This window comes from Gibbsiella dentisursi, assembly GCF_039539505.1.
GTDB classification, from domain to species: domain Bacteria; phylum Pseudomonadota; class Gammaproteobacteria; order Enterobacterales; family Enterobacteriaceae; genus Gibbsiella; species Gibbsiella quercinecans.
The window spans coordinates 1,723,121-1,779,947 of sequence record NZ_BAABDG010000002.1 but is presented as its reverse complement, the minus strand read 5'-3'; the positions used below and the strand labels follow the sequence as shown (position 1 = coordinate 1,779,947).

General features: G+C 57.2%; 51 protein-coding genes and 1 pseudogene (1 of these 52 only partly in view). 20 read left to right on the top strand and 32 right to left on the bottom strand.

The window, feature by feature from the left end; genetic code table 11:
* Window positions 1-123: 123 nt before the first annotated feature.
* Window positions 124-1,398 carry a tyrosine--tRNA ligase gene (gene tyrS, locus ABFX35_RS08530; RefSeq protein WP_279024214.1) on the top strand — a complete coding sequence of 425 codons (1,275 nt, stop codon included), beginning with the start codon at window positions 124-126 and terminating at the stop codon, window positions 1,396-1,398.
* A gap of 71 nt (window positions 1,399-1,469) precedes the next feature.
* On the opposite strand, the gene gstA is transcribed toward tyrS, so the two are convergent.
* The 3 genes from gstA to ABFX35_RS08515 form a co-directional block, all read right to left on the bottom strand.
* The gene (gene gstA, locus ABFX35_RS08525) at window positions 1,470-2,075 is read right to left on the bottom strand and encodes a glutathione transferase GstA (RefSeq protein WP_279024212.1); all 606 of its coding nucleotides are present in this window, start codon (window positions 2,073-2,075) and stop codon (window positions 1,470-1,472) included.
* A gap of 117 nt (window positions 2,076-2,192) precedes the next feature.
* Window positions 2,193-3,077, bottom strand: coding sequence for a 4-hydroxy-tetrahydrodipicolinate synthase (gene dapA / locus ABFX35_RS08520; protein WP_279024210.1), 885 nt, complete (start codon window positions 3,075-3,077; stop codon window positions 2,193-2,195).
* Between the two features lie 106 nt (window positions 3,078-3,183).
* Complete coding sequence (locus ABFX35_RS08515) at window positions 3,184-3,327, bottom strand: hypothetical protein (protein ID WP_279024208.1); 144 nt, start codon at window positions 3,325-3,327, stop codon at window positions 3,184-3,186.
* A gap of 281 nt (window positions 3,328-3,608) precedes the next feature.
* Between ABFX35_RS08515 and ABFX35_RS08510 the strand changes: the two genes are divergently transcribed.
* Window positions 3,609-4,670 (top strand): NAD(P)-dependent alcohol dehydrogenase, encoded by a 1,062-nt coding sequence (locus ABFX35_RS08510; RefSeq protein WP_095848618.1) that lies wholly within the window; start codon window positions 3,609-3,611, stop codon window positions 4,668-4,670.
* 33 nt (window positions 4,671-4,703) lie between these two features.
* On the opposite strand, the gene ABFX35_RS08505 is transcribed toward ABFX35_RS08510, so the two are convergent.
* The gene (locus tag ABFX35_RS08505; RefSeq protein ID WP_095848619.1) at window positions 4,704-5,363 is read right to left on the bottom strand and encodes an HD domain-containing protein; all 660 of its coding nucleotides are present in this window, start codon (window positions 5,361-5,363) and stop codon (window positions 4,704-4,706) included.
* A 12-nt stretch (window positions 5,364-5,375) separates the two neighbouring features.
* Window positions 5,376-5,654 carry a hypothetical protein gene (locus ABFX35_RS08500; RefSeq protein ID WP_095848620.1) on the bottom strand — a complete coding sequence of 93 codons (279 nt, stop codon included), beginning with the start codon at window positions 5,652-5,654 and terminating at the stop codon, window positions 5,376-5,378.
* A 196-nt stretch (window positions 5,655-5,850) separates the two neighbouring features.
* Between ABFX35_RS08500 and ABFX35_RS08495 the strand changes: the two genes are divergently transcribed.
* The 3 genes from ABFX35_RS08495 to ABFX35_RS08485 all read left to right on the top strand — a co-directional run bounded on the left by ABFX35_RS08495 (window position 5,851) and on the right by ABFX35_RS08485 (window position 9,286).
* Window positions 5,851-6,162, top strand: coding sequence for a hypothetical protein (locus ABFX35_RS08495; protein ID WP_095849179.1), 312 nt, complete (start codon window positions 5,851-5,853; stop codon window positions 6,160-6,162).
* 33 nt (window positions 6,163-6,195) lie between these two features.
* Window positions 6,196-7,050 carry an aminoglycoside phosphotransferase family protein gene (locus ABFX35_RS08490; protein ID WP_346080307.1) on the top strand — a complete coding sequence of 285 codons (855 nt, stop codon included), beginning with the start codon at window positions 6,196-6,198 and terminating at the stop codon, window positions 7,048-7,050.
* 145 nt (window positions 7,051-7,195) lie between these two features.
* Window positions 7,196-9,286: a prolyl oligopeptidase family serine peptidase gene (locus ABFX35_RS08485; RefSeq protein WP_346080306.1), complete on the top strand. Its 2,091-nt coding sequence runs from the start codon at window positions 7,196-7,198 to the stop codon at window positions 9,284-9,286.
* A gap of 139 nt (window positions 9,287-9,425) precedes the next feature.
* Here the strand turns inward: ABFX35_RS08485 and dtpA are convergent, their stop codons facing one another.
* The 5 genes from dtpA to rsxD form a co-directional block, all read right to left on the bottom strand.
* The gene (gene dtpA, locus ABFX35_RS08480) at window positions 9,426-10,937 is read right to left on the bottom strand and encodes a dipeptide/tripeptide permease DtpA (protein WP_279028995.1); all 1,512 of its coding nucleotides are present in this window, start codon (window positions 10,935-10,937) and stop codon (window positions 9,426-9,428) included.
* 570 nt (window positions 10,938-11,507) lie between these two features.
* Window positions 11,508-12,149, bottom strand: a complete 642-nt coding sequence (gene nth / locus ABFX35_RS08475; RefSeq protein WP_346080305.1) for an endonuclease III — start codon at window positions 12,147-12,149, stop codon at window positions 11,508-11,510.
* The gene (locus tag ABFX35_RS08470; protein ID WP_095848625.1) at window positions 12,149-12,847 is read right to left on the bottom strand and encodes an electron transport complex subunit E; all 699 of its coding nucleotides are present in this window, start codon (window positions 12,845-12,847) and stop codon (window positions 12,149-12,151) included. Before ABFX35_RS08470 ends, nth begins: the two co-directional genes overlap by 1 nt.
* The gene (gene rsxG / locus ABFX35_RS08465; protein WP_346080904.1) at window positions 12,844-13,473 is read right to left on the bottom strand and encodes an electron transport complex subunit RsxG; all 630 of its coding nucleotides are present in this window, start codon (window positions 13,471-13,473) and stop codon (window positions 12,844-12,846) included. Before rsxG ends, ABFX35_RS08470 begins: the two co-directional genes overlap by 4 nt.
* Window positions 13,474-13,488: 15 nt before the next feature.
* Complete coding sequence (gene rsxD, locus ABFX35_RS08460) at window positions 13,489-14,574, bottom strand: electron transport complex subunit RsxD (protein WP_346080303.1); 1,086 nt, start codon at window positions 14,572-14,574, stop codon at window positions 13,489-13,491.
* 376 nt (window positions 14,575-14,950) lie between these two features.
* On the opposite strand from rsxD, the gene ABFX35_RS08455 reads away from it, so the two are divergent.
* A complete protein-coding gene (locus tag ABFX35_RS08455) occupies window positions 14,951-15,844 on the top strand; it encodes a helix-turn-helix domain-containing protein (RefSeq protein ID WP_346080302.1) in 894 nt (297 codons plus the stop codon).
* A gap of 39 nt (window positions 15,845-15,883) precedes the next feature.
* Here the strand turns inward: ABFX35_RS08455 and rsxC are convergent, their stop codons facing one another.
* From rsxC to ABFX35_RS08435, 4 genes are all read right to left on the bottom strand, one after another.
* Complete coding sequence (gene rsxC, locus ABFX35_RS08450; RefSeq protein ID WP_346080300.1) at window positions 15,884-17,980, bottom strand: electron transport complex subunit RsxC; 2,097 nt, start codon at window positions 17,978-17,980, stop codon at window positions 15,884-15,886.
* Window positions 17,973-18,548, bottom strand: a complete 576-nt coding sequence (gene rsxB, locus ABFX35_RS08445) for an electron transport complex subunit RsxB (protein ID WP_095848629.1) — start codon at window positions 18,546-18,548, stop codon at window positions 17,973-17,975. The genes rsxC and rsxB overlap by 8 nt, the downstream gene beginning before the upstream one ends.
* Window positions 18,548-19,129 (bottom strand): electron transport complex subunit RsxA, encoded by a 582-nt coding sequence (gene rsxA / locus ABFX35_RS08440; protein ID WP_095848630.1) that lies wholly within the window; start codon window positions 19,127-19,129, stop codon window positions 18,548-18,550. The genes rsxB and rsxA overlap by 1 nt, the downstream gene beginning before the upstream one ends.
* 142 nt (window positions 19,130-19,271) lie before the next feature.
* A complete protein-coding gene (locus ABFX35_RS08435) occupies window positions 19,272-19,712 on the bottom strand; it encodes a DUF2569 domain-containing protein (protein WP_095848631.1) in 441 nt (146 codons plus the stop codon).
* A gap of 204 nt (window positions 19,713-19,916) precedes the next feature.
* Between ABFX35_RS08435 and ABFX35_RS08430 the strand changes: the two genes are divergently transcribed.
* Together ABFX35_RS08430 and ABFX35_RS08425 are read left to right on the top strand one after the other, a co-directional pair.
* Window positions 19,917-20,957, top strand: a complete 1,041-nt coding sequence (locus tag ABFX35_RS08430) for an oxidoreductase (RefSeq protein ID WP_095848632.1) — start codon at window positions 19,917-19,919, stop codon at window positions 20,955-20,957.
* Between the two features lie 162 nt (window positions 20,958-21,119).
* Window positions 21,120-22,121, top strand: coding sequence for a bile acid:sodium symporter family protein (locus tag ABFX35_RS08425; RefSeq protein ID WP_346080297.1), 1,002 nt, complete (start codon window positions 21,120-21,122; stop codon window positions 22,119-22,121).
* A 39-nt stretch (window positions 22,122-22,160) separates the two neighbouring features.
* On the opposite strand, the gene ABFX35_RS08420 is transcribed toward ABFX35_RS08425, so the two are convergent.
* Window positions 22,161-22,901: an SDR family NAD(P)-dependent oxidoreductase gene (locus ABFX35_RS08420; protein WP_346080295.1), complete on the bottom strand. Its 741-nt coding sequence runs from the start codon at window positions 22,899-22,901 to the stop codon at window positions 22,161-22,163.
* Window positions 22,902-23,025: 124 nt separating this feature from the next.
* On the opposite strand from ABFX35_RS08420, the gene ABFX35_RS08415 reads away from it, so the two are divergent.
* On the top strand, window positions 23,026-23,943 hold the full coding sequence (locus tag ABFX35_RS08415; protein ID WP_346080293.1) for a LysR family transcriptional regulator: 918 nt from the start codon (window positions 23,026-23,028) through the stop codon (window positions 23,941-23,943).
* Between the two features lie 35 nt (window positions 23,944-23,978).
* On the opposite strand, the gene add is transcribed toward ABFX35_RS08415, so the two are convergent.
* Window positions 23,979-24,977 carry an adenosine deaminase gene (gene add, locus ABFX35_RS08410; RefSeq protein ID WP_346080292.1) on the bottom strand — a complete coding sequence of 333 codons (999 nt, stop codon included), beginning with the start codon at window positions 24,975-24,977 and terminating at the stop codon, window positions 23,979-23,981.
* A gap of 395 nt (window positions 24,978-25,372) precedes the next feature.
* Here add and ABFX35_RS08405 point away from each other — a divergent pair, with 395 nt between their 5' ends.
* On the top strand, window positions 25,373-27,292 hold the full coding sequence (locus ABFX35_RS08405) for a DUF3857 domain-containing protein (RefSeq protein ID WP_346080291.1): 1,920 nt from the start codon (window positions 25,373-25,375) through the stop codon (window positions 27,290-27,292).
* A 278-nt stretch (window positions 27,293-27,570) separates the two neighbouring features.
* Window positions 27,571-28,728, top strand: a complete 1,158-nt coding sequence (locus ABFX35_RS08400; protein WP_279022855.1) for a serine hydrolase domain-containing protein — start codon at window positions 27,571-27,573, stop codon at window positions 28,726-28,728.
* A gap of 18 nt (window positions 28,729-28,746) precedes the next feature.
* On the opposite strand, the gene ABFX35_RS08395 is transcribed toward ABFX35_RS08400, so the two are convergent.
* Together ABFX35_RS08395 and manA are read right to left on the bottom strand one after the other, a co-directional pair.
* Window positions 28,747-30,225 (bottom strand): YdgA family protein, encoded by a 1,479-nt coding sequence (locus ABFX35_RS08395; RefSeq protein ID WP_279022854.1) that lies wholly within the window; start codon window positions 30,223-30,225, stop codon window positions 28,747-28,749.
* A gap of 136 nt (window positions 30,226-30,361) precedes the next feature.
* On the bottom strand, window positions 30,362-31,537 hold the full coding sequence (gene manA, locus ABFX35_RS08390) for a mannose-6-phosphate isomerase (protein WP_346080288.1): 1,176 nt from the start codon (window positions 31,535-31,537) through the stop codon (window positions 30,362-30,364).
* Window positions 31,538-31,736: 199 nt separating this feature from the next.
* Between manA and fumC the strand changes: the two genes are divergently transcribed.
* From fumC to ABFX35_RS08375, 3 genes are all read left to right on the top strand, one after another.
* The gene (gene fumC, locus ABFX35_RS08385; RefSeq protein ID WP_346080286.1) at window positions 31,737-33,134 is read left to right on the top strand and encodes a class II fumarate hydratase; all 1,398 of its coding nucleotides are present in this window, start codon (window positions 31,737-31,739) and stop codon (window positions 33,132-33,134) included.
* Window positions 33,135-33,259: 125 nt separating this feature from the next.
* Window positions 33,260-33,955 carry a helix-turn-helix transcriptional regulator gene (locus ABFX35_RS08380; RefSeq protein ID WP_346080284.1) on the top strand — a complete coding sequence of 232 codons (696 nt, stop codon included), beginning with the start codon at window positions 33,260-33,262 and terminating at the stop codon, window positions 33,953-33,955.
* Window positions 33,956-34,017: 62 nt separating this feature from the next.
* A complete protein-coding gene (locus ABFX35_RS08375; protein ID WP_279022850.1) occupies window positions 34,018-34,392 on the top strand; it encodes a VOC family protein in 375 nt (124 codons plus the stop codon).
* 6 nt (window positions 34,393-34,398) lie between these two features.
* On the opposite strand, the gene tus is transcribed toward ABFX35_RS08375, so the two are convergent.
* Complete coding sequence (gene tus, locus ABFX35_RS08370) at window positions 34,399-35,328, bottom strand: DNA replication terminus site-binding protein (protein WP_279022849.1); 930 nt, start codon at window positions 35,326-35,328, stop codon at window positions 34,399-34,401.
* Between the two features lie 158 nt (window positions 35,329-35,486).
* Window positions 35,487-36,752: an MFS transporter gene (locus ABFX35_RS08365; protein WP_346080902.1), complete on the bottom strand. Its 1,266-nt coding sequence runs from the start codon at window positions 36,750-36,752 to the stop codon at window positions 35,487-35,489.
* Window positions 36,753-36,901: 149 nt separating this feature from the next.
* Between ABFX35_RS08365 and ABFX35_RS08360 the strand changes: the two genes are divergently transcribed.
* From ABFX35_RS08360 to bioD, 3 genes are all read left to right on the top strand, one after another.
* Window positions 36,902-37,795, top strand: coding sequence for a LysR family transcriptional regulator (locus ABFX35_RS08360; protein WP_095848643.1), 894 nt, complete (start codon window positions 36,902-36,904; stop codon window positions 37,793-37,795).
* Between the two features lie 162 nt (window positions 37,796-37,957).
* Complete coding sequence (mlc, locus tag ABFX35_RS08355) at window positions 37,958-39,175, top strand: sugar metabolism global transcriptional regulator Mlc (protein ID WP_346080281.1); 1,218 nt, start codon at window positions 37,958-37,960, stop codon at window positions 39,173-39,175.
* A gap of 231 nt (window positions 39,176-39,406) precedes the next feature.
* Window positions 39,407-40,084 (top strand): dethiobiotin synthase, encoded by a 678-nt coding sequence (gene bioD, locus ABFX35_RS08350; protein WP_346080279.1) that lies wholly within the window; start codon window positions 39,407-39,409, stop codon window positions 40,082-40,084.
* 45 nt (window positions 40,085-40,129) lie between these two features.
* Here the strand turns inward: bioD and clcB are convergent, their stop codons facing one another.
* The 7 genes from clcB to ABFX35_RS08315 all read right to left on the bottom strand — a co-directional run bounded on the left by clcB (window position 40,130) and on the right by ABFX35_RS08315 (window position 46,126).
* Window positions 40,130-41,410, bottom strand: coding sequence for a voltage-gated ClC-type chloride channel ClcB (gene clcB, locus ABFX35_RS08345; protein ID WP_279022847.1), 1,281 nt, complete (start codon window positions 41,408-41,410; stop codon window positions 40,130-40,132).
* 151 nt (window positions 41,411-41,561) lie between these two features.
* Window positions 41,562-41,846, bottom strand: coding sequence for a DUF1161 domain-containing protein (locus tag ABFX35_RS08340; RefSeq protein WP_121552657.1), 285 nt, complete (start codon window positions 41,844-41,846; stop codon window positions 41,562-41,564).
* Between the two features lie 88 nt (window positions 41,847-41,934).
* Window positions 41,935-42,267 (bottom strand): DUF1283 family protein, encoded by a 333-nt coding sequence (locus ABFX35_RS08335; protein ID WP_279022868.1) that lies wholly within the window; start codon window positions 42,265-42,267, stop codon window positions 41,935-41,937.
* Between the two features lie 240 nt (window positions 42,268-42,507).
* The gene (gene ydfG / locus ABFX35_RS08330) at window positions 42,508-43,257 is read right to left on the bottom strand and encodes a bifunctional NADP-dependent 3-hydroxy acid dehydrogenase/3-hydroxypropionate dehydrogenase YdfG (RefSeq protein WP_279022845.1); all 750 of its coding nucleotides are present in this window, start codon (window positions 43,255-43,257) and stop codon (window positions 42,508-42,510) included.
* A gap of 125 nt (window positions 43,258-43,382) precedes the next feature.
* Window positions 43,383-43,934 carry an isopentenyl-diphosphate Delta-isomerase gene (idi, locus tag ABFX35_RS08325; RefSeq protein WP_279022866.1) on the bottom strand — a complete coding sequence of 184 codons (552 nt, stop codon included), beginning with the start codon at window positions 43,932-43,934 and terminating at the stop codon, window positions 43,383-43,385.
* Window positions 43,935-44,041: 107 nt separating this feature from the next.
* On the bottom strand, window positions 44,042-44,563 hold the full coding sequence (locus tag ABFX35_RS08320; protein ID WP_279022844.1) for a GNAT family N-acetyltransferase: 522 nt from the start codon (window positions 44,561-44,563) through the stop codon (window positions 44,042-44,044).
* A 120-nt stretch (window positions 44,564-44,683) separates the two neighbouring features.
* Window positions 44,684-46,126: an MFS transporter gene (locus ABFX35_RS08315; protein WP_346080276.1), complete on the bottom strand. Its 1,443-nt coding sequence runs from the start codon at window positions 46,124-46,126 to the stop codon at window positions 44,684-44,686.
* 431 nt (window positions 46,127-46,557) lie between these two features.
* Between ABFX35_RS08315 and guaD the strand changes: the two genes are divergently transcribed.
* Both guaD and dcp read left to right on the top strand, forming a co-directional pair.
* A complete protein-coding gene (guaD, locus tag ABFX35_RS08310; RefSeq protein ID WP_346080274.1) occupies window positions 46,558-47,889 on the top strand; it encodes a guanine deaminase in 1,332 nt (443 codons plus the stop codon).
* Window positions 47,890-47,979: 90 nt separating this feature from the next.
* Window positions 47,980-50,181 (top strand): peptidyl-dipeptidase Dcp, encoded by a 2,202-nt coding sequence (gene dcp / locus ABFX35_RS08305; protein ID WP_346080272.1) that lies wholly within the window; start codon window positions 47,980-47,982, stop codon window positions 50,179-50,181.
* Between the two features lie 58 nt (window positions 50,182-50,239).
* Here the strand turns inward: dcp and hpxO are convergent, their stop codons facing one another.
* Both hpxO and ABFX35_RS08295 read right to left on the bottom strand, forming a co-directional pair.
* Window positions 50,240-51,397 carry an FAD-dependent urate hydroxylase HpxO gene (gene hpxO, locus ABFX35_RS08300; RefSeq protein ID WP_346080270.1) on the bottom strand — a complete coding sequence of 386 codons (1,158 nt, stop codon included), beginning with the start codon at window positions 51,395-51,397 and terminating at the stop codon, window positions 50,240-50,242.
* A gap of 204 nt (window positions 51,398-51,601) precedes the next feature.
* Window positions 51,602-53,211, bottom strand: a pseudogene (locus ABFX35_RS08295) (inorganic phosphate transporter).
* A gap of 354 nt (window positions 53,212-53,565) precedes the next feature.
* Here ABFX35_RS08295 and ABFX35_RS08290 point away from each other — a divergent pair.
* Window positions 53,566-54,591, top strand: coding sequence for a transporter (locus ABFX35_RS08290; RefSeq protein WP_346080268.1), 1,026 nt, complete (start codon window positions 53,566-53,568; stop codon window positions 54,589-54,591).
* Between the two features lie 10 nt (window positions 54,592-54,601).
* On the opposite strand, the gene ABFX35_RS08285 is transcribed toward ABFX35_RS08290, so the two are convergent.
* The 3 genes in view from ABFX35_RS08285 to ABFX35_RS08275 are tightly spaced (at most 23 nt apart) and all read right to left on the bottom strand, a layout consistent with a single transcriptional unit that may run on beyond the window.
* The gene (locus tag ABFX35_RS08285; protein ID WP_346080266.1) at window positions 54,602-55,837 is read right to left on the bottom strand and encodes a Zn-dependent hydrolase; all 1,236 of its coding nucleotides are present in this window, start codon (window positions 55,835-55,837) and stop codon (window positions 54,602-54,604) included.
* Complete coding sequence (locus ABFX35_RS08280; protein ID WP_346080265.1) at window positions 55,834-56,325, bottom strand: L-2-amino-thiazoline-4-carboxylic acid hydrolase; 492 nt, start codon at window positions 56,323-56,325, stop codon at window positions 55,834-55,836. The genes ABFX35_RS08285 and ABFX35_RS08280 overlap by 4 nt, the downstream gene beginning before the upstream one ends.
* Window positions 56,326-56,348: 23 nt before the next feature.
* A protein-coding gene (locus ABFX35_RS08275) for a branched-chain amino acid ABC transporter substrate-binding protein (RefSeq protein ID WP_346080899.1) crosses the window boundary here: on the bottom strand, window positions 56,349-56,827 show its final stretch. The gene runs 631 nt beyond the window's last position; the window shows 479 of its 1,110 coding nt (coding positions 632-1,110); its start codon lies off the right edge, out of view; the stop codon is at window positions 56,349-56,351.

Sequence of the window (56,827 nt, the reverse complement as noted above, 5' to 3'; positions counted from 1 at the left end):
CTTTAAGCGCTGGCACTGTTGCCGCTGGCGCTTTATCCTATGCGCTACCCAAATTTTTGATTTCGCCACCGGGCGAAAACCGTGCGCCAATAACGGCACTTTTGTTGATACATGGAGACATTGATGGCGAGCAGTAACTTGATTAAACAACTGCAAGAGCGGGGCCTCGTTGCCCAGGTTACGGATGAGGAAGCGTTAGCAGAGCGACTGGCGCAGGGGCCAATTGCACTGTATTGCGGTTTCGATCCGACCGCTGACAGCTTGCACTTGGGCCATCTGGTTCCGCTGCTGTGCCTGAAGCGTTTCCAACTGGCCGGCCACAAGCCGGTGGCGCTGGTGGGCGGGGCGACCGGTTTGATTGGCGATCCGAGCTTTAAAGCGACGGAACGCAAGCTGAACACCAACGAAACCGTCAACGAATGGGTAGAGAAAATCCGCAAGCAGGTTTCCCCGTTCCTTGATTTCGATTGTGGCGCCAACAGCGCGGTGGCGGCGAATAACTACGATTGGTTTGGCGGCATGAACGTGCTGACCTTCCTGCGCGATATCGGCAAACACTTCTCCGTGAATCAGATGATCAACAAAGAAGCGGTCAAGCAGCGCCTGAACCGCGACGATGTGGGGATCTCCTTCACCGAATTCTCCTACAACCTGCTGCAGGGCTACGATTTCGCCGAGCTGCACGGCCGCCATCAGGTTGAGCTGCAAATCGGGGGCTCAGACCAATGGGGCAACATCACCTCCGGCATCGACCTGACCCGTCGTCTGCACCAAAAACAGGTGTTCGGCCTGACCGTGCCGTTAATCACCAAAGCCGATGGCACCAAATTCGGTAAAACCGAAGGCGGCGCCGTGTGGTTGGCTCCGGAAAAAACCAGCCCGTACAAATTCTACCAGTTCTGGATCAACACTGCGGACGCCGATGTTTACCGCTTCCTGAAGTTCTTCACCTTCCTGAGCCTGGAAGAGATCGACGCGTTGCAGGCCGAAGATGCGAACAGCGGCAAAGCGCCACGCGCCCAGTACGTGCTGGCCGAAGAAGTGACCGGCATGGTGCACGGTGCGGAAGGGCTGGCCGCGGCCAAGCGTATTACCCAAAGCCTGTTCTCTGGCGCACTGCACGAGCTGACCGAAGCCGACTTCGCTCAACTGGCGCAAGACGGTATGCCGAGCATCAAGCTGGGTACCGAAGCCGATCTGCAACAGGCGCTGGTGAATGCCGAGTTGGCGCCATCCCGCGGCCAGGCGCGCACCCTGATCGGCTCCAACGCGGTTACCGTCAACGGCGAGAAACAGGCCAACGCTGAGTACACCTTCAGCGACAGCGATCGGCTGTTTGGGCGTTACACTCTGTTGCGCCGCGGCAAGAAACACTACTGCCTGGTCGAATGGCAGTAATCACCGCGCGATGACAAATAAAGGGGCCCGTATGGCCCCTTTATTTTTACCTGAACCCAGGGCTGGCGTGGTTACAGCAGGCCTTCCGCCTGCAGCGCGGCGTCGACCGCCGGGCGGGCGGCGATGCGTTGGTAATAGGCGGCCAGCGGCGGATAGTCCGCCAGATCGAGCTGCACATGTTTAGCCCATCCCAGCACGGTGAACAGATAAGCATCGGCAACGCTAAAGCGGTTACCCAGTAAAAACGGTTGTTGCTTTAATTCGGCCGCCAGATAGTGGAACTGTTTTGCCAGCTTTTGCCGGCAGATGGTCTGATAGGCCGCCGGGGTTGCCGCGGAAAATAGCGGGGCGAACTGCTGGTGCAGTTCCGTGGCGATAAAGTTCAACCATTCTATGGCGTGGTAGCGCGACAGGCTGCCGGCCGGGGGGATCAGTTTGCGGCTTGGCACCTGGTCCGCCAGGTACTGCACAATCACCACGCCTTCCGTCAGCAGGGCGCCATTATCCAGCAGCAGCGCCGGTACTTGCCCCTTCGGCGCGATCGCCCGGTAATCAGCGCCGCTTTCAGTTTTTTCCTGCGCCAGATCGACATTCTCCAGCGTAAAGTCCAGCCCTGCTTCCCGCAGGATAATGTGCGGTGACAGCGAACAGGTACCCGGCGTGCAAAACAGTTTCATCGCAAGCTCCTTGTTACTGATGGCGAAAGGCGAACCGATTCTTTGTAGCTTAGGCGCTTTCCGGCCATCGCGCGCAGCAGTGGCATGCCTTGGCGCGGAATCAGGTCGCCCGCCGCGTTACACTGTCATAGCTGCTGCAACCGGCAGCAGCGCCAATTGGGCGGCAATCTGCTGGCGTAAAGCCGGTGGCGCCGGTTGCATGGGGGAGCGCAGCTCATTGTGAATCAATCCCTGCAGCGCCAGCGCGGCCTTGACCGGCGCCGGGTTGGGGAAGCTGAACATCTGTTGGATCATCGGCAGCAGGGCATAAAAATTAGCCCGTGCCGCCGCCAGATCGCCATCGGCCACCTGTTGCACCAACTGCACGAAACGTTCGGGATACAGGTGCGCTGCGGCGGAGATGGCGCCGCTGCCGCCCAGGCAGAGCGTGGAGAGGATCAGGTTGTCCTCACCGGTCAGCACATCGATTTCGCCGTCGTCAATCAGCGCCATGGTGGCGTTCGGGTTGCCGCCGCAGTCTTTAATCGCCTTCACCTGCGGGTGGCGGGCGATCTGGCGGAGGGTTTCCAACTCCATGGCGACGCCGGTGCGGTAAGGCACGTTATACAGGATCACCGGCACACGGGCCGCATCCGCCAGCGTGGTAAAGTAATCGACCAGCCCTTGCTGGCATGGGCGAATATAGTAAGGGGCCGGAACCAACACGCCGGCGACATCGCGCTGCTGGATCGCTTGCAGCATCTGCAGCGATCCGGCCAGGTTATTGCCTGCCAGCCCCATCACTACCTGATGGCCCGGCACCACTGATAACACCGCATCCAACACCGCCAGCTGTTCTTCTTTGCTTAAGGCTGCGGCTTCGCCGGTAGTGCCGCACACCGCCAGCCCGGAAACGCCGCTGGCAATCAAATGTTTTGCCAGGCGTTTTACCGCCGGTAGATCGACCGCGTTGTTATCGAATGGGGTCACCATTGCAACCCAGATGCCGGAAAATAAGGCCATGAAAAACTCCTTCTGTGTGTGACCGCCAGATGAAGTCAGATGAGGAAACAAGCGGGGCAAACCTGCGCCGTCCTGTCAGTTCATCTGACCGGACAGCACGCCCCGGTCAAACGAGCGTCTGTTTCTTCTGCTTGAGCGCCAATGGGCCACCGACCAACAGCGCTGGCAGCGGCGGGCGGTTATAGGAGGAAACCTGGGCCATGGCGATCTCGCAAAAGAGGAATGAGATCCGATGATGAATATTCTTCATCTCGCTGTCAATTTATAACGCCTTGATCGTTTTGTTATTAATGATTATCCGCAGGTAATGAGTATTGCTAATGCGCGCGCGGCGATGCCGGATTAAAAAACCAGCTTTAGGCAAGCATCGGCGAGGATTATGCAATGCACAATGCTTCAGGTTGGCCATACTGATAAGCGTGCTTCATGCGGGCAGGCATCAGCTTGCGCCATGAACAGTAACGCCGCTTGGCCAGGCCAGGCGTAGCCAGGCGGGCCGGGTGCCTTGTATTAAGTCTCAGGAGAAAAGTGATGCCGTTAAATATCCGTGGATTTGCCGCCGAGTCGGCAACCAGTGCGTTAGCCCCTCATCATTTTATCCGCCGCGATCCGCGCGATAATGATGTGGTGATTGATATTCTTTATTGCGGCGTTTGCCATTCAGATCTGCATCAGGCGCGTAACGAATGGGGGCACAGCGTTTACCCGATGGTGCCGGGCCATGAAATTATCGGCAAAGTGGCCCAGGTCGGCGGCGCGGTCAGCCAGTTTCAGGTGGGGGATTGGGTCGGCGTGGGCTGTATGGTCGATTCCTGTCAACACTGTGCGGCCTGTGAAGAGGATCTGGAGCAGTATTGCGAGGAGGGGTTCACGCCGACCTATAACGGGGTGGATCGCCACGACAGCCTGCCGACCTTCGGCGGCTATTCCGAGAAGATTGTGGTATCCGACAAATTTGTGCTGAAACTGTCGGAAAAGCTGGATATGAAAGCGGCGGCGCCGCTGTTGTGCGCCGGCATCACCACCTGGTCGCCGCTGCGGCACTGGCAGGTTGGCCCCGGTATGAAGGTGGCCGTCGCCGGGCTGGGCGGGCTTGGGCATATGGGGCTGAAGTTTGCCAAAGCGCTGGGGGCGGAAGTGACGCTGTTTACCCGAACGCCGGGCAAGGAACAAGAGGCCAAACGCTTGGGGGCCGACAACGTGATCATTTCCACCGACGCCGCGCAAATGGCGGCGGTCAGCGATTATTTCGATATTATTCTCGATACCATACCCAACCCGCATGATATTAACCCTTATGTGGGGGCGTTGGCGCGTGACGGAAATTTGATTCTGGTCGGGCAGATGCAGCCGCTGGAACCGGGCGTTAGCGGGGGTGGTCTGGTCATGGGGCGCAAATCAATCAGCGGCTCGCTGATCGGCGGGATTGCAGAAACCCAGGAAATGCTGGATTTCTGCGCTGAACACGGTATCGCCAGCGACGTAGAGGTGATTGATATACAGAACATTAACCAGGCCTATGACCGGATGCTGAAAAGCGACGTTAAATACCGCTTTGTGATTGATATGGCCTCGCTAGCGCAAAACTTCTAAACCGACCGGCGGGGCGATAAGCTCCGCACCGGCTCAGATCTCATCCAACACATTATCCAGAAACTGCCGCATACGTTCAGTGCGTGATGCGGCCATTTGGCGGCCGGCTGCGGTCTGGAGCCCGGTCTGCAGTTTGAAGAGCTTGGTGTGAAAATGGTCGAGAGTGAAACGGCTGTCATCGTATTGCCGGTGCTGTGCCAGCGGATCGGCGGCGTCGTACAGTGATCTGCCCAAGCGCCCGGCGATATAAAAGCAGCGCGCAATGCCAATCGCACCGATCGCATCTAGCCTGTCGGCGTCTTGCACGATCCTGGCTTCCAGCGTTTCTGGCGCGATGGCCGCAGAAAAGCTGTGGGCCTCGATCGCATGGGCAACGGCATGGATATCTGCGTTCGGCCAGCCCAGTTGCGCCAATAGCCTGCTGGCTTTTTGCGCCGCCAGGCGTGAGGCCAGCGGCCGCTGGGGGGAGTTTTTTTCAACCGTGACGCAGTCATGCAGTAGGACCGCGGCGCACAAAATGCGCCGGTCGCCGCCTTCTTGTTGCTGGATGCGGCTGGCGTTTTTCCACACGCGCTGCAGGTGCGCCACGTCATGGGCGCCGTCTACAGCGCTGAAGGCTTCTGGCAAGAGCCGCCGTGCTAATGATTGGTAGGGGGCGAAAGGGGCCAGCCATTCCTCAGGCGGTAAATGCATCGCATAATCCTTTTAGGGGGGCGTATTGCCACTGTTTTTGCCAAATTTTCTGTCGTACTCCCGCCGATAGGCCCGCGCTTTGTTGCGATCGCGGATCCACAAATAGCCGCAGACCAGCGCGACAATTGACGAAAAGGTAATGTTGCGCACATCTTGGTCGTAACAAACGATCAGCAACGCATCCAGCGCCGCGATAAAGCAAATCCACTTATAGAGGTGGGATTGCCTGCGCGTGGCGGCATTAAGGCGTTTCAACTGCCGGGCTTCATCCAGAACGGGCTTTTTTTGCATAGGTAACCATCGTAAAACTACAGCTCATTATAAATTACCAGAATCTTCACGCCGGCGGCAGAGCACTCTGCTGTCCGGCGCGCTATTTTTATTGTGGTGCGCAGAAATTTACCTGTGGCTGCGTATTGAATTCATTCGCGAGAATGATAAGTTATTTATTCATCTATTGTGGGTTTTTATTCAATGCGGGGTGGGTATGATCGTCCGGACCTGGCACGGCTGCGTGCCATTACAGCATCGCAAGGGATTCGCCGCACACCTGAACGCCACCGGTGTGCAGCATGCTAAAGCAACCGCCGGTAACTGTGGCGCATTTGTCCGGGAAGAGGTGCAGGGGGAGTATGCCCATTTTTTCCTGGCGACCTATTGGGCTTCGCTACCGGCCATTAAAAATTTCGCCGGCAAACAGTACCAGGTCGCCGTGACTTACCCGGAGGATGAGGCCTTTGGCCTGATATCCGATCCTTACGTATTCCACCACTGGGTTGATGAAGTCACCACGCTGTAATCGGGGGGGCGTTCGTCAACGATTGATCCGGCCATGAACCCAGCGTTTCTTCCCTATCTACAGCGTTGGCAACTGCAGACGGATGGGCAGCCGTTTGCCACCCACAGTAGCCTGTTGTTGCCGGTGCGCTACCAGGGAAAAGCGGCAATGCTGAAAGTCGCGCATGAGCAGGAAGAAAAGTTCGGCGGCTTGCTGATGTGCTGGTGGCAGGGCCAGGGGGCGGCGCAGGTGCTGGCATGGCACCACGACGGTCTGTTGCTGGAACGGGCGCAGGGCGCGTTATCGCTGGCGCAGATGGTACGTGAAGGGCACGATACCCAAGCGACGGAGATTTTATGCCGCGTGATTGCCCGCTTGCATGCGCCGCGCCCACAGCCCTTGCCGGCGTTGATCCCATTGCATCACTGGTTTGCCGCTCTGTGGCCCGCGGCGCAGGCCCACGAAGGCATGCTGCGCCTGTGCGCCACCTCCGCGGCGGAGCTGCTGGCCAGCCCGCGGCAGCAAAGCGTATTGCACGGGGATATCCATCACGATAACGTGCTGGATTTCGGCACGCGCGGCTGGCTGGCGATCGATCCCAAGCGCCTGTATGGCGAACGCTGCTTCGACTATGCCAATCTCTTTTGTAACCCCAACTATGGTGTCGCCACCGATCCGGCCATCTTCGCGCGGCGCGTTGAGCAGGTGTGCCACATAGCGCAGATTGATCGGCAGCGCCTGCTGCAATGGATCCTGGCCTGGGCCGGGCTTTCCGCCGCCTGGTTTCTGGAAGATGGCCAACTGGCGGATATCGATTTTCGCGTAGCGGAGCTGGCGGCAAGGGCATTGGGCCTGCCGGTGCCGGCCGGTGAGTCTGGTTTTATCCTGCAGCAACTTTGGCCGCGTTAACGTAACGCGTTGCACCCGCACAGGCTTTGACTTCACATCGCCGAATGCTACCTTGTAAGCGACGGACTCTACCTCTCCCATCAGGCGTATTGGCGCCGCGTTGGCCCTGATAATCCCGTGGAAAACAGCAGGAGCGATATTCACTATGCCTTCATTACCAAACTCACCACGCCAGGATCTGGCGCAGGCCCACCCTGTATCTTCAGACGATCCCTTCCTGTGGCTGGAAGCCCTGCAGGGGGAATCCGCACTGGCGTGGGTTGCGCAACAGAACCAGCACACGCTGGCGCAGTTCGCCCAGGGGGACAACTTCCCGCGCCTTGAAAAACAGGTATTGGATAACCTGAACAAAGAGACCCAGATCCCGTGGGTAGCCAAATATGGCGATGCCTATTACAACTTTTGGCAGGATGAGCATAATCCGCGCGGGCTGTGGCGGCGCATCACGCTTGATGAATACCGTAAAGACAAACCGCAGTGGGAAACCGTGCTGGATATCGACGCATTAGGCAAAGCGGAAGGCGTGGATTGGGTCTTCCACGGCTCGCAGCCTCTTGCGCCGGAATACCGCTATTGCCTGGTGTTTCTGTCGCCGGACGGCGGGGACGCTTCGGCCATGCGCGAGTTCGATCTGGTGGAGAAACGCTTCGTTGAGGGGGGATTTTCGCTGCCGGTGGCCAAAAGCGTGGTGTCGTGGATCGATCGCGATCGGCTTTTCGTCGCTACCGACGTTGGGCCGGGATCGTTGACGCATTCCGGCTACCCGCGGATTGCCAAACGCTGGCGGCGGGGCACGCCGCTGGAAGCCGCCGAAACCCTGTATGAAGGGCAAATGACGGATATGCGGGCTTATGCTTATCACGATCACACGCCGGGCTTCGAACGCGACTATGTGATACGCATTGTGGATTTCTATCAGCGTGAAGTCTTCGTGCTGGATGAGCAAGACCACAAAATCAAACTGGATGTGCCGCTCGATGCTGAAACCGGCAGCCACCGTGAATGGTTGTTGATTAAACCGGCCAGCCAGTGGCAGGTTGGCGCGGCCAGTTATCCTTCCGGTTCGCTGCTGGCGGTGAACTTTGCCGACTATCTGGCGGGCAAACGCGAACTGACGGTGTTGTTTACCCCGACGGCGCGCGCGGCGTTAAGCGGTTACAGCAGCACCCGTGACCATCTTATCCTCAGCATTATGGAAAACGTGGTCAACAGGCTGGAGGTGCTGACGCCGCAGCAGGGCGCATGGCAGCGTAAGCCATTGGGCCGTCCGGGAGAGCTTAGCAGCATCTCGGCAGGTGGGGTGGATGATGAAAGCAATGCCTATTTTCTGACGACCAGCGGCTTCCTGCAGCCTACCTCGCTGTATTTGGGCGACCTTGACAGCGTCGATGAGCCGCAGTTGCTCAAGCAGGCGCCGCACGATTTCGACGCGGCGGGTTACCAGGTGAGCCAGCATTTCGCAGTGTCGAAGGACGGCACGGCAATTCCGTATTTCCAGATTGCCTCGAAGGACATGGTGTTGGATGGTAACAACCCGACCTTGCTCTATGGCTACGGCGGTTTTGAAGTTGCGCTGCAGCCAAGCTATTTGGCTAACCAGGGGCCGGCATGGCTGGCGCGCGGCGGGGTTTACGCGATCGCTAATATCCGCGGCGGCGGCGAGTTTGGCCCGCTGTGGCACCAGGCGGCGCTAAAGGATAAACGCCACCGCGCCTATGAGGATTTTGCCGCCGTTGCCGAGGATCTTATTGCGCGAAAAGTGACGTCGTCACAAAAACTGGGCGCGCGCGGCGGCAGTAATGGTGGGTTGTTGGTGGGCAATATGCTGACGCTGTATCCCGCACTGTTCGGCTGCATCGTGTGTGAAGTGCCGTTGCTGGATATGCGGCGTTACACACAACTTTCTGCCGGCGCGTCCTGGATTGCGGAATACGGCGATCCGGAAAAGCCGCAGGAGTGGGCATATATCAGCACCTTCTCGCCATACCATAACGTGCAGCCGAATAAGGCCTATCCTCCGGTGCTGTTTTATACCGCCACCAGTGACGATCGCGTCAACCCGGCACATGCGCGCAAAATGGCGGCGCACATGCAGCAGTTAGGGTATTCGCAGGCCTATTTCTATGAAAATACCGAAGGCGGGCACAGCGCCGCTGCGGATAAAAAACAGGCCGCTTTTCACACTGCGCTGGTCAGCGAATTTCTGTGGGCACACCTGGGCGCGGATAGCAAATGAGCATTAACGATAACGCTGGCTATCGATTTTAGGTGACAATGTCACAATAGCTTATGCTGCCGGTATTGTGATGTAGCGGATCCGGTGGAATTTTAATAAAAAAGCGGGTTACCCCGCTTTTTTGCTGCTTGCTACCGGCTTAATTGGCGAGCGCAGGCTGCGTGCCGGTATCGTTGTCTTGCGCCGTATCGCGCGTCATGCGGTGCAGTGTTGGCGCCGTCAGCAGCATCAAAAGTGCGATGACGGCGGTAACCACACCGATTTGCATAAACACATGGCTATAAACGGCCAGTGAAGCATTGGAATCGGTGATATCGTTCGGCACTGCAGTCATGCCGGCCACTTTACCGGCGATAATGGCCGCTGCGGCAGTAGTCAGGAACCACGAGCCCATGATAAAGCCCATCAGGCGCTGCGGCACCAACTGCGCCACCATCGCCAAGCCCAGGCCGGAGATCATCAGCTCGCCAACGCTTTGCAACGCATAGCTTAGAATCAGCCAGTTGACCGAAACAATGCCTTGTTGGTTGGCGAAGCTGGCGCCCAACGGCAGCACCAGGAACGCACAGGAGCACAGCACCATGCCGAAAGCGAACTTGTGCGGCATCGGCAGGCGATCGCCCATTTTATTGTACAGGGTGGCCAGAATAGGGCTGGCCACCATGATCCAAAACGGGTTCAAGGCCTGGTATTGCTCCGGCTCAAAGCGGATACCAAAGATAGCGTGTTCCACGTTATGGATGGCAAAGAAGTTCAACGACGTCGGCATTTGGCTGTACAGCACAAAAAATACCACCGCTTCCAGCATCAGCAGGAATGCGACGATCATTTTGCGCCGGGCCGCCCCGCGCAGCGCAAAGGTTTCTTTGGCAAAAATGATCACAATGCCCAGCGAAATCACCGCCAGCGCCCAGCGCGCCACGCTTTGGTTATGCAGCAACCAACTGGAGACCGCAACCAGAGCAACCACACCGGCCAAAACCAGCAGCAGCTTTTTTACCTGCAGCGGGGCGAAGTCCGGTGTTGAGCCATGTGCCCGGACCCATTTTCTGCAGAACATAAAGTTAATCAGGGTTAACAGCATGCCGAGCACGCTCAGCGAAAACGCCACGTTCCAGCCGTAATGCGCGGCCAGCCAAGGGGTTGCCAGCATTGAGAAAAACGAGCCCACATTGACCGACATGTAGTACATGGTAAAGGCGCCATCAAGACGAGGATCATCTTTGGCGTAGCAGGTGGCAAGCAACGAAGACGGGTTCGCCTTGAACAGGCCGTTACCTACCGCGATGGTTGCCAGGCCCAGGTAGACCCAGAAGATGTCGTGGCCGGAATACGCCACCATCGCATAGCCCACGGCCAGCACCAGCGCGCCAAGCACAATGACACGTTTCGTTCCCAGCACTTTATCTCCCAGCCAGCCGCCGATGGCGACAAAACCGTACACCAGCGCGCTGAACGAGGAGAACAGGGTAATTGACTCGGCTTCGCTCAGGCCGAGCATATTGACCAGATAAACGGCCATGATGCCTTGCAGGCCGTAATAGCCGAAGCGTTCCCACAGTTCGATGGAGAATATCAGGTAAAACGCCCGTGGTTGTTTGAACGCGTTAAGGCTAACGTTTTCAGGTTGTGAGTTGTTTGCTGTCGACACGAATGCCTCTTTTTTTATTAAGCGTATAAAGTAGTGAAAATCACGGCGAATACGGTGAGGGCGGTACTTCTTCCGTAGGGTTTCGCACAACATAGCCGCGTAATGTTCACGATCTTTGTCAACGGGGCAATCACTTTTTTATATCTGGTTACATATCAGTTTTATGGTTTTATGTGAACAAATTGAAAAAATATATCGTATAAAATAGGGTATTTCCTTGATCTGTAGGTTTTTATATTAGCTGAGAGCCTGCTTTGTTTTTGTTAGCGCATTACCCTGTGTTTTTAAATTTTACATTTATTTAATTCCGTTTAATTATTAATTGTCGGATTGTTATTCTGGTAATTTTGCTTTTTTGGCGTTTTATCGTCTGATTTTTTATAGCGTGTGTTTGTCTGGCATTTAGGCTGTGTGGTATGTGCCGATCGGCTATTTTTTTGCCATAATTCTTGTCGAGAATTAATTAAACGAGAAGAGTTTCTCGGATCGATGGCGGCCGTGGGCGGTAAGTGCGCGCCGCAGTTCAGATGAATGCAGGGGAACGATGGGCGCCGGCGCGCCCGGGTGGGGTTAGGCTTCGGGGTAGATCTTTTCCGGAAATTCGCACAGATCTTCAATAATGCAGGAGCCGCAGCGCGGTTTGCGGGCGATACAGGTATAGCGGCCGTGCAGAATAAACCAATGGTGGCAATCAACCTTGAATTCCGCCGGCACCACCTTCAGCAGCTTTTCTTCCACCTGCTCGACGTTTTTCCCCGGCGCAAAACGCGTCCGGTTGCAAACGCGGAAGATATGCGTATCGACGGCAATGGTTGGCCAGCCAAAGGCGGTGTTCAACACCACGTTGGCGGTTTTGCGCCCCACGCCAGGCAGAGCCTCCAGCGCGGCGCGGTCTTCCGGCACTTCGCCGCCGTGTTGTTCCAGCAGAATACGGCAGGTTTTGATGACGTTTTCCGCCTTGCTGTTAAACAGGCCGATGGTTTTGATGTATTCCTTTACCCCATCAACCCCCAGCGCCAGTATGGCGGCGGGGGTATTGGCCACCGGATACAGCCTGGCCGTGGCTTTGTTGACGCTGACATCAGTTGCCTGCGCCGAAAGCAGCACGGCGATCAGCAGCTCGAACGGGGTGGTGTACACCAGTTCGGTGGTCGGGTGTGGGTTGTTATCACGTAAACGGGTGAGAATTTCCCGGCGTTTTTCTTTATTCATTACGCTTTCTCTGCCTGCCCATGCGCCAGGTTGGTTTCAGCCAGCGCCGCTTTGGCTTTGCGCGCTTTCATTTTTTCATCAATCAGGTATTTGGCCGCCAGCATCATGCCCAGGCCGATAAATGCGCCGGGCGGCAGCATCGCCAGCAGGAACGGGCTGTCGAAGTGCACCACTTCAATCCGCAACACTTTGGCCCAACTGCCCAGCAGCATATCGGCGCCGTCAAACAGCGTGCCGTTGCCCAGCAGCTCACGTAGCGAACCCAGCACGAACATCGCGCAGGTCGCCCCCAGGCCGGTGGCGCAGCCATCGAGTGCCGACAGGCCGACAGGCTTGCGCGAGGCGATCGCTTCGGCACGGCCCACCACGATACAGTTGGTGACGATCAGCGGGATAAAAATCCCCAGCGATTGATACAAACCGAAGGCGTAGGCATTGATCAGCATCTGAACGATACTCACCACCGCGGCAATAATCATCACGTAAATCGGAATACGCACTTCATTCGGCACCCAACGGCGCACGGCAGAAATGGAGGCGTTGGTCAGCGTCAGCACCAGCGTGGTCGCCAGCCCCAGCCCCAGCGCGTTGGTGGCAGTTGAGGTGACCGCCAGCAGCGGGCACAGGCCCAACAACTGAACCAGCGCGGAGTTGTTCTTCCATAACCCCTGAACGATTAACTCTTTGGCTTCACTCATTCGCTGGCTCCACAGGAAGGTAAGGTATCAAGTTTAGGCGGTAGCGTTTCCAGGTACAATGCTGTGCGGCGCACGGCGTTAACCACCGCGCGCGGCGTGATGGTCGCACCGGTGAACTGATCGAACATCCCGCCGTCTTTTTTCACTGCCCAGCGAGCGTCATCCGGGCCGGTGATTTTCTGGCCGCTGAAAAAGGTGATCCAATCGCTGATGCGCAGCTCGATTTTATCCCCCAGGCCCGGGGTCTCGTGGTGCTCCACGACGCGGGTGCCCAACACGGTGCCGCTGAAATCCGCCCCCACCAACAGTTGGATCGCACCGGAATAACCGTCCGGCGCGGTGGTTTCGATAGCCGCCGCCACCGGTTGGCCATGTTTACGCGCCAGGTACAGGCGGTGCGGCGCGGCATTGCCGAGGGCAGGATCGCTGACCAGAAAACAGTCGGCCTGCATGTGGTTATCGTAGTGTTCCGGCGGCACGACCTGATCGAGCAGCGCCTGCTGCTGCAGCGCCGATTGATGGGCAATGGTTTTCTGCGTTAGCGCATTAACCACTGCCGTTAGCCCGGTGGTGACCGCGGCAAATATCGCCAAGCGGGTGCCATGTTTTCTCATTGAACTCAACATCATGATCATGGCTCCTTAGCGTTGGCCATACACGCGTGGGCGCGTGTAGTGGTCGATGAGCGGCACGGTGATGTTGGCCAACAGCACGGCGAACGCCACCCCGTCAGGGTAACCGCCATAGACGCGGATAAGCCACACCAGCAGGCCAATCAGCGCACCATAAATCAGACGGCCGCGCGGCGTGGTCGAGGCGCTGACCGGATCGGTGGCGATAAAGAACGCGCCGATCATGGTGGCGCCAGAAAACAGGTGAACCAGCGGCGGCGCCTGGTGTGCGGGGTTAATCCACCAGGCCAGCGTAGCGCAGACGGCGATCGTAAGCAGCATACTGCCGGGGATTTGCCAGTGGATCAACCGCCGGCCGAGCATAAACAATCCGCCTGCCAGGAAGCCGATATTTACCCACTGCCAGCCGATACCGGCCAACAGGCCGCCAAACATCGGCTGTTGCAGGAGCTGTTCGACCGAGTGGCCGCTGCGCAGGCCGGTTTTAAAGCCGTCGAGCGGCGTGGCCTGGCTTATGCCATCAACCCCCATCTGCAGTTCGTGCATGGTGGCGCCCTGCAGCGTATGGCCGCTGAAAATGGTCATGATGACATCCTGGAACGGCAGTGCGCTGGCGCGCAGCGCTTCCGGCGGCAGCCAACTGGTCATCTGCACCGGGAAAGCAATCAATAACACCACATAGCCCACCATCGCCGGGTTGAAGGGGTTCTGCCCCAGGCCGCCGTACAGCTGCTTGGCGATGACGATGGCAAACACGGTGCCGATAACGATCATCCACCACGGCGCCAGCGGGGGCAGGCTGACGCCGAGCAGCAATGCGGTCAGCAGTGCGGAGTTATCCGCCAGCCGTACGCGCACCGGCTGCTTGCGCAGCGCCAGAATGGCGCCTTCGGCCAACAGCGCCACGGCCATCGCCAACGCGGTCTGCACCAGGGTGCCATAGCCAAAGAACCACAACTGTGCCACCATCCCCGGAATACAGGCCAGCATGACCCACAACATAATGTGGCTGGTGCTTTGCTGGTTGTGGGTGAAAGGGGAACTGGCGATGTGTAAGCCTTTGGCGGCTGTCTGTTGTACTGGCCTGAACTTCATACAGTCACTGCACCTATCTTTGCCATACTCACGGCATGTTCATGCGCCAAGCGGGGCGCCGGAAAAATTCTAGCGCCGCATTCTACCGCAATCATCGCGTGGGTAATACGTCTTAATCATAGGGATATAGGGGTTTTTCGCCGTGGCCGGCCCGATGTGGCGCTTTTCGCCGCGGTGTTCTTCTGCCGCGCCACGGAGCACCGTAACGGTTCGCCAGAAAGTGCTAACGCAGCCCTTTAGGCTCAATGAGTTACGATTAGTGTTGTAACTTAATGAATATAATATTATTTTTAAACATGGTCGCACAAAATAACAACTTTCACCTGATCCTTACGGATTATTATCCTATTCCTTACTCAGTAGTGAATGAATTCTAATGACGAAAGAAGCCGTTTTTTTTATTGAAGAACTCATTGAGTGGGTAGAGCTGCACCTGGAGCAGCGCCCAAGTCTTGATGAGGTGGCTCGTATCTCTGGCTATTCGAAATGGCATTTGCAGCGGAAGTTTAAACGCACCACCGGTGTGCAGCTTGCGACCTACATCCGTCTGCGGATCCTGACGCGCGCCGCCGTCGCGTTGCGCATCACGCGCCGTTCCATTATTGATATCTCTGATGAGCTGGGCTTTGATTCGCAACAAACCTTTACCCGCATGTTCAAACAGCGTTTTGGCACCACGCCCAACCGTTACCGTTCGATGGAACATTGGGACGTCAGTAAACTGATGCCGCGTTTTCGCTTTGACGCGGAATACGGCAACGGCTACTACCCGGAGATCAGGCGGCAGATAATGCCGGCGTTACAACTGGTGGGGTTTAGCCGGCGCTTGGATTTTGATACGCAACAGGCGATCGAACATTCGTCCTGCCTGGCGATGAAAGACGAAATTTTCAATGATTTTTTCAAAGGGCTCAGCGTGGATTGCCGCAAGGTTTACAGCTTGCGCACGCCTAACCCCAGTGCGGCCGGTGAATGCTCGTCAAACCTGGTGATGGCGGTCGATCCGCAACATCGGCAAGATATTGTCTCTGGTCACCAGATTGAAACTATTCATGTGCCAGAACGTGAATACATGGCGATTTCTCATCAGGGCACGGCCAAAGAGTGTTTAGAGTTTTTTTCCTACCTGATCTCCAACGTGATGCCAGGGCTGCGTGATGAAGTGAAAGGCAGTATGGAAATGGAGATCATTGAAATCAAAGCCTGGGATTTGGATTTAAAACTACGCGAAATTGATGTGAGCTATACCTACCTGATTTCAATTGACTAACGGCGGCCGTGCCTCGCTGTCGCCAGGGCACGGCGCCTGTCACTCTTCCTCGGCCGCCGCAGAGCGTTCCGCCTGTTGCGCGGCTTTTTTTGCCTTCACGCGGGCAATCGCGGCGGCCACCGCGGCTTTACGTGGATCCTCTTCTTGTGCGGGCTGGGCAACGTCTGCGGTTTTGGTGCCTTCCGTCTGCTGTGCGGCTTTTTTCGCCTTCACGCGGGCAATCGCGGCGGCCACCGCGGCTTTGCGTGGATCCTCTTCTTGTGCGGGCAGGGCAGCGTCTGCGGTTGCGGCGCTGTCCGCCTGCTGAGCAGCCTTTTTGGCCTTCACACGGGCAATCGCGGCGGCCACCGCGGCTTTACGTGGATCCTCTTCTTGTGCGGGCTGGGCAACGTCTGCGGTTGTGGTGCCTTCCGTCTGCTGTGCGGCCTTTTTCGCCTTCACGCGAGCGATGGCGGCAGCTACTGCGGCTTTGCGTGGATCGTCTTCAGCGGCCGCGGTGCTGGAAGTCGGCGCGGGTTGCGAGGCTTGCTGCGCACGGCGCTCTCGGGCTTGAGCCTTGCGCGCTTCGCGGGCGGCGATCATCGCACTCTGGTCCATCTCGCCGGCGGGCGTGTTAGCCGGTGCCGCCTGGGTGCGCACGCGCGCCAGGGCGGCCTGCACCACATCCTGATCGGCCTCGGTCAGTTTCACTGCCGCTTTACGGTGGCGTTCTTCACGCGCCAGTTTTTCACGCGCCAGCCGCGCTTGCTTGGCTTCAAAACGTGCTTTGGCTTCTGCGTTGCGGGCGGCTTCCTGATCGATCGCTTTTATTTCGGCTTTCTCCTGGCGGTAGTACTGCACCAGGGGAATATTGCTGGGGCAGACGTAGGCACAGGCGCCGCATTCAATGCAGTCGAACAGGTTGTGGTTGCGGGCTTTTTCATGCTCTTCGCCGCGGCTAAACCAGTAAAGCTGTTGCGGAAGCAGGCCGGCCGGGCAGGCGTCAACGCACAGGCCACAGCGGATACAGGACTGTTCAGGCTCTTCCGCTGCGATCTCATTATGGGTCGGCGCCAGGATACAGTTGCTGATTTTAACGATCGGCACGTTGAGGGCCGGCAGGGTAAAGCCCATCAGCGGCCCACCCATCACCACCATCTGTTGGTCTTGCGGCTGGAAGCCGGTGAACGCCAGCAAATGCTGCACGGGGGTGCCAATGCGCGCCCACAGGTTGCCCGGCTGCTGGATAGCCTCGCCGGTCAGGGTGACCACACGCTCAATCAGCGGCTCGCCGTCAATAATCGCCCGCTTGATGGCGAACGCGGTACCGACGTTTTGCATCAGCACGCCGATAGCCGAGGAGTGTTTACCCTGTGGCACTTCCTTGCCGGTTAAAATTTTGGTGAGCTGTTTGGCACCGCCGGAGGGGTACTTGGTCGGGATCACCCGCAACTGGATAGCCTTATTGCCGCGTAACGCCTGTTTCAGCGCGGCAATCGCTTCCGGCTTATTGTCTTCAATGCCGATTAGCGTTGTCGTCGGCTGCAGCAGGTAGCGCAGGATCTCGGTGCCTTCGATGATCTGGTCCGCGTGCTCTTGCATCAGACGATCGTCAGCGGTGATATAAGGTTCGCACTCGGCGGCGTTAAGGATCAGTGTCTCGACGCCTTTCAGCCCGCCTTGCAGTTTGCTGGCGGTCGGGAACCCGGCGCCGCCCAGGCCGGCAATCCCGGCCTGGTGAATACGGTGGATCAGATCGGCCGCATCGTGCTGGCGATAGTCAGCGATGGGGTCTAACGGGCACCAGCGGTCTTCACCGTCGGCCTGGATGATCACGCACAACTCCTCCAGCCCGGAGGGGTGGGCGGTGATATGCGGCGCAATCGCGCTGATGGTGCCTGAGGTAGGAGCGTGTACCGGCAATGTGCGGCCTCGGCCCACGGTCAACGGCTGGCCTTTCAATACCCGATCGCCGGCCTGAACGCACAGTTCGCCTTCCGGCCCCAGATGCTGCTGCAACGGGATCACGAAAGTTTCGGGCAAGGGTGCGGTGCGCAACGGCGTGCGGCTGGATTGCGTTTTCATTTCCGGCGGGTGGATCCCACCGTCAAAATCCCAGATGCGGTCTTTCTTTAACGCGGCAAACAGATTAAACATGTTGCTCCACCTGAATCACATGCACAGGAATTGTTTTCATATCCCATTTCCAGTTGGCGGTAGTGGTGGCAACCGGCCGCATTTCAATACAGTCTGTCGGGCAGGGCGCAACGCACAAATCACAGCCGGTGCAGAGATCGCTAATTACCGTATGCATGGCGCGGGTTGCGCCGACAATGGCATCCACGGGGCAGGCCTGAATACACTTGGTGCAGCCGATGCAACTGGCCTCGTCGATATAGGCGACCTTGCGCACCGGTTTACTTGCTTCTTCGCCGCCATCCAGCGGCTGTGGCTCAACGTTGAGCAGTTCGGCCAGCTTCAGCATGACGCCTTCGCCGCCGGGCGCGCATTTGTTGATTTTCTCGCCGTTGGCCACTGCCTCGGCATACGGGCGGCAGCCGGGGTAGCCACACTGGCCGCACTGGCTTTGCGGCAACACATCATCGATCTGTTCGGCGACCGGATCTTCTTCCACGGCGAAGCGGCGCGCGGCAAAGCCGAGCAGCATGCCAAACAGCAACCCAAGCGCGCTGAGCGCGGCAATCGCAATCCATAAAGCGCTCATTAGAATTTCACCAGCCCGCTAAAGCCCATAAAGGCCAGAGACATCAGCCCGGCGGTAATCAGCGCGATGGATGAACCGCGAAACGGCGCCGGCACATCGGCAACCACCAGGCGCTCACGGATGGCGGCAAACAGCACCATCACCAGGGAAAAGCCCAGCGAGGCGCTAAAGCCGTATACGGCGGATTGCAGGAAGTTGTGGCCAAGGTTGATGTTCAGCAACGGCACGCCCAGCACCGCACAGTTAGTGGTGATCAGCGGCAGGAAAATCCCCAGCAGGCGATACAGCGCCGGGCTGGTTTTGCGCACCACCATTTCGGTGAATTGCACCACCACGGCGATAACCAAAATAAACGCCAGGGTGCGCAGATACACCAGATCCAACGGCAGCAGGATAGCGTGATCGATGATCCAGGCGCAGATTGAAGCCAACGTGATGACGAAGGTGGTGGCCATACCCATACCAATGGCGCTCTCAAGCTTCTTGGACACCCCCATGAAGGGGCACAGGCCAAGAAACTTCACCAGAACAAAGTTATTCACCAGTACGGTGCCAACAAACAGCAGCAGGTATTCGGTCATTGCAACGCCTAAAAAAATAAAAGCCGCCTATTATCGGGAATCAGCGGCCTAACGACAACATATGAATTGCAGGGATATTCACGCTTTGGCGCCGGATGCGCACATTTTACGCTGCATTAGCGCATTTGGCGCACTCGCTGCGTCACAGCTCGGTAAAGGTGCCTTTCACTCGCACGGAACGCTTCATATACGGCACCAACAACGCGGCCATCAGCAATGGCCAGAACAGGCCGCGCACCGCCACCTCATCCGGCACCGGCGAGAAGGCAAAGGCTTTAACCGCCAGCAGTACGGTCAGCAGTAACCATAGCATAAACAGCTTGGGGAAGCGGCGCGAGCGGTGGCAGAACAGCCACAGCAACCACAGCGTGTAACACCACATCAGCAGCGTCGTGGCCAGCGAAATATACCACTGAAGCGTAAACGCCTGGGCATTGGTCAACAGATATTCACGCGATTCCGGCGTAATGAAAGCCATGGTATACAGGGCCAACATCAGGCTGGCGCTCAACAACGTGACGATCAGATAGGCCATTGGGGCCAGTAGCCAGCCGCCGATGCGAGTGTATTCAGCTTGAGACATAACGCTCCAGAAAGGTGCCAATGCGATTAGCCGCATAGCTTAACGGCTAAAAAGGCGTTCGTCACTCTTAACTGGCATAGCCGGCGGTAACGCCAAGATCGCCGGTGAAAGGGATTGGGGCCGCGTGGCTTGAATTACCGCTTGTTCCCGCCGGCATCATAGTGTCAAATCAGAGAGGATGAAGTGCCCTTTTGAGGAAACACCATGAGTGAAAAAATTCGTGTCGGGCTGGTGGGTTATGGTTTTGCCAGCAAAACATTTCATGCGCCGCTGATTGCCGGCACGCCGGGCCTGGAGCTGGCTGTGATATCCAGCAGCAGCGCCGAGAAAGTGCAGGCGGACTGGCCAGCGATGGCCGTGGCCGATAACCCGCAGGCGCTGTTTGCCGATCCGTCGCTGGATTTAATCGTTATTCCTACGCCGAACGATACCCACTTCCCATTAGCGCAGCAGGCGCTGGCCGCCGGCAAACATGTGGTGGTGGATAAACCGTTTACCGTGACGTTGTCACAAGCTCAATCGCTGGAACAGCAGGCCGCGCAGGCGGGCAAACTGCTCTCGGTGTTTCATAACCGCCGCTGGGACAGCGACTTTCTCACCGTCAAAGCGCTGCTGGAAGATGGCACGTTGGGCGAGGTGGTTTACCTTGAGTCGCATTTTGATCGCTTCCGGCCGCAGGTGCGCCAGCGTTGGCGCGAACAGGGCGGTGCCGGCAGCGGCATCTGGTACGACTTAGGCCCGCATTTGCTCGATCAGGTGCTGCAGCTGTTTGGCAAACCGCAAACCCTGTATGTCGATCTGGGCGAACTGCGCCCGGGCGCGCAGGCGGTGGACTATTTTCATGCCGTGTTAAATTATGGCCAACGCCGCGTTGTGCTGCATGGCACGCTGGTGGCGGCCTCTGCCAGTGCGCGTTTTATTGTACACGGCACCCAGGGCAGCTACGTCAAATACGGTGAAGATCCGCAGGAAGCTCGGCTGAAAGCCGGCGAGCGGCCGCCACAGGCCGACTGGGGGTATGATATGCGTGACGGCGTGGTGACGTTGTCACAAGATGAGCTGCTGGCGGAAAAGCCGCTGTTGACCATTCCAGGTAATTACCCGGCCTACTATGCTGCTATTCGCGATGCGATTAATGGCATCGGGGAAAACCCCGTGCCGGCCAGCCAGGCGATTGACGTCATGGCGCTGATTGAACTGGGCATCGCTTCCGCCAGCCAGGGGAAAACCCTGCCGGTAGCTTGAAGTTGCTTCCCGGCATTCACGGCCATCGTATCGAAAACCGTGAAGCACTGTGATTTAGTGGCGGCGGGCGCAGTTTGCCCGCCGGAGTAATCATCATAACCAATGCGGGTTGGTGCATCCCAACCCGTTATTTTTTTGTTCAACGTTGAGGAAAAACGATACATGTCCTGGCTGCAGCGCTTGCGCATTGATAAATTTTTATTGGTGATGGTCATGGTGGTGATCATCGCCTCCATTTTTCCCTGTGAAGGGGTCTGGAAAGTCTTTTTCGATCGCCTGACCACGGTGGCGATCGCGCTGTTGTTCTTTATGCACGGCGCCAAGCTATCGCGCCAGGCGATTATGGCCGGCATGGGGCACTGGAAACTGCATCTGGTGGTATTCCTCAGTACCTTCGCGCTGTTCCCGTTGCTGGGGCTGGCGATGAACCTGCTGGTGCCGGGGGTGATGTCGCCCACGGTTTACCTTGGCTTCCTGTATCTGTGCGCCTTGCCGGCGACCGTGCAATCGGCGATTGCCTTTACCTCTGCGGCCGGCGGTAACGTGGCGGCAGCAGTTTGCAGCGCGTCGGCATCCAGCATTCTGGGGGTTTTTCTGTCACCGCTGCTGGTCGGTGCGCTGATGCACACCCAGGACGGCAACATTGATGTGTGGCATGCGATTGGCGCGATTATTTTGCAACTGATGGTGCCGTTTGTCGTTGGCCACCTGGCGCGGCCGCTGATCGGCAAATGGGTTGATCGCCATCGCAAGATGATCAATATCACTGACCGGTCATCAATTCTTCTGGTGGTGTATACCGCTTTCAGCGCCGCAGTGGTAGAAGGCATTTGGCACCAGATTGACGGCTGGTCACTGTTGGTGATTTTGGTGATGTCGCTGGTGCTGCTGGCGTTTGTGCTGGTGGTGAACACCTATGCCGCACGCTGGTTGGGCTTTAATACCGCCGATGAGATCACCATCGTTTTCTGCGGTTCGAAAAAGAGCCTGGCGAACGGGGTGCCGATGGCCAACGTGCTGTTCCCGGTGGCCGCCGTTGGCGCCATGGTGCTGCCGCTGATGATTTTCCACCAGGTGCAGTTGATGGTCTGTGCGGTGCTGGCGCAGCGCTATGCGCGCAAAACCGCCGCGCAGGCGGCGGCTGAAGAGGCAAAAACGGCCTGATGCCAGTCAGGCTGCGGTATCCATCGCAACCTGTGGGAATTACAGCGTGGTGATGCCACCGTCCACCAATAAATCGCCGCCGGTCATATAGCCGTCGGGGCTGGCCAGGTACAACATCGCTTGCGCTATTTGCTCCGGGGCGGCAAAACGCCCAAGCGGGATGCGCGCGCGCAGCGCCTCGTGGCCGGCGCTGCGTTGTTCCGGCGTCATGGCCGGCCATTCCAGCATGGCTGTTTGTGTGACGCCGGGCGACAGCGAGTTCACCCGGATATTTCGCACGGCCAGTTCGGCGGCGAAGCTGCGCGCCAGTGAGCGCACGGCGGCTTTACTGGCGGCATAGACGCTGCACCCGGGCCAACCCGCAGAATGCACCATTGAACTGGTCAGCACAATCGCGCTGCCATCGCGCAGGTAAGGCAGGGCCTGTTGCACGGAAAAATAGGCGCCCTTGGTATTAACGCGAAATTGCCAATCGAAAAACGCTTCGTCCACCTCGGCCAACGGCCGGCTTTCAAATACCCCAGCGTTAACCAACAACACATCGATAGCGCCGAAACGTTCAGCGGTTGCGGCATAAAAGGCGGCTAATTGTTGCGTATCGCTAACATCGGTTTGGCAGGCCATAACGCCCAATTCACTTTCCGCCTGTGCCAGTCTGGCCTTATTTTGTCCGCAGATAGCAACGTTGGCGCCCTGTTGGCGCAATAATTTCGCCGCGGCCAGGCCGATGCCGTTGTTTCCGCCGGTAATCGCCGCCACCTTTCCAGAGAACAGATTCATGCTGATTCCTCATTAAATAACATGGGTACTTTGTGATGGAAATGCAGTTTCTCTGGTTTTATGCGGCATGATAAGTTAGCGCCAGGGTATATGATTCATTCTCTATTGGCATAAATGGGGGGATATGGAGGGATTATTAGCGCTGCGGATATTCATCCGGGTTATCGAGCGCGGCAGTTTTTCCGCCGTGGCGCGCGAAATGGGGTTGTCACAGCCGACGATCAGCAAGCAAATTCGCAAGCTGGAGCAAAGTCTGGGCACAGCGTTGCTAACCCGCAGCACGCGCCACGTGGTGCCAACGCAGGAAGGGCTAAGCTATTATCAGGCATGCCGGAAAGCGATAGCGGCATTGGATGAGGCAGAAAATCAGCTCAATGCCGGCGCGGAACGTTTATCCGGAGTGCTGCGCGTTGCGGCACCGGCGGCGTTTGGCCGGCTGGAAATTCTGCCATATCTGGCAGGCTTTCTTGATCGGCACCCGGCGCTGAACGTTGAAGTACAGCTCAGCGACGATATTGTCGATCTGCTGCAATCCGGTATTGACGTTGCCTTCCGCTTCGGCCAACTGTTGCCGGAAGGGGCGATAGCCCGCCCGTTGGCGCGGCTACCCAGCAGATTATTTGCCAGCGCATCGTATTTGGCGGCCCGCGGCTGCCCCCAGTCGCCCGGTGAGTTGGCCGAACATGCCTGCATTACCTACCAGAACGCCAGCGGGCGGCAGCGCTTCTGGACGCTGCAACGGCAGGATCAGGTTTCTAGCTTTTTGGTCAATGGGCAGTTGAGCTGCAACAGTTCAGAAGGGCTGCGCGCCGCCGTGTTGGCCGATATGGGGATCTGTTTTGCGCAACCCTGGCTGTTTCGTGAAGAACTTGAGGCGGGCAGCGTGCGGCCGGTTTTGCCGGCGTACCATTTGCCGATTATGCCGTTGCACGTGGTCTATCAGGCCGATCGCCGTGGCAATGCGCGGGTGATGGCGCTGGTGGCTTATCTGGAACAGTGTTGGCTTGAGCAGGGGACGCTGCCGCCGTTAACCGCGGAATAACCATCAGGGGCGAATGCCCCTGATGCGCAATCAAATCAGCCTTGTACTTTGGCGCGCAGCGCCTGCTTTTCTTGTTCGCTCAGAAACGCCATTTTTAGGCCGTTTTCCTGTGCGGTGCGGATTTCTTGCTGTGTTAAGCCGGCTTGCGGCGCGGCGACACGGTATTCGTGTTCAATCTCAATGCCCTGAACCGCGGGATCGTCGGTGTTAATTGATGCGGTTACCCCATGGCGCAGGAATTGAGCCAGCGGGTGCTGCGCAAGGGAAGGTACGGTGCTGGTTTGGATATTGGACGTCAGGCAGGATTCAATGCCGATGCCCTGTGCCGCCAGGTAATCCATCAACGCCGGATCCTGGATCGCTTTTACACCGTGGCCGATGCGCTCGGCGCCCAGTTCGCGAATCGCTTGCCAGATGCTTTCCGGGCCGGCGGCTTCGCCTGCGTGTACGGTGATCCGCAGCCCGGCGTCGCGGGCGCGCTTGAAGTGGCTTAGGAACAGCGTGCCGGGGAAACCCAGCTCATCGCCGGCCAGATCCAGCGCGGTAATGCTGTCGCGGTGCGCCAGTAAGCCTTCCAGCTCTTGCAGGCAGGCCTGTTCACCGAAGGTCCGGCTCAGGATGCCGATCAGGCGCACATCAATATCATGATCGCGGCAGCCGGAACGGATGCCATCGATCACCGCTTCAACCACGCCGGCTACCGGCAACTGGTGCTTCATCGCCATGTAGTAGGGCGAAAAGCGCAGTTCCGCATAATGCAGCCCGGCGTTTACCGCATCCTCAACGTTTTCGTAGGCCACGCGGCGGCAGGCATCCAAATCGCCCAGCACCGCCACGCCCCAATCCAGCTTTTGCAGGAAGCTCACCAGATCCGGCTCGGTATGGGTCACTTGCACATGCGGGCGCAGCGTCTCCAAATCTTCGGCCGGCAGATCCATAGCAAACTGGCGACCAAGTTCGAGAATAGTGTGCGCACGGATGTTGCCGTCAAGATGGCGGTGGATATCGGTAAGCGGTAGGCGGGAATCAATCATGATGTGCACTCGTCGTTTTGGTATGGGTAAAGTGCAGAGCAGTATAAAAACAAATGGATGAAAATATCCATCATGTTGCATAAAAAAGTGATGTTTATCACGTTAATTGCGCACAATGCCAGCATCAGGCGCCAATGGCGGCGTAACGGCGTTTGAAAATCGCAACCGTATCTACGTTAAGCCTGTTCTTTTTTAGTGACGGGTATTCACTGCGCATAACCGTCATGATCCCTGTATAATATACTGGTTTTATAAACAGTTAATTCATGAGGGACCATGTCTGACCTGCCTACGTGGTGAAAGCATTACTCTGTAATATTGGTGTGTCACCGTACATTTCCATGGGTAAATTTGCTGCTTTATCACTATTCTTTCATGTTCGTAAGGGAATGAAGATGAAAATCACTATCTCCTCACTAGTATTGCTTGCCGGTTTGGCGATACAACCCGCGCCAATACTGGCCGCAGAGCCTCCCGTGCCAGCGAAGCAAGCCGCGGCAGTTGGCAATCATTTCAGTTTCGTGCGTTATCATGCGGACTATCAGGTTCATGCTGACGCCAGCAGCGTGACTACCGAAAGCTATGAGATTTTGCTCAAGACCAAGGTCGCGGTCGAAAAGTTCAGTCAGATCCGCCATAGTTACAGTGAAAAAATGGAAACGCTGGAAGTTCTGTCGGCTTATACGCTGACGGCTGACGGCCAGCGCTATGATGTCGCGCCTGAGCGCATTTATACCCAGGATGGTTATTCCAGCGCCCTGTCACCGATTTATGCCGATCGCAAGGTGCGGGTGATCGTGTTTTCCAATCTGGCGCCGGGCTCCCGGGTGGTGTATCAACTGCGCCGCACGCAAAATACGCCGTATTTCCCCGGCTATTTTAGCCTGTGGGAAACGTTCAGTGCCTTCGATCAATTTGACGATGCCGAAGTTACTTTACAGGCACCGGCCAGCCTGCCGATGCAGATTTATACCCGGGATGTGGACGGCAGTGACAAGCCGCAGCTTCGTTACGGGCAGGCACACTGGCGCTGGCATTATCAGCGTAGCACACCGTTGAAGGCGCCAAACTGGACGGCAGAAAAATGGACGTTTAGTCCGGTCATCATGGCCGGTACTTACCGCGAGTGGTCACAGATGGCCAACGCCTATCAGTTGAAGGCGGGAGAAGCCGCGCAGGTTACCCCGGCGATCAGGGCACTGGCGGAAAACATCACCGCCGGTATTGATGATCGCCGTGAACAGACCGCGGCCCTTTATCGCTGGGTAGCACAGAATATCCGTTATGTTGCGGTGTATCTGGGTAATGGCGGGCTGGAACCGAATTCGGCGCAAAGCGTGCTGGATAACCATTATGGCGACTGTAAAGATCATGTCGTCTTGCTGGAGACTCTGTTGGCGGCCAAAGGCATCGACAGCACGCCGGTGCTTATCGGTGCGAATAAAGGCCCGTTACTGCCTGCCGTGCCGGTGCTGGGACGTTTTAATCATGCCATCACTTACGTGCCGGAGTTCGATCTGTATCTGGACTCAACCAGTGCCTGGGCGCGTTTTGGCCAACTGCCAGAAGCTGATTTGGGTGCACCGGTCCTGCTTACACGTGAAGCAAAGCTGGCGCGTACCCCGGATAATGACGAGCAACGCAATAGCTCCTCCCTTATCGTTGATCTTACTTTTGATGACTCAGGCAATTTACGGGGAAAAACCGAGCGCAAGCTGGGGGACGTAGACGAGATCGTCATGCGGCGCTATTTTTCCCAAGTCAACCCGCAGAACCGGGCGCGAGTCGAAGAGTCGATCATGGCGACTTCCGGTATTGATGGCCACGGAGAGATTGTTATGAACGATAATCCTCTGGATCTCAAAAAACCCTTCAGTTACGGCTATCGTTTCCGGGCCGACGATTACGTTGATTTTAACGTCGTTGGCGGAATGACCTTGCCTAACCCTCCCGGCGATCGCTCTTTCCGCAATCAGTACACGACCACTGTGGCATCCACCAACGAGACGCCGTTCTATTGCCATGCGAAACAATATAATGAAACCTATCGCCTGCAATTACCGGCCAAGGTGCCGATTATCGTCATACCGGCGAATCAACAATTTCGCAATGCAGCGGGCGAATATCAGGTCGAATGGCGGCGTGACGGGCAGCGGGTGATCGTCAACCACCGGCTACAGATAAATGCCATCCGTGGCAAGGATGCGCTTTGTCAGCCGCAGGACTATCCGGCATTCCGCGCGTTGTTCCAGCAGGTGCGGCGTGGTTTCCGTGGGCAGGTGGTATACGGTGATCTTTCCAGCGAGAAACGGTGACACTTCTTTCTATGGGCTGTTAATGGCGACAGCGGTGATATTTTTATGTCTCCATCCGCGGGGCTTGCGCTCTCAGCTTAAAGTCTGCCGATGAACGCCGTTATCAACATAAAGAACGCATTTAATTTACAAAAAACCAACGCCAGGTTGCTAATTTAGCTGCACTGGGGCAGCGGGTTATCGGCTCTGCGGATTAAATCCGCAGTCTGATTTTTAATGCCTTTAACTTTCTGATGTGCTTTGTAAAATGAGGCGATAACTGATTGATGGAGTAGCAGATGCACAATGAAGATGAGCGTTTAACCGCGCGCGTACGGCACGCCAACCAGCAAGCGCTGGCGGAAGGGCGCCTGGTCGGCAGCGTGGTGCTGGTGGCGCGCGAGGGGGCATTAGTTTGCGCCGAGGCCTGCGGTGATGCCGATCGTGAGCGGCAGCAGGCGATGCAACTTACGACGCAATTCCGGCTGGCTTCCGTTTCCAAGCCGTTTACCACGCTGGCGGCCATGCGGATGATCGAGCAACAAAAACTGGCGCTGAGCGATACGGTCAGCCAGTGGTTGCCCTGGTTTACCCCGGCGCTGCCGGATGGGCGGCGCCCGGCGATAACCATACGCCAATTGCTAACCCACACCGCCGGGCTGGATTACCGCTTCCATCAGCCGCCTGACGGGCCTTACCACGCGCTGGGGGTAGAGGATGGCCTGGGGCCATCGTCGCTCAGCCTGGAGCAAAACCTGCGCCGTCTGAGCAGCGCGCCTTTGCTGGCAGAGCCGGGCCAGATGTTCAATTATTCGCTGGCGATCGACGTGCTAGGGGCTGTGCTGGAACGGGTGACGGGTTTGCCATTGCCCCAGGTGTTTGAACAATGGGTGGCGCAGCCGCTTGGCCTGCATAACACCGGCTTTAGCACGGAGAACGCGGCGAATCTGGCAACGGCCTACTATAACAGCGCAACCGGCCCGCAGATGATGTATGACGGGATTAAGCTGCCCATTCCGCCTGATTTCGACTGTATCGTGGAGTTTGCGCCTTCGCGTGCGCTGGATGCCGCCGCTTATCCCTCCGGTGGCGGTGGCATGGTAGGCTGTGCACAGGATGTACTGGCGCTGTTGGAAGCGATGCGCACCGGTGGTAACGTGCTCCGGCCAGAGACCGCCGAACTGATGCGCCAACCGCACGTAGGGCCAGAGGCCGAAGTGATGGGGCCTGGCTGGGGGTTCGGTTTTGGCGGCGCGCTGTTGGCGGATGCGCAACTGGCGGCAACGCCACAGCATAACGGTACCCTGCAATGGGGCGGAGTGTATGGCAGCAGTTGGTTTATCGATCCGGTTGCACAGTTGAGCGTGGTGGCGTTAACCAACACGGCTTATGAGGGGATGAACGGCCAATATACGCTGCAGATTCGTGATGCCGTGTATGGGGTAAACCCCGGCTAAACGCCGGGGTGGGGAAGGTTACTGCTGCGCCGGGCCGGACATCAGGCCGAACAGGCCAATGAATTCCTGCAGCGTCATTTTATTGCCGTTCAGATCCACCTGATTATCGGCATAGTGGAAGCTACTGCCGATCACGTCGTCCTTCAACGTGGTCAGTTTGAACATTTGCCCCATAGCCGCCAGCCCTTGTACCTGCTGCTGCGCCAACTTTTGGGCTTCTTCGGCGTTGTAGCCTTGTAAGCGCGCGGCTTGCGCAGTGGTTTCCGTGGCCATGGCGACAGGAATGCTCAGCTTAGCGTCCAAGGTTTTCACCGCGTTCGCCAACGGCTGATTCTGCGCCGCCGTGGTGCCGCCTGCCTGGGTTGGATCGGCCAGATCCAGCTTCAGGGTGAAATTGCTTTCGCCCTTGCTGTTTTTCCAGCTCAGCGGGGCGATGCTGACTGACGGGTTGCCTTTCAGCAACAGCGGCAGGTTTTGCAGCAGGGTATCCGTTGCCTGCCGTTGGTACTCGGTTTTATCCAGTTCGTTGATCTTCTGCACCAGGGCCAACGCCTGTTTGTTGTAGTTCTCAGCGAAGGCTTTTACTGATTGGCTGTCCAGCCGGTCGATTTTGATCGTAAGCTTGCTGGAGCCAAAATCGTTGCCCAGCACTTTCATCGCATCCAGGGTGTAGTCAAGCTGGCCGTTGATGTTGCTCTCCTGTTCGCCAAACTTGCTCACTAAGCTGAAACCGTCCAACTGTACGGTATCTTTACCGTCAATGGCCACGTTCATTTGTTTGATGGTTGCCGATTGATCGCCCAGGGCCAGCTCAACGGAGCTCAGGCGGCTGTTGCCAGTATATTTTACATCCTGCAGCGTGATTTGCTCGACCTGGCCAAACTGGTTAGGCCCGCTGAGCACCGTACTGGCGTTCTGGAGGCTCATCGACATGCCCTTCATATCCCGCGAGATCTCGGAATTGATGGTGGCACCGCTAAATTTGACTGACGTCGCGTCTTTTTGGTAATCCACCGGGATCACCTCGGCAACGGTAGAGATTGTGCCGCTGTAGGAAATGCGCGAATCGGCGCTGAACAGCGGTTGGCCTTTGGTGATGTCAAACAGCGTTTTCAGCGCCGGGGTGTTCTCCAGGCGGGTATGCAGCGAGGCCATGCTGGGCATCAGGTTGAACTTTTTCAACTGCGCCAGCGGGAATGGGCCGTGATCGATGGTATCTTGCAATACCACTTCGTCGCCCGGTTTGAGTAGTCCGTAGCCGATGGCGTTATCGGTGCGCAGCACAAAGCGCACCTGGCTACTGAACAGCCCACGCTGGTAATTGTCGAAGCTCAACGTCATGCCGAATTGCGGCATATCCTTCTTTAGCTGGTTGTTGGCGTTATCCACCATTTCGCCCATGCGTTGTTCGATAAGTTTGCCGGTGTACCAGGCCGCTCCAGTCCATGCTGCGCCAAGAATTACAATGACGCTGACAGCGACTAACGATTTTTTCATAGTTCTGTTCATCCTTTTTCGAGCCCCAGAGCGGGGCATGTGGGCTAAATGGGCCAACAAAAAAACGCCCGCAGGCGTTTAATTGTGAAGGTAATGCATGTGGTATAGCAACTGGTTTGCAAAATTTACTTGATGATTACGCCAGTAAATTATACACGCGCGCAATACGGCCTTGGCCGCTGACGGTGATGGGTGACTCGTCGGCGCCGATAAAGCAAGACTCACCGGGCTGCAGGCGCACTGTCTCACCCTGTTTTTCCAGCACGGCTTCACCCGTAACGCAAAATACGATGGCGGCGCTGTTTTGCGCTAATGGCTGCGGTGCCGTAGTCAGCTCATGCAGTGAAAAGGCAAAGTCGTCCACCGGGATCGGGAATAACAGCTCATTGCCGCGCTGCTCCGGCTGGGTGAGCAACCCGCTGGCCGGTTGCGGGCGGAACTGCAGGTTAGCCAGCAATTCAGGGATATCGATGAACTTTGGCGTCAGGCCGGCGCGCAGCACGTTATCGGAATTGGCCATCACTTCCAGCGCCACGCCTTTCAAGTACGCGTGCGGGGTTTCTGCGTACAGGAACATCGCTTCGCCTGGCGCCAGCTTGATTACATTGAGCAACAGCGGTGAGAACAGGCCGCTGTCTTCCGGGTAGAAGCCGGCAATAAAGCGAATGGTATCCCAGGGTTCGCCCTGCTGGCTGTTGAGCGCCGCCTTTAGCACGCCCAGTGCGCGCGTTTTTTGCTCACCGGTCATGCTGAGCAGGCTGGCAAACAGGGTGGCGAGGCGGGCGGTGTCCGGTTGGTTCAGGAAAGCGGCGATATCATGGTGAGCGCCGGCGAGTGGCTGCAACAGGGCCTTAATATCATCCAGTTCGCGAAAGCCATTGATGGCCAGGAACGGCGTCAGGGCAAAAACCAGCTCCGGTTTGTGGTTCGGGTCTTTATAGTTGCGCTCCGCCGCATCCAGCGGAATACCGGCGGCGTTTTCTTTAGCGAAGCCCACTTCCGCGGCGGACTTGCTCGGGTGCACCTGAATCGATAACGGTTGATCGGCGCACAGCACTTTGAACAGGAAGGGCAGTTCGCCAAAGCGTTTGGCGACTTCCGTGCCCAACAGCCGTGGCTGGTCTGCATCTATAATATCCCGTAGCGAACGTGAATCACCGGCGGCAGCGACGCGCGAGCTGCTTTTCGGGTGGGCGCCCATCCACAGTTCCGCCATCGGCTTCCCGTCCGGATTGGCGATGCCATACAGGTTGGTCAGCGCATCGCGGGAGCCCCATGCGTAGTTTTGTACCGTATTAATCATTTTTTGCATGATTACTGCCTGCTAAATAAGGAAATTGTTGCTAAGTAAACAATGTGCGTGACTGGCATGCAAGTGGAAGATGTCTCAAAATGCTGTGAGGCGCCTCTATTAATGCGAATGATTATTATGTCACTATGCTGGGCATGTTTGTCACGGGGTAGGCGCGTCGCCGGCCCTTGCAAGTTTAGCTACTGCTAAGGAGACAATAATGGCAGCCGTTCGTATCGAAAAAGACACTATGGGCCCGATCGAAGTGCCCGCCGCTCAACTATGGGGCGCGCAGACACAACGCTCGCTGGAGCATTTTCGTATTTCCTCGGAGAAAATGCCGCCCGAACTGATTCATGCGCTGGCGCTAACCAAACGTGCCGCCGCCAGTGTGAATATGGATCTTGGCCTGCTGCCGGGGGAGCGTGGCCACGCCATTATCGATGCCGCCGACGAAGTGCTGGCGGGCAAGCACCCAAGCGAGTTTCCGTTGTCGATTTGGCAAACCGGCTCGGGTACCCAGACCAACATGAACATGAACGAAGTGCTGGCTAACCGCGCCAGCGAGCTGTTGGGCGGGGAACGCGGCGAAGGGCGGCGGGTGCACCCGAACGATGACGTCAACAAGAGCCAAAGCTCAAATGACGTATTCCCGACTGCGATGCACGTGGCGGCGGTGATCGCTCTGCGCGAACGGTTGATTCCGCAGCTTAAGGTGCTGCATAGCACGTTGAGCGAGAAAGCCGCGGCGTTCAGCGATATCGTCAAGATTGGCCGTACCCACCTGCAAGACGCCACCCCGTTAACGCTGGGGCAGGAAATTTCCGGCTGGGCCGCCATGCTTGAGCACAATCTTCGCCATATCGAGGCCAGCATCCCGCATATTTGCGAACTGGCGCTCGGTGGGACGGCGGTCGGCACCGGGCTTAATACCCACCCGGAATACGCGGTGCGGGTGGCCAAGGCGCTGGCGGAGCTTACCGGGCAGCCGTTCATCACGGCGCCTAACAAGTTTGAATCGCTGGCCACCTGCGATGCGCTGGTGCATGGCCACGGTGCGCTGAAAGGGTTGGCGGCTTCGCTGATGAAAATCGCCAACGACGTGCGCTGGCTGGCTTCCGGCCCGCGCTGCGGCATTGGCGAGATCGCCATTCCTGAAAATGAGCCGGGCAGTTCGATCATGCCGGGCAAAGTCAACCCGACCCAGTGCGAAGCCATGACGATGCTGTGCGCTCAGGTATTGGGCAATGACGTGGCGGTGAACATTGGCGGCGCATCCGGCAACTTTGAGCTGAACGTGTTCCGCCCGCTGGTGATCCATAACTTCCTGCAGTCTGTTCGCCTGCTGGCCGACGGTATCAGCGGCTTCAATGAGCACTGTGCCGTGGGGATCCAGCCGAACCGCGAGCGCATCAGCCAGTTGCTGAATGAGTCGTTGATGTTGGTGACCGCGCTGAATACGCATATCGGTTATGATAAGGCGGCGCAGATTGCCAAGAAGGCGCACAAAGAAGGGCTGACGCTGAAAGCCTCGGCTCTGCAGCTTGGTTACCTGACGGAAGCGCTGTTTGATGAATGGGTGCGGCCGGAAGATATGGTCGGCAGCCTGAAGAAATAAACCGTTGTTGTGCAGGCCTATGGGGCGATAATGCCCGCCAGCCGTCAACGCCCGTTTAAACCGCGGGGGTGGTTGAGCTGGCAGGTATTATCGCCTGCATAGGCTTTTTTTATGGAGAAAGTGCGGTGTCACGTACCCAGCGCCTTTTAACGTTGATGCAAATGCTCAGGCAACATCGTTACCCGATCGCCGGCTATACCTTGGCTCTGGAACTGGGGATCAGCATGCGCACCCTGTACCGCGATATTGCGACGCTGCAGCAGCAGGGGGCCGACATTTGCGGCGAAGCCGGCGTTGGCTATCTGTTGAAGCCGGGGTTCATGCTGCCGCCGCTGATGTTTTCACCGCAGGAAATTGAGGCTTTGGTGCTGGGGATGCGTTGGGTGAGCCGGCGTGGCGACAGCCAATTGGCCGATGCGGCAAACCATGCGCAAGCCAAGATCGCGGCCGTGTTGCCCGCCGCATTGCGCGATGATTTGGACAGTAGCACGCTGTTTATCGGACCGGTGGATGCCACGCCGGTGGCGGATGACGTGATGGTATTGGTTCGCGCCTTGATCCGCCAGGAACGCAAGTGCGTTATCCAGTATGTGGATGCCGAAGGACGCGCCAGCGAGCGGGTGCTGTGGCCGTTTGCTATCGGTTATTTTGAACAGGTGCAACTGCTGGTTGCCTGGTGCGAACTCCGCCAGACATTTCGCCATTTTCGCCTGGACCGCATTGGGCAAATTACCGTGTTGGAACAGCGCTATCCGCGCCGCCGCCGCGCACTGTTGAAAGACTGGCGGCAACAGGAAGGGATCGCTACTGCCAAAAACTGACAGCGTGATTGTTTAGCCTATGGGTATCGGGCCAGCCGGCCTTTATCCATCAGGAGAACATCATGAATACCCCAGGCCTTACCCTGTTGTACGTCGACAATCCCGAAAAAAGCGCCGCTTTCTACCGCCAACTGTTGGCGTTGGAGCCGGTCGAGCTTTCACCGACCTTTGCGTTATTTGTGTTTGATAACGGCAGCAAACTGGGCTTATGGCAGCGCGATAAGGTAGTGCCGCCGGCTGAAACCGGTGGTGGCGGGGCAGAGTTCTGTTTTTTGTGTGCGTCCGCGCAACAGGTGGATGCGCTCTACCAACAGTGGTGCGGGAAAAATGCGCCAATCATTCAGCCGCCGATAGAAATGGAGTTTGGCTATACCTTTGTGGCGATCGATCCCGATCGCCACCGCCTGCGCGTTTATACGTTAAATAACGCATCGTAATGCGGCCTAGGCGTTGGTGTATAAATGCAGCCGCTTAATCAATAGCCGCAGCGGGCGGGCTTCAGGTTTGTATTTGTGTGTTACCGCATTGGCATCGTAATTGAGCAGTTCGCCAATGCGCGGTATCTGCGGCCCGCTTTCTATCTGGCACAGCGCCAGCAGCGGTAGCGGGCAGGGGTGTTGCACCTGTTTTTGCTCCTGCTGATACCACACGCGGGCGATCGGCTGTACCTTGACCGGCCGTTTGATTTTCAGCACCGCCTGCTGCGGCAGGCGAGCGATATCCGCTATCTCGCGGCCTACCATTTCAGCCCACTGCTCGCGGTTATAGGGCGGCACGGTGCGCCCGGCCTTTTGGCTTTTTTCCAACTGCCGCAGAATATCGTCCCGGCGTACATTTTTGATGATGTGCTTGTTGGCCCAGCCAAAACGCACCGAGTCCGGGTTAGTGAGCAGGGTGATCGTCCGGTAGGCGCTGAGGGTGAGCAGCCCATGCAGGTGGGTATGCACAAAGTCAAAGCGCTGTTCCGGTGCCAGGCCGGATTCCACGGTGATAATGTGCTCCAGCGCGTTCTTTAATCGATTAATGGTGGCGATGCGCTGGGTTAACGCCTGGTAGTCGGGGTGTTCCACCGCCAGGCACACCACGCCAGGCAAACGTACCGCGGCCTTGCTGCTGATATGCTGCTTATTGTGGTGGAGGAACAGCCGCTGATAATGCGCCAGCGCTAAATCGCGCGCCTGTTGCCCAAGGTGTTGTTCAACCGGGATCTGGGTAATTTCCTGGTGTTCTTTGCCTTTTTCAATTTCCGGCAGGGTGAACACCCGCGCGGCCAGTAGGCGCAGCGGCAGGATTTGCTGTTGCAACGTCGCCAGTTCCTGCTCCAGGGTGTTGAAGCAGGTATTCATGCGGCCTATAACATCGTATTTGCTCATTATGTCACCCCATTTTAGTTACAACATACATTATAAGGCATCAACCAAGGGGGGCAACATCAACAAAGGTGAACACAGGAAATAAAGCGAAAACCACGTCATACAGCAAGAAATTGTCATGCCAAGGGCCTGCTGGCCCCCGGCATAAGATAGGGCGATTAGATGCGTGCGGCTTCCGGCAGCTTTTTCAGGTAATGCACAACCAGCAGCGCCAGCAGCAGCATAATACTGATAAAGGCAACCACGCCGATCCAGCCAAAGCTGTGCCAAAATACGCCGCCTAATGTCCCGGCGATGCTGGAACCGGCGTAGTAACAGAACAGGTACAGCGAGGAAGCCTGGCCTTTTGCCCGGCGGGCGCGGCGGCCAATCCAACTGCTGGCCACCGAGTGGGAAGCGAAAAAACCCGCGGAAAACAGCATCATGCCGATAAACACCACGGCAATCGGCGCCAGAGCGGTGATCACCACGCCAGCCAGCATGATCAGGATAGACGCACGCAACACCGGCCCACGCCCGAAGCGGGCGGTCAGCGCGCCGGCCTTCGGCGAACTGTATGAACCAGTGAGGTACACCACCGACAGCAACCCCACAACGGCCTGGCTTAAGTGATAGGGGTTTTCCAGCAGGCGATAGCCAATGTAGTTAAACAGCGTGACAAAGCTGCCCATCAACAGGAAGCCTTCGGCAAACAACAATGGCAGCCCTTTGTCGTGCCAGTGCAGTTTAAAATTGATGAGCAGGGTGCGCGGGCGTAACGAACTGGCCCTGAAGTGCCGTGAAGCGGGCAAAATGCGCCAGAACATGCAGGCGGCGGCCAACGCCAACAGCCCAATGAACGCTAGGGCAATACGCCAACTGAAGAAATCCGTCAGCACACCGGTTATCAGGCGCCCGCTCATGCCGCCGATAGAGTTACCGCTGATATAAAGCCCCATGGAAAAGGCGACAAAGCTGGGATGGATTTCTTCACTCAGGTAGGTCATGCCAACCGCAGCCACACCGCTGAGCGAAAGGCCAATCAGGGCGCGCATCAGCAAGATGCCTTGCCAACTGCTCATAAACGCGCAGATTAGCGTGCAAACGGCGGCCAGCAGCAGGGCGACGACCATCACCGACTTGCGGCCGATGGCGTCGGAAAGCGGCCCGGTGAACATCAGCCCAATGGCCAATAACGCGGTGGAAAGCGACAGCGACAGGCTACTTTCCGCCGGCGAGATGCCAAAATCCTGCGATAACACCGGCAATATGGGTTGCACGCAGTAGAGCAAGGCAAAGGTCGCTAACCCGGCAGAAAATAGCGCCAGCGTCACGCGCATAAATTGCGGCGTGCCACGTTCAATATAAGGGAGGCTGTTTAGGGAAGCGCGTTTGGTTTTTGGTGCTGGGGCCGTGTCATCATTGGCGGCCGGCGTCGACGGCATGGTGGCCGCTGAACGCTGAGGGGTTGTCACAGTGTTTCCTTACCGAACTTCGGGTGAGTTAAATAGGTGCTACGTTGGTGTGGAAAATGATAGGTAGCCCGTACTATTTTGTCTAATATATTAATAATTAAAATTGATACGTATTAAATATGAATATTGAGCTAAGACACCTCCGGTATTTCATTACCGTGGCTGAAGAGTTGCACTTTGGCCGCGCCGCAGAGCGGCTGCGTATTTCCCAGCCGCCGCTGAGCCAACAAATTCAGGCGCTGGAAGAAATGGTCGGCGCCAGGCTGTTGTCCCGTAACAGCCGCAACGTGACGCTCACGCAGGCAGGGGAAATGTTCCTCAAGGAAGCCTATCAGGTTATCGACCAGGTAAACCGGGCGGCAGAAAAGGCCGCGCGCCTTGAGCGTGGCGAAATAGGGGAGTTGACCATCGGCTTTACCTCTTCTGCGCCGTTCATTACCGCCGTGGCCCGTAGCCTGCGAGCATTTCGCCATCAGCACCCGGAAGTGCACATCAAAATGCAGGAAATCAACTCCCGGCAGCAGTTGAACCCATTGCTGAACGGCGAACTGGATCTGGGCGTTATGCGCAATACCCGCCTGCCGGACGCGCTTTGCCATGAGGTGTTGTTGCATGAGCCGCTTGTGGCAGTGGTGCCGGCGGGGCACTCGCTTAACCAGATTGCGCCCGGCGGGCTGCGTTTTCACCACCTGGCGCAGGAGCCGTTCGTGTTTTTCGCGCGTGAAGTCGGCACGGCGTTATACGATGAAACGCTCTCGATGCTCGGCCGCGCGGGTGTCACCCCGTTCATTACCCAAGAAGTGGGGGAAGCGATGACCATCATCGGCCTGGTCTCCTCCGGGCTGGGTATTTCCATTCTGCCGGCCTCTTTTGCCCGGGTTAAAATTGATGGCGTTCGTTACCTGCCGTTGGCGGAACCGGAAGCCTTGACCGAAGTGTGGCTGGTATTCCATCGGCAACGGCCACTAACCGCAGCGGCCAAGACGCTGCAGGCGCTAATGCTACGGCGTTAACGGCCAAACTTTGAGTGGCACAAATTGGTGTTAGCTGCAGCGAAAAATGGCGAATTTGTGCTGCAAATCACATAAATAATCAAACAGTTGACGCCTTCTGATAAAAGCTCCACCATAGCCACTAATCTTTATTTAGAAGCGCGAAAATAGTAGGAGCAGCGTGTGATCGCGGACGGGAAGCCTGGGCATATTGACCAGATTAAGCAGACCAATGCCGGTGCGGTATATCGGCTGATTGATCTGTGGGGGCCTGTTTCGCGCATTGAGTTGTCAAAACGCGCGCAGCTCGCGCCAGCCAGCATTACCAAAATTGTGCGTGAGTTACTTGAAGCCCACTTGGTGAAAGAAACCGAATACCAGGAAATAGGCAGCCGCGGCCGGCCGGCGGTGGGGTTGGTGCTGGATACCGAAGCCTGGCATTACCTTTCAGTACGCATCAGCCGGGGCAGTATTACACTGGCGCTGCGGGATCTCAGCAGCCGTTTGGTGGTTGAAGATCTGCTGGCGCTTGCGGCGGATCACCCAGAGGCGCTATTGCAGCGGATCGTCACTGAAATCGACCAGTTTTTTATCCGCCATCAACAGAAACTCGAACGCCTCACCGCGATTGCCATCACTTTACCGGGCATCATTGACGTCGCCAACGGCATCGTGCACAGCATGCCGTTTTACGACGTGCGCGAAATGCCGCTCGGCCCGGTGCTGGAAGAGCGCACCGGGCTGCCGGTGTTCATACAGCATGATATCAGTGCCTGGACCATGGCTGAAGCGCTGTACGGCGCTTCCCGCGGCAACCAGAACGTGATTCAGGTTGTGATCGACCATAACGTCGGTGCCGGGGTTATTTCCGGCGGCAGGGTGCTGCATGCCGGCAGCCACAGCGTGGTGGAAATTGGCCATACCCAGGTCGATCCCTATGGAAAACGTTGTTACTGCGGCAATCACGGCTGTCTGGAAACCGTCGCCAGCATTGAAAGCATTCTGGAACTCACCCAGCAGCGCCTGAACGGTGCAATAGATTCGATGCTGCAGGGCGTGCCGCTGAGCGTTGAATCACTGTGTGATGCAGCGCTGGCAGGCGATCAACTGGCGAAGGACGTTATTCTTGGCGTCGGCCACAGCGTGGGGCGCATTTTGGCGATCATGGTTAATCTGTTCAATCCGGAAAAAATCCTGGTGGGTTCGCCGTTAAACCGCGCTGCCGATATTCTTTTCCCGGCCATTCTTTCCTGCATCCGTCAGCAGTCGTTGCCCGCCTACAGCGAACAGATCAAAGTGATCTCGACGCAGTTTTTCAATCAGGGCACGATGCCCGGCGCGGCGCTAGTAAAAGAAGCGTTATACAACGGCTCGTTGCTGGTGAAACTGTTGCAGGGTTAATAAACAGGCGTAATAACATTTTCTGTTTTAACAACAAATATTGAGCTACCTCAATCCGCTTCGGATCGCCATCCCATAGACTTTTGCCTGTCATAGGCTGTATCTCTTTTGGCCACTGCGCCACGCTAAAATTTGCCGTCAATGTGAACGGTGGTGGCGCTGGGTTTTATCTCTGGGTTTCAGTCTGCGTATTCAGCATCATTTTTATTAACGGAGTATTCCGGGGCATTCATGTTAAAGCGTTTATTTGTGACAGGTACGGATACCGACGTCGGTAAAACTGTGGTTTCTCGCGCGTTGTTGCAGGCTTTTGCGGCGCAAGGCCGTTCTGTGGCAGGGTATAAGCCGATTGCGGCGCACTACCTGGAAACTGATGAAGGCGTGCGCAATAAAGACGCTCTGGTTTTACAGGCATCGTCAACCATGCCGTTGTCTTATGAAGAAGTTAATCCTATCACCTGTATGGATGAGGTTTTCCACGCCCACGCAACGCAGGATATTGAATACAATGTCATGAGCCGTGGCCTGCAGCAGCTTTCCGCCAAGGCTGATACCGTGGTGGTTGAAGGCAGCGGCGGCTGGCGGGTGCTGATGAATGATTTACGCCCATATGCAGAATGGGTAGTGCAGGAGCAACTGCCGGTGATCCTGGTGGTCGGGATTAAATTAGGCTGCGTTAGCCACGCCCTGCTGACCGCGCAATCGATCATTAACGATGGCCTGCCGCTGTTGGGCTGGGTAGCCAACCGTATCAACCCAGGCTTGGCACACTATGCTGAAACCATCGATGCGCTACAGCTGCGTATTCCTGCGCCGTTGCTGGGCGAGATCCCGTATCTCCCGCGTGCCGAGCAGCGCGAGCTGGCGCACTACCTGGATATTTCCCCATTGCTCGATCGCGAGGCATAACGTGCTGTTTGTTCACGCCCGTCGCCTTGGCGCGGGCGTGAACGCCTAAGCATTGTGATACACCGAAACCTGGCGTAGTCCGCGGGAAACCGTGGTGGCTATCACGCAGGAAAGCAAAAATCCCGGCAACAATGCGTATTCCCCCGTCATTTCAAACACCATCAGCGCGGCCATGACCGGCGCGTGAGTCGTGGCGGCCAGAACGGTTGCCATCCCGGTCAGTGCCATTAGCAATGGCGTGGTGGCGCCCAGCGCCGGCCACATGGCGCACAGTTGCCCAATGACCGACCCCAAAGCCGCACCAACAAACAGCGTGGGGGTGAAAACGCCGCCCGGGGCGCCGGAGCCGCTGCTGGCCAGCACCGCCAGCAGTTTACATAGCAGGATCGCACTGACCAGCAACGCGCCCGGCGGCGCAGAAAGCAGCGCCTGCACCACGCTATAACCATTGCCCCAGGCCTGGGGAAACACCAGTGAAAGCAAACCGACAATCAACCCGCCGAGCGCCAACTGAAACGGCGGCTTCAGGCGTAGCGCGCGGAAACCACGCCCGCTGGCCGCCAGCGCCCACAGGAACAACGGGCCGCCAATCCCGGCCACGACGCCCAGCAGAGCCATCAGCAGATATTGCAACGGCCAGGGCGCCGGAAGGTTTTCGACGGCATACAGTGGCGCCTGGCCGCCATTGAGCAGGTTGGTAAGCAGCAGGGCGCTGACGGCCGAGATCACAACCGGCCCCAGAGAGGCCAGCATCAGCGTACCGAAGAGGATTTCGGCGATAAACAGGCTGCCGGCCAGCGGCGCATGATAGGCGCTGGCCATACCGGCGGCGGCGCCACAGGCAACCCACAGCTTCCATTCCCGCGCGTGGGTAAAGCGCTGGGCAAACACCGATGCCACCAATGCCGCCAACAGAATCATCGCCCCTTCACGGCCGATGGCGCTGCCGCTGGAGACCACTAACAGCGAAGCCAGACATTTTACCAGGCTGGCGCTAATGCCAAGCCGCCCGTCGCCGGTTTCGATCGCTTCCATGTAGTCGGTTGGCGCCGCCGGGCGTTGGTGCCGGTAGCGTTGATAGAGCCAGAGCAGCAGCCCTGCAGCCAACCCGCCCACAGCCGGGGTCAGTACCCGTCGCCAGCCCGGCAGCGCCGCCGCCGCGGCAACCAGGCTGCCGCTGTTGTGATCCAACAACAACCATTCAAGCAGCAGCATGGCGCTATGGAATCCCCAGACGGCCAGTGCGGCGGCCAGGCCAATAAAAATGGCGATAAATAGCCGCCGCAGCAGGGCGCGATATTGGTACAGGTGGGCCCAAGGTTTCATATGTCTTTCAAAGCAAGCGAAAAAGGGAAGGCGATGCGTACATTGTGCGTGTCTGTGCAGGTGAAAACCAGAGAATTGTTGCGCAGGGAACAATAGGTGGGATTATCCCAAAAGAGAGGGGCCGTTGCTACGGCCCCTGGGGAAGTGCGGATTACTGCGGCGCGCCGCTATCCTGGCCGGCGTCACTGCCTTCGCCATCGCCTGATAAGCGGGTATAGACAATTTTCTGCGTGTCGTTTTCGCAGTGCCCAACCACCTGGCCGCCGGCCTGGTCGGCCTGATCGTTAGCCACAATATCCAGCTTGAAACCCGATTCGGGCACACCGTTATTGATGATCTTCTGGGCGATGTCTGCCTTTACGCTTTCGCATGACGCAAAAGCGGCCAGCGGTGCGGCAGCCAGCACAAGTACACTTGCTATAAGCGCTTTTTTCATCCTACCGTCCTTATTTGCGATGAACTCCGTTTCTGAGGATAACAGTTGTTATCACAGAGTTTAACCAACGCGCGCCTTCGCCTGCCGATTAAGGATTAATCCGACGGCCAGTCTGGCGATCCAGGCATTTACGGGTATTGGGTTCCCAATAAGCGTTGACGTTGGTGCTATCGTTACAGCGATCTTCATCATCAATCGCCTTATCGAACTTGTCGAACTCTTTCTCTGTCCGAGTGTTAACCTTGTTGCGCAGCGTACGCGTCTCGTTCCACTGCTCTTTGCTTTGGCGGGCCGCCTCGTTGTTCAATGCGCTATTACCGCTGCCATCGACGGTGACGCAGGTACTGCCCTGTGTGCAGGTGGCGGCAACGGCCGGCCCCTGCCACGCACCAATAAACACCAACATTGCGGCTGGCAGCATTCCACGCAGCAACCACGGAGTAGACATTTTCTTCATCGATTCATCCTTATGATTTCGCGTTGCGCGGTGATAACAACGCCATATAATCTCGCCAACTGGGCGTAGGCGCACTATACCATTACGATCTTGGACGATGCCAGTTACCTGCCGCATTCGTTTACTTTTTAGAGAGGGAGATCATGGCACAGGGGAAAGGAGAACCGTATTGAGGCCGGCGGCTATGGCGCCGCCGGCAAGGCATCAGGCGCCGCGGTAAACGTTCAGCCCGGCGAATGACTGGCTGACAGGCATCATTTCCAGCGTATTGATATTCACATGCGCCGGCAGGGTAGCCACCCAGAACACGGCTTCCGCCACATCTTCCGCCGTCAACGCATTGCTGCCTTCATAGGTTTTGCTGACTTTGCCGTCATCCCCTTTAAAGCGCACGTTGGAGAACTCCGTGCCGCCGACCAGCCCTGGCTCGATGTCGGTAACCCGAATCTGGGTGCCATGCAGATCCGCCCGCAGCCCCAGGCTGAACTGGCGGACGAAGGCTTTGGTGGCGCCATACACATTGCCGCCGGCATAAGGCCAGTTGGCTGCGGTTGAGCCGATGTTGATCACATGGCCGACATTGCGCTCCACCATTTCGGGCAGCAGTGCGCGGGTCATGTTCACCAGCCCTTTGGCATTGGTATCAATCATGGTTTCCCAGTCGTCCGCACTGGCCTTATAGGCGGGCTCCAGCCCCAACGCCAGCCCGGCGTTGTTGACCAGTACGTCGACATTTTGCAGTTCCGCCGGCAGGTTGGCGATGGCTTCCTGGATGGCGGCGCGGTTACGCACGTCAAGGCGGAGGATATGCAGCGCATCGCCTAATTCGTTTTTCAACGTTTGCAGGCGTTCGATGCGGCGGCCTGCGCCAATAACCTGGTGGCCTTCACGTATAAACTTGCGGGCAATTGCTTCACCAAAACCGGAGGTGGCGCCGGTGACAAAAATGATCATTATCCTGTTCCTCTGCTGTTTTACCGTTTACTACCATTAGCATAATCCTATACCAAGTGGCAGAAAGAATGGCCGGTAAGACAAAAAAACGGGGTTCTGTGCTGTTAACTCACTGATTTAAGGCATTAAGATTGGGCAGCAGCGCTGGCTACAGCCTGCCAGCGTTTAAACTCAGCGCTCGGCGTTTGCTGAAAGATGGTCTGGAACCAAATGGTGTAGCGCTGCGGTTGGCTGCGCAACTGCGCAGCGATCGTTGTTTCTTCCAGCCATTGCCAAGCGGCGGCTTCAGATGGGTTGGGCGTGGGGGCCCGGTTATAATGGCCAACCAGAATATGATCGTATTCGTGTTCGATCAGATCGTTGGACAACGGTGAGCGGTAAGTCAGCGTCGCAACTTCCTGCAGCGGGCAATCAAAGCCCATTTCTTCCTGCAGGCGGCGGTGCGCTGCGGATCCCAGCGTTTCCCCCTGGCGCGGATGGCCGCAACAGGTATTGCTCCACAGCCCGGCGGAGTGGTACTTGCACGCCGCACGTTGTTGCAGCATAAAGCGGCCTTGTTCATCAAAAATGAACAGTGAGAACGCCCGGTGTAACATGCCGAGTTGGTGAACCCGCAGCTTGGTATCAGCGCCGATCGGTTTGTCATCCTTGTTGACCAGAATCAGCATTTCTTGCATTGCGTCTTTTTGCACAGGTAATCCCTTGTTCTGCATAATGATGAATACGCGAATAATAAATCAAAGTGAATACTAATGCAGGGCCAGACGTGCGGCCCTGAGCTGGATCAATGCTGCGGCGGCAGGTGATAGACAACACAGTCGTATTTGATGTTGTCACGCCGGCCGTTGATTACGCCGCCCAGCGCTTCCGCAATGTGCCGGCTGGCGGTATTTTGCTCCGCGACCGGATAAACAAAGTGCTTGGGGTGATAGCGCTCGCTGGCCCAGGCGGCAACGGCGCGCACCATTTCGCGCCCATAGCCCTGGTTGTGCAGGCTTTCTGCCACCCAAACCCCCAGCTCCGGCGTTTGGCTCTGCAGGTTGTGCGCGCCGACCATACCAACAAACTGTTTACTGCCACATAGCCGGGCGATGAAGATCGCTTCTTCACCTTCGCGGATCAACGGCAGCCAACCTTGCCAGACGTTGGCGAACTCTTCAGGCGAAGGCGACGGTTCAAAGTTCATATAGCGGGTCAGGGTAGGGGTGATCGCCTGATAAACCTCTTCGGCGTCTGCTGCGGTAAAAGGGGCAATTAACAACCGGTCGGTATTCAGGCGGCACTGAGAAAGGTCACTGTATATCATTATTATTACCTCGCTTTTCAGGCCAATAAAGGCAAAAAATCCGCGCCGGTTAAAAACGGAGCGGATCATCAATACTACGTTGATTAATCGCCAATGAGAATGATTTTTCTTGTGGCGTGATTATTCGCGTTGCTGCTTGCCCGCCGCGCTCTCCTTGGCCGGCGCCAGTTTCCGTTGGCGGATGACATCGCCGGCGTCGCGGGTCAACGTCAGCCCATTGGCCACCGCCAGTAGCGCAATGATGCCGATCGCCACAAAAGCCAGCTGAAATGCGCCTAACGGTACCGCGTTGCCGTCGCCGGGCAAAAGCATTTCCGCCAGCCGCAGGGCCAGCGCGCCGATGGCGATGCTCAGGCCGCCGCCGAGCTGCTGGGTCATGTTGAACAGGGTATTTGCACCGCTCATCTTTGCCTGCGGCACTTCAGAAAACGCCAGCGTGTTCATCGCGGTAAACTGCATGGAGCGCGTCAGGCCGCTAATAAACAGCAGAATGACGATCAGCCAGAACGGCGTGTGCGGCGTGAGTAACGCACAGGCGAAAATGGCCGCCGCGTTCAACATGCCGTTGACCACCAGCGTGGTGCGAAACGGGAAGCGATACAAAATGGCGGTGGTAAAGGGTTTCATCGCCAGGTTGCCGGCAAACACCGTCAGCACCAGTAACCCGGCGGTAAAAGCGCTTAGCCCAAACGCCAGCTGGAACATCAGCGGCAGCAGAAAGGGCACTGCGCCGATGGCGATGCGAAATAATGTACCGCCCCAAATAGTGACGGCGTAACTTTTTAGCCGCATGGCCCACAGTTCGATCAGCGGGGCAGCGCTGCGTTTGGCATGGAACACCGCTACCACGCCGAGCGCTATGCTGGCACAGACGCACGCCGCCGGTACCAGCCACGGCAACTGCGGGTGACTTATCATATCCAGGCCGAACATCAGGCCGAAGCAGGCAACGCCGGTGAGCACAAAGCCCAGCATATCAAACGGAACCTGGCTGCGCGTATCTTCATGCGGGATCAGGCGCCAGGTGAAAAACAGTGCGATCAGCCCAAGCGGCACATTGAGAATAAAAATCCAATGCCAGGAAGCATAGGTGGTAATGAAACCGCCCACCGGCGGCCCCAGAACTGGTGCCACCAGTCCCGGCCAGGTGATGGTGGCAATCGCTTTGATCAGGTCCGTCTTGGCGGTATTGCGTAGCACCACCAGGCGGCCGACCGGCACCATCAGCGCGCCGGCAATCCCCTGCAAAATGCGTGCGGCCGTGAAGGTGGGCAGACTGATGCTGAGCGCGCACAGCACCGAGGCCAGGGTAAATGCCACTACCGCAGCGGCAAACACATTGCGTGCGCCGAAACGGTTGGCGATCCAACCGCTGGCGGGGATAAATACCGTCAGCGCCAGCAAATAGGCGGAAACGCCGATGTTCATATCAACGGCCTGCACGCCAAAAGACGCCGCCATTTGCGGCAGAGCGGTCACGATTACCGTGCCGTCAAGGTTTTCCATAAACATCGCACCGGCAACCAGCAGTGGCAGGGCGTTAAGGCGGGTGAATACGCTCATGCGTGAATAATATCCATCAGATTACGGCGGGCTTAAGGGCTATCCCAAAGCCAAAACTAATGCGGAATGATGAGCATAGCGCAATGATGCCGGCATAAAAAGCACGCCGGGTGCGATTATTAGCAGGCGTAGGGATGGGCCGTTTCTCATGTTTGATTCTTTGGCGAGCGGGCTGATGCCCGGTGTTGGTGCATGCTGTTCATCGGCGTAAATAAGCAAACGGTTGCCTGAAAAATGCAACCGTTTGCTTATTTTTCGGTTTTTTAATTACCGTTTTACCGTTTTTATATCATTGTTTTTAAAAGATAAAAATTCGTAATTTATATCCTGGCATATTGATTGCTAACCTTCTATTAACAATCTGCAGCGGGCCATCGACCGCCAGTACAGAGAGAGAATAACAACCGGTTAGCCATAGCAAGGAACAACAGATGAGCATGCACTTTACCACGGCGATTCGTGGCAATTTTTTCGATATGGCGGCCTGTGTGGATCAGCCGCAACAGCTGGAACACGCGCTACGGCATATTCCCGACGGGCTGCTGCTGCTCAATGGCGGCACTATCGTCTGGCACGGCAGTTGGCAGCAGGGTGAAGCGTTGCTGCCTGCAGGGTTTGAGGTGGTGGATTACCGCGGCAAGCTGATCGTGCCGGGCTTTGTCGACACCCACATTCATTATCCCCAGACCGAGATGATCGGCGCTTACGGCGAGCAACTGTTGTCCTGGCTGCAGCAATATACCTTCCCAACGGAGAGCCAGTACGGCTGTGAGCAACACGCGGCGCGCATGTCGGCGTTTTTCCTGCAACAGTTGTTGAACAACGGCACGACCACCGCGTTGGTATTCGGCACCGTGCATCCGCAGTCGGTGAACGCGCTGTTTGAACAGGCGGCAGGTTTGAATATGCGCCTGATCGCCGGCAAGGTGATGATGGATCGTCACGCACCGGAGGCGTTGTTGGAAACCCCGGCGCAAAGCTATCAGCAAACCCGGGAATTAATTCTACGCTGGCACGGTAAACAGCGGCTGGGTTACGCCATTACCCCGCGTTTCGCGCCGACCAGTACCCCGGAACTGCTGGCCCAGGTGCAGCGCCTGCGCGAAGAGTTCCCGGATGTTTACCTGCACACCCATTTAAGCGAAAACCCGGATGAAGTGGCGTGGGTGAAAGATCTGTTCCCGGAACACAGCGGTTACCTGGACGTGTACCACCAATATGGCTTAACCGGCGATAAAAGCGTGTTTGCCCATTGTCTGCATCTGGAAGAGGCCGAGTGGGATTGCCTGTGCGACACCCATTCCTCAATCGCCTTCTGCCCAACCTCCAATCTGTTTCTCGGTAGTGGCCTGTTCGATATGCAAAAGGCCTGGCACAAACGGGTGAAGGTGGGGGTGGGTACCGATGTTGGCGCCGGCACCACCTTCAATATGCTGCAAACGCTGGGCGAGGCATATAAGGTGGGGCAATTGCAGCGTTATAAGCTTTCTGCCTGTGAGGCGTTCTATCATGCGACGCTCGGCGGCGCGCGGGCGCTCGGGCTGGATGCGCACATCGGCAACTTCAACGTGGGCAAAGAGGCCGACTTTGTGGTGCTCGATCCGGCGGTTTCTCCGTTGCAAAAGCTGCGCCATGAAAACAGCCGCAAGCTGGCCGAACAGCTGTTTATATTGATGACGTTAGGGGACGATCGCAATATTTACCGCACCTATGTCGACGGCAAGGTGGTCTATCAGGCCGGGGAGAGTAAAGTGGCCGCATAAGCCTGCAATCTGTTTTTGCCATAGCCGCCGGCTGGGCTAAGCTAGGGAAGGTTAAGGAGGATCGTTTCCTCTACTAAAAGGAGCTTAGCTTTGAAGCGATTATCTATTTTAGTGCTGGCAATCGGCTCGGCGCTGGCATCGCAGGCACAGGCCATAAACCATGAATCGCAGGCGGTACATCAGGCACCGCCAGGCGGGCAGACCACGGAGGCAGACGTGACCAGCACAGCGCTGCAACACAACAGCAAACATGAAAACCCATTCTTTACTCAAAGCCGCTTGCCGTTCCAGGCGCCGCAGTTTGATCTGATCGAAGAGAAGGACTACGCGCCGGCGATTGCGGCGGGCATCCAACAGAAGTTGGCCGAAGCAGAAAAGATCGCCAATAACCCGGCGGCGCCGACCTTTGCCAACACCGTAGTGGCATTGGAGCAGGCGGGCGCCATGCTGAACCGGGTGCTCAACGTCTTTAGCGCCATGACCGCGGCCAACACCAGCGATGCTCTGCAGCAACTGGATGAGGACACGGCCCCTAAACTGGCCGCACTTGATGATGCCATCAAGCTTAACGAGCGGCTTTTCACACGAATAAAAACGCTGTATCAGCAACGCGAGCAGTTGGGGTTGGATGCGGAATCGCAACGCTTGCTCGAGATTACCTATCAAAACTTTGAGCTGGCGGGCGCCAATTTGCCCGACGCCGACAAAGCCAAACTCAAGGCGCTGAATCAGGAAGCGGCCACGTTAAGCAGCCAGTTCACCAACAAATTGCTGGCGGCCACAAAAAACGGTGCGTTGACAATCGCCGATAAAACCCGGTTGAGCGGCCTTTCCGAAGGGGAACTGGCCGCGGCCGCACAGGCAGCCAGTGAGCGCAAATTGAGTAATCAGTGGCTGCTGACGTTGCAAAACACCACCCAGCAACCGGCTTTGCAAAGCCTACAGGATCGCGATACGCGCAAGGCGCTGTTCGTCGCCTCCACCACCCGGGCAGAGAAGGGCAACGGCGACGATACCCGCCAGACTATCGCCCGCCTGGCGAAAGTGCGAGCCGAACAGGCCAAGCTGCTGGGCTACCCTAACTATGCCGCCTGGAAGTTACAAAACCAGATGGCGAAAACCCCGGATGCCGCCCTGAGTTTTATGCGCGCAATAGTGCCGGCGGCGACGGCGCGCGCCAAAGGCGAGGCCAACGATATTCAGGCGGCGATCGATCGGCAGCGTGGCGGTTTCACACTGGCTGCCTGGGACTGGCCGTTTTACGCAGAACAGGTGCGTAAAGCGCGTTACGATTTGGATGAAAGCCAAATCAAACCCTATTTCGAACTGGATTCCGTGCTCAATAACGGCGTGTTTTATGCGGCTAACCGCCTGTATGGCATCAGCTTCAAACAGCGCCATGATATCCCGGTGTATCACCCGGACGTGCGGGTCTATGAAGTGATCGACAAAAACGGTGCGCCGCTGGCGCTGTTTTACACCGATTATTTTAAGCGCGATAACAAGGGCGGCGGCGCCTGGATGGGCAACTTCGTCGAACAGTCGGTGCTCAACGGCAGCAAACCGGTGATCTACAACGTCGCCAACTTCAGCAAACCCGCACCGGGCCAGCCGGCGCTGCTGTCATTCGACGATGTGATAACCCTGTTCCATGAGTTTGGCCATACCCTGCACGGTATGTTCGCCAACCAGCAATATGCCAGCCTGTCTGGCACCAACACGCCGCGTGATTTCGTCGAATTTCCATCCCAGCTTAACGAACACTGGGCGCGTGATCCGCAGGTCTTCGCCCACTATGCGCGGCACTATCAAACCGGCGTGGCCATGCCGCAGGCATTGGTCGATAAAATCAACAAAGCCAACGCCTTCAACCAAGGCTATGACATGACGGAACTGTTGGCCGCGGCCTTGTTGGATATGCACTGGCACATGCTGGGGGCGGATCAGCCGCTGCAGGATGTCGATAAGCTGGAGGCGCAGGCGTTGCAGCAGGAAAATATCGATCTTGATTATGTTCCGCCGCGCTACCGCTCTAGCTACTTTCAGCATATCTGGGGCAACGGCTATGCCGCGGGGTATTATGCCTATCTGTGGACACAAATGCTGGCGGATGATGCGTTCCAGGGTATTCAGGCGCAGGGCGGCCTGACGGCGGAAAATGGGCAACGTCTGCGCGATAAAATCCTGTCGCGCGGCAATAGTGAAGATCTGGAAAAAATGTATGAAAACTGGCGCGGCCAGGCGCCAAGCATCACGCCGATGCTGATTAACCGCGGGTTGGAAGCCCAATAAGGGTAAAAAAATAGGGCGCCGCCGGCGCCCTGTACTTACTCGCAAGCAGCGGCAAACCTTAGGCCAGCGGCCCGCCCAGAATGGTTTCCCGCATGCCGGTAAGGATGCGCTCGCCGGTTTCGCTTTTCAGCTCTTCATACCAGTCGTGAGTCACGGCCATCTCTTTGCCGTGGGTCACATCACAGCGCTTGCGCGCTTTTAACACCAGATCTTTTACCCGGTAGCTGCGTTTTTCCTGATAGCGCTGCAGGGCATCGGCTATGCCCAACGAGTTGGTTTGCAAGGCAATGGCCAACACCACGGCGTCTTCCATCGCTGCGCAGCCGCCCTGCCCGATATCCGGCGTGGTGCTATGCCCGGCATCGCCCAGCAACGCTACGCGCCCGCGCACCAACTGCTCGAACGGTTCAATATCGTGGATCTCGATACGGTTAGTGGTGGCCGGATCAATTGCGGCGATCAGTTTTTGCACCGGAGCGGCCCAACCGGCAAAGTAGCGTTGCAGATCGTTGCGCACCGTGCTGCGATCTTCCGGCAAACCTTTTTCCAACGGCACATCGAAGAAAAAGTAAAAACGGTTGCCGCAAACCGGCATCAGCGAAACGCGTTTGCCTTCGCCGACAAAAGTGGTCCACTGGTTGGCCGGGGCGATGCTTTCATCAATGGTGACCAGCCCGTTCCAGTTAACGTACCCCGCATAGCGGCGCTCAACCTGCTGGCCTAGCACGTAAGGGCGGATCACCGAGTGGGTGCCGTCCGCCGCCACCAGAAAATCGCCGTGCGCCTGGCTGCCGTCTTCAAACCAGGCGGTGACGCCGGCGGCGGTTTCTTCAACGCCGCTCACGCGTTTACCGAACTGCACCTTATCGCGGCCGTAAGTCTCCAGCAGCATATCCTGCAGTTCGGCGCGCGCGACCGGGTAAGGGCGCTCACCCACGCTTTCCACCAGAGGATCCAGGCTAAAACGGGTCAGGGTTTGGCCTTTCAGGCACTCGTTATAGGCCATATAGTGCATTGGCCCGCCCAGTTGGCGCACCTGCTCTTTCATCCCCAGATAGTTGAGGCACTTCACGCCGTTCGGCCAGATCGAAATGGCTGCGCCGACCGGCTTAATTTCTTTTACCGCTTCATAGACCTCGGTTTCGATGCCGAAGCGCCGTAATGCGATAGCCGCGCATAGCCCGCCGATACCACCGCCAATAACAATTGCTTTCATGTTTTTCTCCTTTTTGCTACCTAAGGAAAGCAATTTTCATACCAGTGTTTTACATCGCCGGTGGCCGCAGTGATGCGGGCAGATTTCAGATCATTGATTCATTGTGGGGCAGGATATGCGCTGTTTTAGCGCATCGGGGTGAAACGTTGCGCCAACGGCCAGCAACGGTAACGCTGTCTGTGCCACGTTGGCGCAACGAGACGGTTAGAAATGGTTGAAGAACCAGTACAAGCTGGCGGCGAGCAGGATTGACGTGGGTAGCGTCAGCACCCAGGCCATCAGCAGGTTACGCAACGTGGCCATCTGCAGACCGGATTTGTTGGCCGCCATGGTGCCGGCAACGCCGGATGACAGCACGTGGGTAGTGGAAACCGGCAGGCCGAAAGCGTCCGCGGCGCCGATGGTGGTCATGGTGACCAACTCGGCGCTGGCGCCCTGGGCATAGGTCAGGTGGGTTTTGCCAATTTTCTCGCCTACGGTGACCACAATGCGCCGCCAACCCACCATGGTACCCAGGCCAAGGGCAATGGCGACCACCACTTTCACCCAAAAGGGGATAAAGCGGGTGGAGTGATCCAGCTCGGTCTTCAGTGCGTCCAGATTACGCACGGTGTTGGCCGGCAGCGTCAGTTGCTTCTCGCTTTTCAGGTGTTTAATGGTCTCTGAAGCCAGGTACATATCATTACGGGTGTTGGAAACCACCTGCGCCGGGATCTTATCGACCGAACCGTATTGGCGGATACCATCACCGATAATGCCCGTCAGTTGCGCCAACGCGGGCAGCACGTCAGGCAGCAGTTCACCGGTGCGCACATAGTTGGTCAGCACCTCACGCGCCGGGGCCTGGCCAACCGGTGGGAATTGGCGCAGCAACTCGTGTTTGGTTACCGTTGCCAGTGCGGCAACTCGTGGAATTTGATCCGGCGGCAGCGCCCGGTTCAGGGCATAGGCGATCGGCATGGTGCCAACCAGGATCAACATAATAAGCCCCATGCCTTTTTGGCCGTCATTGGAGCCGTGAGCAAAAGAGACGCCGGTGCAGGTCAGGATCAACAGGCCGCGGATCCACAGCGGCGGCGGGGTATTGCCTTTGGGCGCGGTATACAACTGGCGATTTTTAACGAACGCTTTCAGCACTATCAGCAACAGCGCAGCAAAAACAAAGCCAATCACCGGCGACAGCAGCAACGAGTAGCCGACTTTCAGCGCCTGATCCCAGTCAACGCCGCTGGTGCCGGTGCGCCCGTGAATCAAGGCATTGGCGATGCCAACGCCGATGACCGAGCCAATCAGCGTATGTGAGGACGATGCCGGCAGGCCAAGCCACCAGGTGCTCAGGTTCCAGATAATGGCGGAAAACAGCAGGGCATACACCATGGCAAATCCGCTGCCGGTGCCCGCCTGCAAAATCAACTCCACCGGCAACAGGGATATTATCCCAAACGCCACGACGCCGCTGGAGAGCAATACGCCCCGAAAATTAAAAAAGCCGGACCAAACCACGGCGACCGTCGGTGATAATGAGTGGGTATAAATAACCGTTGCCACCGCGTTGGCGGTATCGTTAAAGCCATTGACGAATTCGAAGCCCAGCGCAATCAACAAGGCCATCCCTAATAACAAAAAGGGAACGTAACTGGTGTATACTCCGCCAGCATCAGTGACATCATTAAATAAATTAACCCCTGCAAACGCGATCCCAATGACTAATAAAAACACAAAAAAAGAACAGTCATGCGGCTGTTCTGTTTGTATATTTGCGGTCGGCCTGGCGCGGGTTGCGCACTTGACTCTATAGCACTGTTATCGCTCATAAATTACCTTCATTTTTCAAAATTACGAAAGATTCCCGCTATTACCTTGGTCGCGGGCATTTTAATTATTCGCAATAATTATGACTTTTTTATGACGCAAAAATTAAGCCTCGGCCAAGATGTAGTCGCTTTAGGATTGAATTGATCCGGCAATTAAAATAAGTTTAACGCATGGCGCCCAGCGCAAAATACTATACCCAAAATAATTCGAGTTGCAGGAAGGCGGCAACGCAGTGAATCCCCAGGAGCTTACTCCAGTAAGTGACTGGGGTGAGCGAGGAAAGCCAACACACCTGCAACTTGAAGTATGAAGGGTAAAGAGCTGGCTCTAAGGCATAATGGGAAATTTGATATATGGTTCAGACGGTTGCTGAAAGAATACACAGGCTGGATTTTGATGATGAGGTGACCGGCCTAATTTGCGGCCACGTGTTTCGCCCTGGCGAAGCGCCGCAGAAAATGTCTTCGTCAACCATTTGCCAGGCTTATCACGCGTTACCGCCTGGGGGCGGTTTTGTCTGGCTGCACCTGAACCTTAACCACGCGGCGGCGGAAAAGTGGCTGAAAAATCATTTCGCCATCCCGGAATTTTTCTTTGAGGAAATCCGCCAGGGCTCATACACCACGCGCATTGAGCGGCAGGGCGAAGATCTGTTTGCGGTGCTCAACGATGTCAATTTCCACCCGAAAGAAACCAACCCGGAAGTGTCAACGCTGTGGCTGTATTGCTGCAGCCAACTGATTGTGACAGTGCGGCACAAGCCGCTGCGGCTCATCGAACAGGTGCTGCGGCGGCTTGATGCGTTATCGGTGGCCTCCACCACCGAACTTCTGGCGCAACTGTTGGAAGAACAAGAGGACGTGCTGGAGCAAATAGTGCGCCAGACCAACCAAAACGTCGACGCGATCGAAGACCGGCTGCTTAGCCACCACGTGCAACAAAACCGCACCGAACTGGGGCAGATGCGCCGGCTACTGTTGCGTTTTCAACGTCTGCTGGCCCCCGAGCCGGCATCGCTATTCCGCTTGCTGAACCGCCCGCCGGCCTGGCTGAGCCGCGAAGGACTGCAGGATTTGCGCCAGTTCGCCGAAGAGTTCACCGTGGTGCTGAACGATCTGGTGGCGTTGACCGAGCGAATTCGCCTGCTGCAAGAAGAGATCGGCGCCAAGCGCATGGAGCAAAATAACCGCACGCTGTATACCCTGACGGTGATCACGGTGCTGGCGTTGCCAATCAACATCGTCGCCGGCTTTTTCGGCATGAACGTGGGCGGCATTCCGCTGGCGGGCAACCACCACGGGTTCATCCTATTGGTGCTGCTGGTCGGCGCTTTCACGCTGGTTACCGGCTATCTGGCGTTAAAACGCCGCGACGAATAGTGCTCCAAGATCAGGTTGCAGGTACGCCGGCCTGATCGAGCAGCGCATGAAGCAACACATTGGCGCCGGCGGTAGACCAGGCCGGCGTGATGTTTTCCAGCTCGTTATGGCTGATGCCGTCAACGCAGGGGATGAAGATCATCGCCGTGGGAGCAACCCGGCTAAGGTAGCAGGCATCATGGCCGGCGCCGGACACCATATCGCGATGTGAATAGCCCAACCGCTGCGCCGCCTGGCGCACGCTGGCAATGCAACCGGCGTTAAAGCTGACCGGTGGATACTGGAATATGCGTTCGGCAGAAGCGGCCAGCCCGTTGCCGTTAACGGTGGCTACCGTAGCGAACAGTTGCCGTTCCATCTGTTCCAGCACCGCTTCCTGCGGGTGGCGAAACTCCACGCTGAAGAATACCTTGCCCGGCACCACGTTCCTGGAGTTCGGCGTAATCTGCGTCATTCCCACCGTGGCGCGCGCATCCGGCATAAAATCAAGGCCGATGCGGTTAACCGCCTCCACGGTGCGGGCAAAGCCGAGCAGGGCATCGCGGCGGCGGTCCATCGGCGTCGTACCGGCATGGGCGCTGAAGCCGACGATGGTCAGTTCATACCAACGTTGGCCCTGCGCATGGGTAACCACACCAATCTGCACCTGTTCGGCTTCCAGCACCGGGCCTTGTTCGATGTGCAATTCAAAGGCGGCGTGGATCGGCGTGCCGCCGACCGGATGCTCGCCGGCATAGCCAATCTGTTGCAGCGCCTGGCCGATCGTGACGCCCTGAGCATCGGCGCGAGAAAGCCCATAGGGCAGATCGAACACGCCGGCGAAAACGCCGGAGGCGATCATCGCCGGCGCAAAGCGCGCGCCTTCTTCATTAGTCCAGTTGATCACTTCAATGGCGCGTTCGGTGGTGATCTGCCGGTCATTCAAGGTACGAAGCGCCTCCAGGCCGGCCAGCACGCCGTAAACGCCGTCGAAACGGCCGCCGTTGGGCTGCGAGTCCACATGCGAGCCGGTCACCACCGGCGGCAGATCGGGGCGGGTGCCTTCGCGGCGCAAAAACATGTTGCCCATTTGGTCGATCCGCACGCTACAGCCGGCCTGTTGCGCCCATATCCGCAGTTGGTTACGTGCCAACCGGTCTTCCTCACTGAGCGCCAGGCGTGTGACGCCGTCTTTAGGAATAGCGCCGAACTGCGCCATATCCCGCAGGCTTTGCCACAGGCGTTCACCATTCACCCGTACCGTCATTTTTCCTCCTTGGGCGTTTTAACCGCATAGCGGAAATCGCAGCAGGGCGCACCGCCCATGATGGTTTGCTTGCGCTGCAAGGCCACCTCCGGCGCGTAACCGACGATAAACTGACTGTCGCGCGCGCAGGAAAGCAGGTGGCCTATCTCGCCCAGACCCATTTCGTGATACATCTCGGCATAGCGGCAGCGGGTCACATCATAGTCAAAGTGCTGTTCATCCTGATGGATCACCTTCACCTGCAGCGCGTCGTCTTTTTCCCACAGGTATTGCAAGGCGACGAAACTTTGCAAATCAGCGCCATTGGGCTCCTGAGCCGCGAATTCCCGGCCAGCCGCCACGGCGGCGTTTTCGATGGCTTCGCCAATCACTGCCTGCGCGCGCGCTTTGCCTATCTCACGCACCAGGATCTGATAAATCGGTTTGATAATCTCCGCTTCGATCCGCCGCCGGGCCAGAATGCCTAATTGGTCGTTTGCACAGCTCATTACCTTGTTCCTCTTTGTGTTGATTACTTTTTCGTGCCGCCCAGCACCGTTTGCGGCTGCCATTTGCCCGCCACCACCTTGTAAACGGTGAAACTTGGCTGCAGCAGATTGCCTTGCGCATCGAAGGCGAGGGTACCGGTCACGCCCTGGTACTGAATCGCACGCAGTTTCGGCAGGTATTTAGCCGGATCGGCGGAGTCCGCCTGTTCAATCGCCGCGATCAGCACCCGGGTGGCGTCATAGGCGAAGGGCGCATGCAGTTCGATATGGGTTTTGTAGCGATCGCGGTAGGCCTGCTCAAACGCCTTGCCGCCCGGCATTTGTTCCACCGGCAGGCCGGGCTCCAGCGCCACCACGCCTTCGCCTTCTTTCTGCGCCAAAGTCAGGAAGGTTTGGCTGACAAACCCGCCGGCGCCCATCAGCGTGGCATTGATGCCAAGTTGTTTGATACGGCGCGCTAACGGCGCGGCCTGCGAGTCCACACCGCCGAAGAAGATCAGGT

Excerpts from the sequence above, each read along its gene's own strand:
- tyrS (WP_279024214.1), top strand. The coding sequence starts at position 124 with ATGGCGAGCAGTAACTTGATTAAACAACTGCAAGAGCGGGGCCTCGTT.
- gstA (WP_279024212.1), bottom strand. The coding sequence starts at position 2,075 with ATGAAACTGTTTTGCACGCCGGGTACCTGTTCGCTGTCACCGCACATT.
- dapA (WP_279024210.1), bottom strand. The coding sequence starts at position 3,077 with ATGGCCTTATTTTCCGGCATCTGGGTTGCAATGGTGACCCCATTCGAT.
- ABFX35_RS08515 (WP_279024208.1), bottom strand. The coding sequence starts at position 3,327 with ATGAAGAATATTCATCATCGGATCTCATTCCTCTTTTGCGAGATCGCC.
- ABFX35_RS08510 (WP_095848618.1), top strand. The coding sequence starts at position 3,609 with ATGCCGTTAAATATCCGTGGATTTGCCGCCGAGTCGGCAACCAGTGCG.
- ABFX35_RS08505 (WP_095848619.1), bottom strand. The coding sequence starts at position 5,363 with ATGCATTTACCGCCTGAGGAATGGCTGGCCCCTTTCGCCCCCTACCAA.
- ABFX35_RS08500 (WP_095848620.1), bottom strand. The coding sequence starts at position 5,654 with ATGCAAAAAAAGCCCGTTCTGGATGAAGCCCGGCAGTTGAAACGCCTT.
- ABFX35_RS08495 (WP_095849179.1), top strand. The coding sequence starts at position 5,851 with ATGATCGTCCGGACCTGGCACGGCTGCGTGCCATTACAGCATCGCAAG.
- ABFX35_RS08490 (WP_346080307.1), top strand. The coding sequence starts at position 6,196 with ATGAACCCAGCGTTTCTTCCCTATCTACAGCGTTGGCAACTGCAGACG.
- ABFX35_RS08485 (WP_346080306.1), top strand. The coding sequence starts at position 7,196 with ATGCCTTCATTACCAAACTCACCACGCCAGGATCTGGCGCAGGCCCAC.
- nth (WP_346080305.1), bottom strand. The coding sequence starts at position 12,149 with ATGAATAAAGAAAAACGCCGGGAAATTCTCACCCGTTTACGTGATAAC.
- ABFX35_RS08470 (WP_095848625.1), bottom strand. The coding sequence starts at position 12,847 with ATGAGTGAAGCCAAAGAGTTAATCGTTCAGGGGTTATGGAAGAACAAC.
- rsxG (WP_346080904.1), bottom strand. The coding sequence starts at position 13,473 with ATGTTGAGTTCAATGAGAAAACATGGCACCCGCTTGGCGATATTTGCC.
- rsxD (WP_346080303.1), bottom strand. The coding sequence starts at position 14,574 with ATGAAGTTCAGGCCAGTACAACAGACAGCCGCCAAAGGCTTACACATC.
- ABFX35_RS08455 (WP_346080302.1), top strand. The coding sequence starts at position 14,951 with ATGACGAAAGAAGCCGTTTTTTTTATTGAAGAACTCATTGAGTGGGTA.
- rsxC (WP_346080300.1), bottom strand. The coding sequence starts at position 17,980 with ATGTTTAATCTGTTTGCCGCGTTAAAGAAAGACCGCATCTGGGATTTT.
- rsxB (WP_095848629.1), bottom strand. The coding sequence starts at position 18,548 with ATGAGCGCTTTATGGATTGCGATTGCCGCGCTCAGCGCGCTTGGGTTG.
- rsxA (WP_095848630.1), bottom strand. The coding sequence starts at position 19,129 with ATGACCGAATACCTGCTGCTGTTTGTTGGCACCGTACTGGTGAATAAC.
- ABFX35_RS08435 (WP_095848631.1), bottom strand. The coding sequence starts at position 19,712 with ATGTCTCAAGCTGAATACACTCGCATCGGCGGCTGGCTACTGGCCCCA.
- ABFX35_RS08430 (WP_095848632.1), top strand. The coding sequence starts at position 19,917 with ATGAGTGAAAAAATTCGTGTCGGGCTGGTGGGTTATGGTTTTGCCAGC.
- ABFX35_RS08425 (WP_346080297.1), top strand. The coding sequence starts at position 21,120 with ATGTCCTGGCTGCAGCGCTTGCGCATTGATAAATTTTTATTGGTGATG.
- ABFX35_RS08420 (WP_346080295.1), bottom strand. The coding sequence starts at position 22,901 with ATGAATCTGTTCTCTGGAAAGGTGGCGGCGATTACCGGCGGAAACAAC.
- ABFX35_RS08415 (WP_346080293.1), top strand. The coding sequence starts at position 23,026 with ATGGAGGGATTATTAGCGCTGCGGATATTCATCCGGGTTATCGAGCGC.
- add (WP_346080292.1), bottom strand. The coding sequence starts at position 24,977 with ATGATTGATTCCCGCCTACCGCTTACCGATATCCACCGCCATCTTGAC.
- ABFX35_RS08405 (WP_346080291.1), top strand. The coding sequence starts at position 25,373 with ATGAAAATCACTATCTCCTCACTAGTATTGCTTGCCGGTTTGGCGATA.
- ABFX35_RS08400 (WP_279022855.1), top strand. The coding sequence starts at position 27,571 with ATGCACAATGAAGATGAGCGTTTAACCGCGCGCGTACGGCACGCCAAC.
- ABFX35_RS08395 (WP_279022854.1), bottom strand. The coding sequence starts at position 30,225 with ATGAAAAAATCGTTAGTCGCTGTCAGCGTCATTGTAATTCTTGGCGCA.
- manA (WP_346080288.1), bottom strand. The coding sequence starts at position 31,537 with ATGCAAAAAATGATTAATACGGTACAAAACTACGCATGGGGCTCCCGC.
- fumC (WP_346080286.1), top strand. The coding sequence starts at position 31,737 with ATGGCAGCCGTTCGTATCGAAAAAGACACTATGGGCCCGATCGAAGTG.
- ABFX35_RS08375 (WP_279022850.1), top strand. The coding sequence starts at position 34,018 with ATGAATACCCCAGGCCTTACCCTGTTGTACGTCGACAATCCCGAAAAA.
- tus (WP_279022849.1), bottom strand. The coding sequence starts at position 35,328 with ATGAGCAAATACGATGTTATAGGCCGCATGAATACCTGCTTCAACACC.
- ABFX35_RS08365 (WP_346080902.1), bottom strand. The coding sequence starts at position 36,752 with ATGCCGTCGACGCCGGCCGCCAATGATGACACGGCCCCAGCACCAAAA.
- ABFX35_RS08360 (WP_095848643.1), top strand. The coding sequence starts at position 36,902 with ATGAATATTGAGCTAAGACACCTCCGGTATTTCATTACCGTGGCTGAA.
- bioD (WP_346080279.1), top strand. The coding sequence starts at position 39,407 with ATGTTAAAGCGTTTATTTGTGACAGGTACGGATACCGACGTCGGTAAA.
- clcB (WP_279022847.1), bottom strand. The coding sequence starts at position 41,410 with ATGAAACCTTGGGCCCACCTGTACCAATATCGCGCCCTGCTGCGGCGG.
- ABFX35_RS08340 (WP_121552657.1), bottom strand. The coding sequence starts at position 41,846 with ATGAAAAAAGCGCTTATAGCAAGTGTACTTGTGCTGGCTGCCGCACCG.
- ABFX35_RS08335 (WP_279022868.1), bottom strand. The coding sequence starts at position 42,267 with ATGCTGCCAGCCGCAATGTTGGTGTTTATTGGTGCGTGGCAGGGGCCG.
- ydfG (WP_279022845.1), bottom strand. The coding sequence starts at position 43,257 with ATGATCATTTTTGTCACCGGCGCCACCTCCGGTTTTGGTGAAGCAATT.
- idi (WP_279022866.1), bottom strand. The coding sequence starts at position 43,934 with ATGCAAGAAATGCTGATTCTGGTCAACAAGGATGACAAACCGATCGGC.
- ABFX35_RS08320 (WP_279022844.1), bottom strand. The coding sequence starts at position 44,563 with ATGATATACAGTGACCTTTCTCAGTGCCGCCTGAATACCGACCGGTTG.
- ABFX35_RS08315 (WP_346080276.1), bottom strand. The coding sequence starts at position 46,126 with ATGAGCGTATTCACCCGCCTTAACGCCCTGCCACTGCTGGTTGCCGGT.
- guaD (WP_346080274.1), top strand. The coding sequence starts at position 46,558 with ATGAGCATGCACTTTACCACGGCGATTCGTGGCAATTTTTTCGATATG.
- hpxO (WP_346080270.1), bottom strand. The coding sequence starts at position 51,397 with ATGAAAGCAATTGTTATTGGCGGTGGTATCGGCGGGCTATGCGCGGCT.
- ABFX35_RS08290 (WP_346080268.1), top strand. The coding sequence starts at position 53,566 with ATGGTTCAGACGGTTGCTGAAAGAATACACAGGCTGGATTTTGATGAT.
- ABFX35_RS08285 (WP_346080266.1), bottom strand. The coding sequence starts at position 55,837 with ATGACGGTACGGGTGAATGGTGAACGCCTGTGGCAAAGCCTGCGGGAT.
- ABFX35_RS08280 (WP_346080265.1), bottom strand. The coding sequence starts at position 56,325 with ATGAGCTGTGCAAACGACCAATTAGGCATTCTGGCCCGGCGGCGGATC.